At 35.7% G+C, this 57,671-nt stretch carries 53 protein-coding genes, 1 tRNA gene, 1 other RNA gene and 1 pseudogene (2 of these 56 cut by a window edge); 35 read left to right on the forward strand and 21 right to left on the reverse strand.

What is annotated here, in order from left to right:
* The 8 genes from hisIE to ACQKIM_RS07115 all read left to right on the forward strand — a co-directional run.
* Window positions 1-345 carry the 3' portion of a bifunctional phosphoribosyl-AMP cyclohydrolase/phosphoribosyl-ATP diphosphatase HisIE gene (hisIE, locus tag ACQKIM_RS07080; protein ID WP_427541144.1) on the forward strand. Its footprint begins 273 nt before the window's first position, so only the last 345 of its 618 coding nucleotides appear in the window; its start codon lies beyond the left edge, outside the window; the stop codon is at window positions 343-345.
* 180 nt (window positions 346-525) lie between these two features.
* The gene (locus ACQKIM_RS07085) at window positions 526-1,959 is read left to right on the forward strand and encodes a tetratricopeptide repeat protein (RefSeq protein WP_427541294.1); all 1,434 of its coding nucleotides are present in this window, start codon (window positions 526-528) and stop codon (window positions 1,957-1,959) included.
* A 208-nt stretch (window positions 1,960-2,167) separates the two neighbouring features.
* The gene (trxB, locus tag ACQKIM_RS07090; RefSeq protein WP_427541147.1) at window positions 2,168-3,112 is read left to right on the forward strand and encodes a thioredoxin-disulfide reductase; all 945 of its coding nucleotides are present in this window, start codon (window positions 2,168-2,170) and stop codon (window positions 3,110-3,112) included.
* 354 nt (window positions 3,113-3,466) lie between these two features.
* A complete protein-coding gene (locus ACQKIM_RS07095) occupies window positions 3,467-3,934 on the forward strand; it encodes an 8-oxo-dGTP diphosphatase (RefSeq protein WP_427541150.1) in 468 nt (155 codons plus the stop codon).
* A gap of 10 nt (window positions 3,935-3,944) precedes the next feature.
* Window positions 3,945-4,838, forward strand: coding sequence for an RNase adapter RapZ (gene rapZ, locus ACQKIM_RS07100; RefSeq protein ID WP_427541153.1), 894 nt, complete (start codon window positions 3,945-3,947; stop codon window positions 4,836-4,838).
* 4 nt (window positions 4,839-4,842) lie between these two features.
* Complete coding sequence (locus ACQKIM_RS07105) at window positions 4,843-5,838, forward strand: gluconeogenesis factor YvcK family protein (RefSeq protein WP_427541156.1); 996 nt, start codon at window positions 4,843-4,845, stop codon at window positions 5,836-5,838.
* A gap of 67 nt (window positions 5,839-5,905) precedes the next feature.
* A complete protein-coding gene (gene whiA / locus ACQKIM_RS07110) occupies window positions 5,906-6,853 on the forward strand; it encodes a DNA-binding protein WhiA (RefSeq protein WP_427541159.1) in 948 nt (315 codons plus the stop codon).
* Window positions 6,854-6,967: 114 nt separating this feature from the next.
* Window positions 6,968-7,225: an HPr family phosphocarrier protein gene (locus tag ACQKIM_RS07115; RefSeq protein WP_283869474.1), complete on the forward strand. Its 258-nt coding sequence runs from the start codon at window positions 6,968-6,970 to the stop codon at window positions 7,223-7,225.
* A 144-nt stretch (window positions 7,226-7,369) separates the two neighbouring features.
* On the opposite strand, the gene clpP is transcribed toward ACQKIM_RS07115, so the two are convergent.
* On the reverse strand, window positions 7,370-7,960 hold the full coding sequence (gene clpP, locus ACQKIM_RS07120) for an ATP-dependent Clp endopeptidase proteolytic subunit ClpP (protein WP_427541162.1): 591 nt from the start codon (window positions 7,958-7,960) through the stop codon (window positions 7,370-7,372).
* Between the two features lie 311 nt (window positions 7,961-8,271).
* Between clpP and ACQKIM_RS07125 the strand changes: the two genes are divergently transcribed.
* The 4 genes from ACQKIM_RS07125 (at window position 8,272) to ACQKIM_RS07140 (ending at window position 11,160) form a co-directional block, all read left to right on the forward strand.
* Window positions 8,272-8,346, forward strand: a tRNA-Arg gene (locus ACQKIM_RS07125).
* 503 nt (window positions 8,347-8,849) lie between these two features.
* Complete coding sequence (locus ACQKIM_RS07130; RefSeq protein WP_427541165.1) at window positions 8,850-9,647, forward strand: basic amino acid ABC transporter substrate-binding protein; 798 nt, start codon at window positions 8,850-8,852, stop codon at window positions 9,645-9,647.
* Between the two features lie 89 nt (window positions 9,648-9,736).
* Window positions 9,737-10,441, forward strand: coding sequence for an amino acid ABC transporter permease (locus ACQKIM_RS07135; protein ID WP_427541168.1), 705 nt, complete (start codon window positions 9,737-9,739; stop codon window positions 10,439-10,441).
* Complete coding sequence (locus tag ACQKIM_RS07140) at window positions 10,438-11,160, forward strand: amino acid ABC transporter ATP-binding protein (RefSeq protein ID WP_427541171.1); 723 nt, start codon at window positions 10,438-10,440, stop codon at window positions 11,158-11,160. Before ACQKIM_RS07135 ends, ACQKIM_RS07140 begins: the two co-directional genes overlap by 4 nt.
* 54 nt (window positions 11,161-11,214) lie before the next feature.
* Here ACQKIM_RS07140 and ACQKIM_RS07145 read toward each other — a convergent pair whose 3' ends face one another.
* Window positions 11,215-11,829: a spore coat protein gene (locus ACQKIM_RS07145; RefSeq protein WP_427541174.1), complete on the reverse strand. Its 615-nt coding sequence runs from the start codon at window positions 11,827-11,829 to the stop codon at window positions 11,215-11,217.
* Between the two features lie 161 nt (window positions 11,830-11,990).
* Between ACQKIM_RS07145 and ACQKIM_RS07150 the strand changes: the two genes are divergently transcribed.
* The 3 genes from ACQKIM_RS07150 to ACQKIM_RS07160 all read left to right on the forward strand — a co-directional run bounded on the left by ACQKIM_RS07150 (window position 11,991) and on the right by ACQKIM_RS07160 (window position 15,770).
* Window positions 11,991-12,572, forward strand: a complete 582-nt coding sequence (locus ACQKIM_RS07150; RefSeq protein WP_427541177.1) for a LemA family protein — start codon at window positions 11,991-11,993, stop codon at window positions 12,570-12,572.
* Window positions 12,572-13,336, forward strand: a complete 765-nt coding sequence (locus ACQKIM_RS07155) for a TPM domain-containing protein (protein WP_427541180.1) — start codon at window positions 12,572-12,574, stop codon at window positions 13,334-13,336. Before ACQKIM_RS07150 ends, ACQKIM_RS07155 begins: the two co-directional genes overlap by 1 nt.
* A 157-nt stretch (window positions 13,337-13,493) precedes the next feature.
* The gene (locus ACQKIM_RS07160) at window positions 13,494-15,770 is read left to right on the forward strand and encodes a S9 family peptidase (RefSeq protein ID WP_427541183.1); all 2,277 of its coding nucleotides are present in this window, start codon (window positions 13,494-13,496) and stop codon (window positions 15,768-15,770) included.
* Between the two features lie 56 nt (window positions 15,771-15,826).
* Here the strand turns inward: ACQKIM_RS07160 and ACQKIM_RS07165 are convergent, their stop codons facing one another.
* Window positions 15,827-17,203 carry a PLP-dependent aminotransferase family protein gene (locus ACQKIM_RS07165; RefSeq protein ID WP_427541186.1) on the reverse strand — a complete coding sequence of 459 codons (1,377 nt, stop codon included), beginning with the start codon at window positions 17,201-17,203 and terminating at the stop codon, window positions 15,827-15,829.
* 161 nt (window positions 17,204-17,364) lie between these two features.
* Here ACQKIM_RS07165 and ACQKIM_RS07170 point away from each other — a divergent pair, with 161 nt between their 5' ends.
* The 14 genes from ACQKIM_RS07170 to ACQKIM_RS07235 all read left to right on the forward strand — a co-directional run bounded on the left by ACQKIM_RS07170 (window position 17,365) and on the right by ACQKIM_RS07235 (window position 31,526).
* Window positions 17,365-18,231, forward strand: a complete 867-nt coding sequence (locus ACQKIM_RS07170; protein ID WP_427541297.1) for a DMT family transporter — start codon at window positions 17,365-17,367, stop codon at window positions 18,229-18,231.
* 84 nt (window positions 18,232-18,315) lie between these two features.
* Window positions 18,316-18,552: a glutaredoxin family protein gene (locus tag ACQKIM_RS07175; protein ID WP_427541189.1), complete on the forward strand. Its 237-nt coding sequence runs from the start codon at window positions 18,316-18,318 to the stop codon at window positions 18,550-18,552.
* A gap of 383 nt (window positions 18,553-18,935) precedes the next feature.
* On the forward strand, window positions 18,936-19,058 hold the full coding sequence (locus ACQKIM_RS07180; RefSeq protein WP_427541192.1) for a hypothetical protein: 123 nt from the start codon (window positions 18,936-18,938) through the stop codon (window positions 19,056-19,058).
* Window positions 19,059-19,268: 210 nt separating this feature from the next.
* On the forward strand, window positions 19,269-20,300 hold the full coding sequence (locus tag ACQKIM_RS07185; RefSeq protein WP_427541195.1) for a sugar-binding transcriptional regulator: 1,032 nt from the start codon (window positions 19,269-19,271) through the stop codon (window positions 20,298-20,300).
* Window positions 20,301-20,414: 114 nt separating this feature from the next.
* The gene (gene gap / locus ACQKIM_RS07190) at window positions 20,415-21,431 is read left to right on the forward strand and encodes a type I glyceraldehyde-3-phosphate dehydrogenase (protein WP_427541198.1); all 1,017 of its coding nucleotides are present in this window, start codon (window positions 20,415-20,417) and stop codon (window positions 21,429-21,431) included.
* A 613-nt stretch (window positions 21,432-22,044) separates the two neighbouring features.
* Entirely contained in the window at window positions 22,045-23,229 is a 1,185-nt protein-coding gene (locus ACQKIM_RS07195; protein WP_427541201.1) for a phosphoglycerate kinase, read from the forward strand.
* A gap of 18 nt (window positions 23,230-23,247) precedes the next feature.
* Window positions 23,248-24,009: a triose-phosphate isomerase gene (gene tpiA / locus ACQKIM_RS07200; RefSeq protein ID WP_427541204.1), complete on the forward strand. Its 762-nt coding sequence runs from the start codon at window positions 23,248-23,250 to the stop codon at window positions 24,007-24,009.
* Window positions 24,002-25,543 (forward strand): 2,3-bisphosphoglycerate-independent phosphoglycerate mutase, encoded by a 1,542-nt coding sequence (gene gpmI, locus ACQKIM_RS07205; RefSeq protein WP_427541207.1) that lies wholly within the window; start codon window positions 24,002-24,004, stop codon window positions 25,541-25,543. The genes tpiA and gpmI overlap by 8 nt, the downstream gene beginning before the upstream one ends.
* Window positions 25,544-25,545: 2 nt before the next feature.
* Window positions 25,546-26,838 (forward strand): phosphopyruvate hydratase, encoded by a 1,293-nt coding sequence (eno, locus tag ACQKIM_RS07210; RefSeq protein ID WP_427541210.1) that lies wholly within the window; start codon window positions 25,546-25,548, stop codon window positions 26,836-26,838.
* Between the two features lie 161 nt (window positions 26,839-26,999).
* Window positions 27,000-27,530 (forward strand): tyrosine-type recombinase/integrase, encoded by a 531-nt coding sequence (locus tag ACQKIM_RS07215; protein WP_427541213.1) that lies wholly within the window; start codon window positions 27,000-27,002, stop codon window positions 27,528-27,530.
* A 61-nt stretch (window positions 27,531-27,591) separates the two neighbouring features.
* On the forward strand, window positions 27,592-28,182 hold the full coding sequence (locus tag ACQKIM_RS07220) for a DUF6241 domain-containing protein (RefSeq protein ID WP_427541216.1): 591 nt from the start codon (window positions 27,592-27,594) through the stop codon (window positions 28,180-28,182).
* Between the two features lie 513 nt (window positions 28,183-28,695).
* The gene (locus ACQKIM_RS07225) at window positions 28,696-29,181 is read left to right on the forward strand and encodes a hypothetical protein (RefSeq protein ID WP_427541219.1); all 486 of its coding nucleotides are present in this window, start codon (window positions 28,696-28,698) and stop codon (window positions 29,179-29,181) included.
* A gap of 150 nt (window positions 29,182-29,331) precedes the next feature.
* Window positions 29,332-30,084, forward strand: a complete 753-nt coding sequence (locus tag ACQKIM_RS07230) for an SDR family NAD(P)-dependent oxidoreductase (RefSeq protein ID WP_427541222.1) — start codon at window positions 29,332-29,334, stop codon at window positions 30,082-30,084.
* 620 nt (window positions 30,085-30,704) lie between these two features.
* Window positions 30,705-31,526: a methyl-accepting chemotaxis protein gene (locus ACQKIM_RS07235; RefSeq protein ID WP_427541225.1), complete on the forward strand. Its 822-nt coding sequence runs from the start codon at window positions 30,705-30,707 to the stop codon at window positions 31,524-31,526.
* Window positions 31,527-31,802: 276 nt separating this feature from the next.
* Here the strand turns inward: ACQKIM_RS07235 and ACQKIM_RS07240 are convergent, their stop codons facing one another.
* The 10 genes from ACQKIM_RS07240 to ACQKIM_RS07285 form a co-directional block, all read right to left on the reverse strand.
* Complete coding sequence (locus ACQKIM_RS07240; RefSeq protein ID WP_427541227.1) at window positions 31,803-32,201, reverse strand: hypothetical protein; 399 nt, start codon at window positions 32,199-32,201, stop codon at window positions 31,803-31,805.
* A 204-nt stretch (window positions 32,202-32,405) separates the two neighbouring features.
* Window positions 32,406-32,984 carry an MFS transporter gene (locus tag ACQKIM_RS07245; protein ID WP_427541230.1) on the reverse strand — a complete coding sequence of 193 codons (579 nt, stop codon included), beginning with the start codon at window positions 32,982-32,984 and terminating at the stop codon, window positions 32,406-32,408.
* Between the two features lie 23 nt (window positions 32,985-33,007).
* Window positions 33,008-33,829, reverse strand: a complete 822-nt coding sequence (locus tag ACQKIM_RS07250; RefSeq protein WP_427541233.1) for a MerR family transcriptional regulator — start codon at window positions 33,827-33,829, stop codon at window positions 33,008-33,010.
* Window positions 33,830-34,028: 199 nt separating this feature from the next.
* Window positions 34,029-35,204 carry a D-alanyl-lipoteichoic acid biosynthesis protein DltD gene (gene dltD, locus ACQKIM_RS07255; RefSeq protein ID WP_427541236.1) on the reverse strand — a complete coding sequence of 392 codons (1,176 nt, stop codon included), beginning with the start codon at window positions 35,202-35,204 and terminating at the stop codon, window positions 34,029-34,031.
* A complete protein-coding gene (dltC, locus tag ACQKIM_RS07260) occupies window positions 35,201-35,434 on the reverse strand; it encodes a D-alanine--poly(phosphoribitol) ligase subunit 2 (protein WP_402781407.1) in 234 nt (77 codons plus the stop codon). Before dltC ends, dltD begins: the two co-directional genes overlap by 4 nt.
* A 47-nt stretch (window positions 35,435-35,481) precedes the next feature.
* Window positions 35,482-36,645, reverse strand: coding sequence for a D-alanyl-lipoteichoic acid biosynthesis protein DltB (dltB, locus tag ACQKIM_RS07265; protein WP_427541239.1), 1,164 nt, complete (start codon window positions 36,643-36,645; stop codon window positions 35,482-35,484).
* On the reverse strand, window positions 36,642-38,114 hold the full coding sequence (dltA, locus tag ACQKIM_RS07270; protein WP_427541242.1) for a D-alanine--poly(phosphoribitol) ligase subunit DltA: 1,473 nt from the start codon (window positions 38,112-38,114) through the stop codon (window positions 36,642-36,644). The genes dltB and dltA overlap by 4 nt, the downstream gene beginning before the upstream one ends.
* 17 nt (window positions 38,115-38,131) lie before the next feature.
* On the reverse strand, window positions 38,132-38,269 hold the full coding sequence (locus ACQKIM_RS07275) for a teichoic acid D-Ala incorporation-associated protein DltX (RefSeq protein ID WP_054770455.1): 138 nt from the start codon (window positions 38,267-38,269) through the stop codon (window positions 38,132-38,134).
* Between the two features lie 317 nt (window positions 38,270-38,586).
* The gene (locus ACQKIM_RS07280; protein WP_427541245.1) at window positions 38,587-40,233 is read right to left on the reverse strand and encodes an alkaline phosphatase; all 1,647 of its coding nucleotides are present in this window, start codon (window positions 40,231-40,233) and stop codon (window positions 38,587-38,589) included.
* Between the two features lie 101 nt (window positions 40,234-40,334).
* Window positions 40,335-41,579 carry a DUF5050 domain-containing protein gene (locus tag ACQKIM_RS07285; RefSeq protein WP_427541248.1) on the reverse strand — a complete coding sequence of 415 codons (1,245 nt, stop codon included), beginning with the start codon at window positions 41,577-41,579 and terminating at the stop codon, window positions 40,335-40,337.
* 195 nt (window positions 41,580-41,774) lie between these two features.
* Here ACQKIM_RS07285 and secG point away from each other — a divergent pair, with 195 nt between their 5' ends.
* From secG to ssrA, 5 genes are all read left to right on the forward strand, one after another.
* The gene (gene secG / locus ACQKIM_RS07290; RefSeq protein ID WP_427541251.1) at window positions 41,775-42,002 is read left to right on the forward strand and encodes a preprotein translocase subunit SecG; all 228 of its coding nucleotides are present in this window, start codon (window positions 41,775-41,777) and stop codon (window positions 42,000-42,002) included.
* Window positions 42,003-42,232: 230 nt separating this feature from the next.
* Window positions 42,233-42,979 (forward strand): alpha/beta hydrolase, encoded by a 747-nt coding sequence (locus ACQKIM_RS07295; RefSeq protein WP_427541254.1) that lies wholly within the window; start codon window positions 42,233-42,235, stop codon window positions 42,977-42,979.
* A gap of 34 nt (window positions 42,980-43,013) precedes the next feature.
* Entirely contained in the window at window positions 43,014-45,560 is a 2,547-nt protein-coding gene (gene rnr / locus ACQKIM_RS07300; RefSeq protein WP_427541257.1) for a ribonuclease R, read from the forward strand.
* Between the two features lie 66 nt (window positions 45,561-45,626).
* Window positions 45,627-46,094, forward strand: coding sequence for an SsrA-binding protein SmpB (gene smpB, locus ACQKIM_RS07305; protein ID WP_427541260.1), 468 nt, complete (start codon window positions 45,627-45,629; stop codon window positions 46,092-46,094).
* 333 nt (window positions 46,095-46,427) lie between these two features.
* Window positions 46,428-46,783: a transfer-messenger RNA gene (gene ssrA, locus ACQKIM_RS07310) on the forward strand.
* Between the two features lie 133 nt (window positions 46,784-46,916).
* On the opposite strand, the gene ACQKIM_RS07315 is transcribed toward ssrA, so the two are convergent.
* The 4 genes from ACQKIM_RS07315 to ACQKIM_RS07330 all read right to left on the reverse strand — a co-directional run bounded on the left by ACQKIM_RS07315 (window position 46,917) and on the right by ACQKIM_RS07330 (window position 50,511).
* On the reverse strand, window positions 46,917-48,083 hold the full coding sequence (locus ACQKIM_RS07315) for a tyrosine-type recombinase/integrase (RefSeq protein ID WP_427541262.1): 1,167 nt from the start codon (window positions 48,081-48,083) through the stop codon (window positions 46,917-46,919).
* A gap of 103 nt (window positions 48,084-48,186) precedes the next feature.
* A complete protein-coding gene (locus ACQKIM_RS07320; RefSeq protein ID WP_427541265.1) occupies window positions 48,187-48,423 on the reverse strand; it encodes a helix-turn-helix domain-containing protein in 237 nt (78 codons plus the stop codon).
* Between the two features lie 2 nt (window positions 48,424-48,425).
* Window positions 48,426-49,964 carry a DNA primase family protein gene (locus tag ACQKIM_RS07325; RefSeq protein ID WP_427541268.1) on the reverse strand — a complete coding sequence of 513 codons (1,539 nt, stop codon included), beginning with the start codon at window positions 49,962-49,964 and terminating at the stop codon, window positions 48,426-48,428.
* Between the two features lie 13 nt (window positions 49,965-49,977).
* Window positions 49,978-50,511: a hypothetical protein gene (locus ACQKIM_RS07330; RefSeq protein ID WP_427541271.1), complete on the reverse strand. Its 534-nt coding sequence runs from the start codon at window positions 50,509-50,511 to the stop codon at window positions 49,978-49,980.
* Between the two features lie 158 nt (window positions 50,512-50,669).
* Between ACQKIM_RS07330 and ACQKIM_RS07335 the strand changes: the two genes are divergently transcribed.
* Window positions 50,670-51,932, forward strand: a complete 1,263-nt coding sequence (locus tag ACQKIM_RS07335; RefSeq protein WP_427541274.1) for a hypothetical protein — start codon at window positions 50,670-50,672, stop codon at window positions 51,930-51,932.
* Between the two features lie 53 nt (window positions 51,933-51,985).
* Here ACQKIM_RS07335 and ACQKIM_RS07340 read toward each other — a convergent pair whose 3' ends face one another.
* The 4 genes and pseudogenes from ACQKIM_RS07340 to ACQKIM_RS07355 form a co-directional block, all read right to left on the reverse strand.
* The gene (locus ACQKIM_RS07340; protein ID WP_427541277.1) at window positions 51,986-52,453 is read right to left on the reverse strand and encodes a JAB domain-containing protein; all 468 of its coding nucleotides are present in this window, start codon (window positions 52,451-52,453) and stop codon (window positions 51,986-51,988) included.
* A 175-nt stretch (window positions 52,454-52,628) separates the two neighbouring features.
* Window positions 52,629-53,198, reverse strand: a complete 570-nt coding sequence (locus ACQKIM_RS07345; RefSeq protein WP_427541280.1) for a lecithin retinol acyltransferase family protein — start codon at window positions 53,196-53,198, stop codon at window positions 52,629-52,631.
* A 661-nt stretch (window positions 53,199-53,859) separates the two neighbouring features.
* Window positions 53,860-55,479 (reverse strand): hypothetical protein, encoded by a 1,620-nt coding sequence (locus ACQKIM_RS07350; protein ID WP_427541283.1) that lies wholly within the window; start codon window positions 55,477-55,479, stop codon window positions 53,860-53,862.
* 1,175 nt (window positions 55,480-56,654) lie between these two features.
* Window positions 56,655-57,671 (reverse strand): annotated as a pseudogene (locus ACQKIM_RS07355) (transposase) (it continues 338 nt past the right edge of the window).

The raw sequence follows: 57,671 nt of genomic DNA on the forward strand, positions 1-57,671 counted from the left end.
CATAATGGCACAACCTCTTGCTTTACAAAGCTTATTCAGCAAAATACAAAGGTTGGCTCTGTTGAGATTATATCTAAGCTTGTAAACGTTATTGAAAAACGTGAGCAAGAAATGCCAGAAGGCGCATATACTACATATTTATTCGATAAAGGAATCGATAAAATTTGTAAAAAAGTCGGTGAAGAAGCAACAGAAGTTGTCATTGGTGCGAAAAATCGAGATGCAGAAGAGGTTAAATGGGAAGCGGCTGATTTGATTTACCATTTATTGGTGTTGCTGCAAGAACAAAAAGTAAGTGTTTATGATGTGTTACATGTGTTAGAAAAACGTCACGAAGAGAAATAACAGCATATTGCTAATTGTATGGTATAATAGAGTTTACTGTGTAAAGGAACGTGGAATACGTTCCTTATTTCTTGTTTCGGAGGAAATATTTTGGAAAAGAAACATAAAAAAGAGAATTTAACGAATGTCGTGTCGTTCATTCCAACAGGCGACTATTATTATAAAAAATCAATTCAGGCAATGAATAGTGGTCAAATGAATAAAGCTTATAAATATTTACAGCGTGCAGTAGATCTAAGTCCAGATGATCCAATGATCTTATTGCAATTGGCAATCGTGGAGTTAGAGGGTCAACGTTTCGAGGAAGCGTATGATCTTCTTCGCCATGCCTATCAAATTGATCCAGAGAATCCAGAAATCATTTTTTATATGGCAGAGGTTTCAGGTTGTATTGGTATGATACAAGATGCTAAACGCTTTGCGGAGCAATATTTGCAAAAAGAGCCAGATGGAGCCTATGCAGATGAGGCGGCAGAAATATTAGAATTCGTTGCTTTTGAGCAGGATGATTTTGAGGAGCTTGATGGTACTGGCGAGGATTTATATCGACAGGAACAGGCGAGGCGCTGTATGGAAAAAGGGGATTTCCCCGAAGCTATTAATATTCTAGAAGAATTAATTGAAGATCGTCCAGATTTTTGGTCAGCTTATAATAATTTAGCACTTGCTTATTTTTATGTTGGTGAGGCAGAGCAGGCAAAGTCACTATTAAACACGGTCTTGCGTGAAAATAAGGGAAATTTACATGCTTTATGTAATTTAACAGTTATTGCGTATTATGAAAAAAATGAAGAAGAATTAAAGGACCTTTTAAATGTACTTGTAAAAATTCAGCCATATACTTGGGAACATCGCTACAAGCTAGGTGCAACATTAGCGTTAGTCGGGCAATATGATTTAGCCTTTAAATGGTTACGCAGTATGCAAAAGCGCGGTTATATAGGTGATGCTGGCTTTTATTTTTGGTTATCCCATGCGGCATACTTTTCAGGACATAAGGAAATTTCTAAGAGTGCTTGGGAGCAGCTATTAGAGCTAGATCCAGACAAAGAGGGCTTTGAACCTTGGCGTGAACAGGAAAATGTATATGAACTTGATGCATTAGAGCATGACCGGGATTATATTGTGGAAAAACTAGAGAGTAATTATACTAGTGAGCGTATTTTTGGGTTGTTTTTATTGAGCTGTACAGCGCATAAACAAGAAATTATTGCACATCCAAAATGGATAGATGTTGAGCAATATGGTTCATTCGAAAAGTTATTCTTAGCTTATGCACTGGGTCATCATTTTGATATGAAGAACAAGGTCGAGGCTAGTTTTTTACGGGCAGTAAGTGTGCCAGAAATTTTATTAGAACAGTATGGGAAGCTTACAGCCCTCATTGCACCAATGTTTCAAATGTGGTTTGTTCTCTGTGAACAGGCACTTAATAGCAATTATCGTTTTACAAATCCAGCAGCTATTGCAGGAGCGAATGATTTCTTATTTCGTTCATCACGAATGCTCAAGGTTACAAAAAAAGAGATAGCCCAGCAATATGGGGTATCTGTGGCGACTTTATCAAAGTATATTGATGAAATTTTAATGTTCTTACCAAACGGTCATAAGTAACCTCTGAGCAACATAGTTGAATAACTTTTTACTTTCACATACGATGAACTTACTATCGTTATAATAGGTGAGACTTCAAAAAGTAGTTGAACCGATCAGGCTTTCATGGGCAGTTAATCGCCAACTCTTGCATCACTTAAATCTGAAAGTGGAGACTTACTGTACATTTAAGCAGGATAAAAAAGTATTTGTGTAGGGGGAAGAATTTATGTCGGAAGAAAAAATTTATGATGTTGTAATAATTGGTGCAGGTCCTGCAGGAATGACTGCTGCTGTATATACATCACGTGCAAACCTTTCAACTTTAATGATTGAACGTGGTATCCCTGGTGGACAAATGGCAAATACGGAAGAAGTAGAAAACTATCCAGGATTCGATACAATTTTAGGACCAGAGCTGTCTACAAAAATGTTTGACCATGCTAAAAAGTTCGGCGCAGAATATGCTTACGGTGATGTTTCTGAAATTATTGATGGGGATGAATATAAAACAATCAAATCTGGTGCGAAAGAATATAAAACACGTGCGATTATCATTTCTACAGGTGCGGAATATAAAAAAATGGGCGTGCCTGGCGAAAAAGAATTAGGTGGTCGTGGTGTCAGCTATTGTGCAGTTTGTGATGGTGCTTTCTTCAAACAAAAAAATCTTGTTGTCGTAGGTGGCGGAGATTCAGCAGTCGAAGAAGGTGTTTACTTAACTCGCTTTGCTGAGAAAGTAACAATTGTTCACCGTCGCGATAAATTGCGTGCACAAAAAATACTTCAAGATCGTGCCTTTGCAAATGAAAAAATTGATTTCATCTGGAATTCAACAGTGAAAGAAATAAATGAAGCTAATGGCAAAGTTGGTAGTGTAACATTACAATCTACTGTAGATGGAACAGAATCTGAATTTGTGACTGATGGCGTATTTGTTTATATCGGGATGCTACCATTAACAAAGCCATTTGAATCTTTAGGTATTTTAAATGATGCGGGCTATATTTTAACAAATGATAACATGGAAACAACTGTACCAGGTATCTTTGCAGCAGGTGATGTACGTGAAAAATCACTTCGTCAAATTGTGACAGCTACAGGTGACGGAAGTATTGCCGCACAAGCAGTACAGCATTATGTGGAAGAATTATTAGAGAAAATTAATGCTTAATGTTAATAGCTGTACCAAGGAAAAAAATACAAATTTTAACACGGTTTTAATATTGTTGTAACTTGAATGACATATAAAAGGTGTAATATATATTGTGTAATTAGCAATCCCCCTTTTATTTTGTTTAGTAGGTTGTTTCCGCCTAATATGGTGGGGCAACCTATTTTTGTTATGTAGGATTTTAATAATAATTGTAAGTAGTTATTTAGACCTCTTAGGTGATAGCAAAATCATGATTACTAGGAATACGAGTAAGATGAAAATTGTCAAACACTAAAGTTCTGATTGGAGGACAAATATTGTTGGGTCTTGCTATAATGAAAGATAGAATGCAAAGTGATTAGAGGTGTGCCTATGCAAAGAATTGCAAATTTAATTGCCGTTAAAGACGGTCAAGTATTATTACTTCAAAAGCCTAGACGTGGCTGGTACGTTGCTCCAGGTGGAAAAATGGAGAACGGTGAATCCATCTATGAGGCTGCTATACGTGAGTTTCAAGAGGAAACAAATGTCACACCATTAAATGCGCATTTAAAGGGTGTTTATACAATGGTTATTAAAGAAAATAATGCAGTCGTTGATGAATGGATGCTTTATACATTTGTTGCTAAGGATATAGAGGGTACACCTTTTGATGAAACGAGAGAAGGCAAGCTTGCATGGCACCCAGCAGAGGATTTAAAACATTTGCCAATGGCTGAAGGTGATCGGACAAATTTACAATTTGCCATCTCACAATCAGGCATTCAGTATGGAACATTTGAATATACGACTGATTTTGAATTATTGCATGAAAAAATACAAATATCAAAAGAACAATAAAAGGAGCTGCATGACAGTGGTGGTTGAAGGCCAACAAAGTACACATGAATTGGTTATTATTACAGGAATGTCTGGAGCTGGAAAAACAGTAGCTATTCAAAGCTTTGAGGATTTAGGGTATTACTGTATTGATAATTTACCACCGGCGTTACTTACAACTTTTTTAACCCTTCTCAGAGATTCGGGAAAAAATACTGCACGTATTGCAGCTGTCATGGATATGCGTGGTGGTGACTTTTTTGATTCTCTTATTGGTGCTCTTGACCATATAATAAAAGAAGGAGATATTGTTGCACGTATATTGTTTTTAGATGCACATGATGCAACATTAGTTAGACGCTATAAAGAAACAAGACGTTCACACCCGCTAGCTGTCAATGGCCTACCATTAGATGGTATTCAACAAGAGCGTATTTTGCTATCAGAAGTTAAAGGTCGTGCTGATTTTGTTTATAATACGTCTACTATGAAGCCTAAGGAACTACGTGAAAAAATCGCGAAGGAGTTTGCAAGTGATGCAGACTATGTTTTTTCGGTTAACATTATGTCTTTTGGATTTAAACATGGTATGCCAATAGATGCAGATTTAGTGTTTGACGTGCGTTTTTTAAAAAATCCATACTATGTTGAAGAGCTACGTCCTAAGACGGGGTTACAGACGGAAGTATCCTCTTATGTTTTAGCGCTTGAGGATACACAAACTCTCATTCAAAAACTGAAGGATTTATTTGAATTTATGATTCCTCTATATAGACAAGAAGGAAAATCACAGCTTGTTATTGCCTTTGGTTGTACGGGTGGACAGCATCGCTCGGTGACATTAGCAGAGTATTTTGGGGCATATTTAGGTGGAAAAGAGAATACGGTTATAACGCATCGTGACATCAATCGAAGAAAGGATTGAGTGAATGGGGAAAAGGCAAACTAAGCTTGTAGTTATTGGTGGTGGTACAGGGCTTTCAACATTACTGAGGGGACTGAAGCATCATCCATTTGATATTACTGCTATTGTAACAGTAGCGGATGATGGTGGTTCTTCAGGGCGCTTACGGGATGATTATGATATACCACCACCCGGCGATGTCCGAAATGTTATTGCGGCATTATCGGATGTTGAACCACTTGTAGAGCAAATGTTTCAATATCGTTTTTCAGCATCACAAGATTTACGAGGGCATTCATTAGGTAATTTAATGCTCACTGCTTTAACAGAGATTACTGGAGATTTTAACCATGCCATTAGTGAAATGGGAAAAGTGTTAAAGGTCCATGGTCGCGTTATACCAGCTGCCAATAAAAAGATTAATTTACATGCAGAGCTTGTGGACGGTTCTACAATAGAAGGTGAATCTAAAATTCCAACGGCTACAAAACGAATTAGTCGTGTTTTTTTAGTGCCTGAAAATGTGAAACCGTTACCAGAGGCAATACGAGCAATCCATCGTGCGGATTATATTTTAATTGGTCCTGGTAGCTTATATACGAGTATCATACCTAATCTGCTTGTCAAAGAAATTGGTGAGGCTGTCGTAAGAGCTAAAGGAAGAAAAATTTATGTTTGTAATTTAATGACTCAAAAGGGTGAAACCATTTCCTATACAGCAGGAGATCATGTAAAAGCAATTTACGAACATGTTGGCGCTTCCTTTATCGATTCTATTTTAGTAAATGAAGAGAAGTTACCACATCCTGTACAGGAGCTTTATAAGGAAGAATGTGCGGAACCTGTAACATTTGATGTGGCAAAGCTTGAAAGTATGGGATTAGAGGTTATTAAGCGCGATATTGCAACGATTCGGTCAGATGGAACGGTTCGTCATAATGCGGCAAATGTTGCTAAATGGCTAGTAGAATACGCAAATATTTATAAACAAAAAGTAAACAATCTAAAAATACAATCATAAAGCGCTTATTGTATATGATAGGATGAGCATATACATAGAACTGAAAGTTGAAAGGGGGGCACGTGATATGTCTTTTGCTTCTGAAACAAAAAAAGAATTAACGCAAATAGAAGCGGACAATCATTGTATGAAAGCAGAAGTATCTGCCCTAATTCGTATGAATGGTTCATTATCCTTTGCGAATAAACAGCTAAGCTTAGACGTACAAACTGAAAACGCTGCAATTGCAAGAAGACTCTATACGATTATGAAAAAGTTGTATCCGTATAACGTCGAGTTACTTGTCCGAAAGAAAATGCGTTTGAAAAAAAATAACGTATATATTTGCCGTGTAAGAGAAGGTGCACGTGAGCTATTAATTGATTTAGAAATCATCTCAGACGACTTTCAATTCAATCATACGATTTCTCCAAAGCTCATTAAAAAAAGTGGTCAAAAAAGAGCATATTTACGAGGTGCATTTTTAGCAGGCGGCTCTGTTAATAATCCAGAAACATCAGCCTACCATTTAGAAATCTATTCTTTATATAAAGAGCATGGCGAGGCTTTAATGGATGTGATGAATGAATTTGAGCTAAATGCAAAAACAATAGAACGGAAAAAGGGCTTTGTGACCTATTTAAAAGAGGCAGAAAAAATTTCTGATTTTCTTAATATTGTAGGAGCTCATCAGGCAATGATGAAGTTTGAGGACGTTCGTATATTGCGGGATATGAGGAATAGTGTTAACCGTATTGTCAATTGTGAAACAGCAAACTTAAATAAAACAATAGGTGCAGCATTGCGTCAGGTAGAAAATATTCGATTTATTGAAAATTCCATTGGTTTAGATCAATTACCAGAAAAGCTTCGGGAAATTGCTCGTTTACGAGTGGAATATCAAGATGTCACACTTAAAGAACTGGGTGAAATGGTATCAAGCGGAACGGTCAGTAAATCAGGTGTCAATCATCGTTTACGAAAAATCGACGAAATAGCAGATGCATTAAGACGTGGAGAAAAGATAGGCGGTTAAGTTTTCATACTTTTCAGGTATGAATGTGATGCGTAATCGCGTATTGTTCTTTTGCTAGTAAGTGAGGTAAGATAAAACTAATAAGATGAACGGTAGTAAAGGGGAGTTTTGAGAATGACCGAGAGAAGAGTCCAAGTCAAATTAAAATTAGGACTACAGGCTAGACAAGCAGCGTTATTTGTTCAAGAGGCAAATCGTTTTAGTGCAGATATCTTTCTTGAGAAGGATGAGAAAAAAGTTAATGCTAAATCCATTATGGGTGTAATGAGCTTAGCTATTGCCAAAGGAACAGAGGTAGTTTTAAGCAGTGAAGGCAACGATGCTGAGCAAGCGGTTACAGCATTGGCAGAATTAATCGAAAAAGAAGATTAAATATAAAGACTGTCCAATAAATTGGGCAGTTTTTTGTGTATCTAATTACTAGAAGTGGTGGATAGCGGAGCTAATGTGACGGATAGAATGGATTAAAAGTAAAAAAAGACATCTCAGAACTAAATCTGAGATGTCTGTACTGTGTTATTTACGGTCGTTACGGTCCATAATATGGTCGATTAAGCCATATTCTTTTGCACGTTCAGCCGTCATGAAGTTATCACGATCTGTATCTCTTGAAATGACTTCAAGCGGTTGCCCAGTACGTTCTGATAAGATACCATTTAATTTTTCACGTAGGAATAAAATTCGTTTTGCAGCGATTTCAATCTCAGTTGCTTGACCCTGTGCACCACCAAGTGGTTGGTGAATCATTACTTCTGCATTTGGTAATGCGAATCGTTTACCAGGCTCACCTGCTGCAAGTAGGAATGCCCCCATAGATGCTGCCATACCGATACAAATTGTCTGCACTTGTGGTTTGATAATTTGCATTGTGTCATAGATGGCCATACCGGCAGTGATTGATCCACCTGGTGAGTTAATATAAAGTGAGATATCTTTATCTGGATCTTCAGCTTGTAGGAATAAAAGCTGTGCTACGATAGAGTTAGCCACGTTGTCATCAATCGCACTTCCTAAAAGGATGATGCGGTCTTTTAGTAGTCGTGAATAGATGTCATAGGCACGTTCACCACGGCTTGTTTGTTCAATAACTGTAGGAATTAAATTCATGTTAAATCCTCCTTAATAAAACTAAATTCGAATACTTTTGCTGAAAACTTCTGTTGTATTTCAGCTGTATCCTTATCATACACATTATAGTCAGGGAAGGTCAAATATTAACCCTGCTAAAGTGAAATAAAAAAAATAAATTGTTTTTGCATTCTATAGTTGAATTGTTAGCAATACGTTTGTATAATAGTTAAGGTCATAAGTTTAAAGTACGGTTCACTATTTTGCGGGTATGCTTCAAAAAATGAGGATTATCTACATCATGCTTTTCATAAAGCCTAGAGTGAGTACTTTTTTTTTGTTTTTTAATTGCCCTCGTGGTGTAATGGATAACACGTAAGATTCCGGTTCTTGCACTGGGGGTTCGATTCCCTCCGAGGGCGCCATTTTACTGATTATTTGATATACATTTATAGCTCGATTCTCCTAATAAGTAGTTTAGCAGCCTGCTTAGTGGAGAAAGAAGGGAAAATAGTGGAAATACTGCCCTAATTGGCATTATTCCCGTATTTGTTCCATTCAAACCTTCAAAAAAAGCAACAACTCCAAATTATTTTTTAGTGAACATACTGTACGTGAGGACTAGCCATCTAGTCGAAAAAAAGAATCCTATCTGAGGGGATTCTTTTTTTTTTGACTAAAACTATCTAATTATGGCATGATTAGCCGTGTATAAATATACATTTTTGATGCTATTTTCGTTTATTCATACCGTTTTTTGCTAAAATAACGCATAGAGATAAATTTTTATGAAAAAATAATTACTTTTATACGAAAAGTTATTGTCTATTGGCAATAATGTTACTATAATTGACCTAATAGTCGAACATTTCCGAATTGTGAAAAATGAAGTCATATTTCGGAAAAACTTATTTTAGGGGGAAACGCTATGAAAAAAAGATTAACCATGTTACTTATGCTCGTGGCAGCACTAATGCTAGCTCTAGCAGGATGTGGCGCGAAGGAAGATAAATCATCAGGTAGTGCACCAGCAGAGGATGGTGGAAGCGGTAAAAAAGTTTATAAGGTAGGTACTGAGGCTACTTTCGCTCCTTTTGAATCAATTGACGATAAAGGGAATATTGTAGGGATTGATGTCGATATTTTGAAGGCTATTGCTGATGAAATGAACTTTGAAGTAGAATGGCAAAATATTGGTTGGGAGCCTGTATTCCAAACAATTCAAAATGGTGAAACAGATATTGGGGCATCAGGGATCACAATTAATGAAAAGCGTAAAGAGTCATTTGATTTTACAGAGCCATATTATGAATCTCAATTATTAATTGTTGTAAAAGAAGATTCAAAGATTAAGTCATTAGCTGAGTTAAAAGATAAAAAGATTTCGGTACAAATTAATGCTACTGGTCACGAAGCTGCCAAAAAACTACAGGGTGATGCTAGTACAAAAATTATGGCATTTGAAAATCAACCAGTGGCTATCCAAGAAATGCTGAATGGCAATGTAGATGCTGCGATCGGTGATAATGCAGTAGTTTATGAATATATCAAAGCACATCCAGATCAAAAACTTAAAATAGTAGAAGATGATGCATTTGAAAAAGAATATTATGGCTTCATGGTTCAAAAAGGAAATAAAGAGCTTTTAAACCTATTAAATGAAGGTCTACAAAAGATTAAAGAAAACGGTAAATTAAAAGAAATTACTGGCTCAGACTTTAAGTAAGACAAGGATAATGATGCCCCTAGCGCATAGTTGATAGGCTAGCGGTTTCATATTCTTTCGTAACTTTTTAGGGGAAATGGGGTTTTCGGATGGACATCTTTGACTTACGCTGGGACATAGTCTGGAACTACCGAGATATGTTTATACGTGGTATTGGCGTAACATTAATTTTGACACTCAGTGGTTATTTTGGTGGTATTTTTTTAGGATTATTTTTAGGGCTCGGAAAATTATCAACGAAAAAATGGATTTATTGGCCATGTAAGCTTTATGTTGATTTATTCCGTGGAACACCAATGCTAGTGCAAATTTTATTAATTCACTTAGCCGTAATACCTACGATTTTTGGACACTCTTTAGGTTATATGGTGTCAGGGATAACGGCACTTATTTTAAACTGTGCGGCCTATAATGCGGAAATCTTCCGTGCGGGCATTCAAAGTATTGCGAAAGGTCAGATGGAGGCAGCTCGATCACTTGGCTTAACACATAACCAAGCGATGAGAAAGGTCATTTTACCACAGGCATTTAGACGAATGATCCCACCTTTAGGGAATGAATTTATTGCGCTATTAAAGGATTCCTCATTAGTAACAGTTATTGCTGCTCCAGATATTTTATATGCAAGTAAAGTAGTAGCAGGAGCCAGCTTCCGTTTCTGGGAGCCTTACATTGTTGCAGCATTATTATATTTAGTTTTAACGTATGGTGTAACAAAAATTGTGACATTTATCGAGAAGCGATTCAGTAATAGCTATGTCCCTCGTAAGGCAGAAGGGCGGGAAGCACGATGATTAAAATTCAGAATTTACACAAATATTTTGGCAAGCTAGAAGTGTTAAAAGGTATTGATTATGAAATACAAGAAAAACAGGTAGTTTGTGTAATAGGACCATCTGGTTCAGGGAAAAGTACCTTTTTACGCTGCATTAATATGCTAGAAGAGGTGACTGATGGTGCCATTTATATTGAAAACGTGAAGATTAATGATCCTAAAACAAATATAAATGCAATACGTGCAGAGGTAGGCATGGTGTTTCAACAGTTCAATTTATTTCCGCACATGACGGTTATTGATAATGTGACAATGGCTCCTATGCAAATTCGTAAGATGAGTCGTGCTGACGCAGAAGCATTAGGGCATGAGCTTCTTAAGAAGGTTGGTTTAGATAGTAAGGCATATAACTATCCTGAACAGCTTTCAGGTGGTCAGCAGCAACGTGTAGCTATTGCTCGGGCTTTAGCAATGAAACCAAAAGCGATTTTATTTGATGAACCTACATCAGCACTTGATCCAGAAATGGTAAAAGAGGTGCTAGATGTAATGAAGAACTTAGCAGCTGAGGGAATGACAATGATTGTCGTTACACATGAAATGGGCTTTGCACGTGAGGTAGGCGATCGTGTGGTCTTTATGGATGGCGGCTATATTGTTGAAGAAGGAGCACCGGAGGAAATTTTCGGAAATCCTCGAAATGAACGAACAAAAGCATTTTTAGGAAAAGTTTTATAACTAATAAGGAAAGCAGTCTCAGGTGATTTGTATCACATGTGAGACTGCTTTTTTTTAATGAAGAGGATTTGTAGTAGTACCGAATGAATCGAGTATTGTTCGCATATCCTGCTGTGAATATTGAGGCACTTGATAGTAGCCATGTTTATTTTGGTAAATAGATAATTCGTATGCCATTTCAATACAGTTGGGAATACTATCTGCAACAACACGACGAACTACAGGGTTTGTAGTTTCAGTTGCCGCAGCTGTCATACATTTTGCTGCACCTTTTTGAGCACCTAATAAGAAGCCAGAAATTGTTTCATCATTAATTTCATTTGCATTTTGCATTGGTTTTTTAGGTTGTCCAGGATTTAATCCATAAGTAAAGTTATTGCCTGTCTCCATTTGGTAACGCCCAGTTGGAACAGATGGATCATGCCCAGTTTTAAATGATTCCACAATAGTGTTATACATTCCCAAAGTGAAGTTATATTGGCGATCCAAAATGTTAAGTAATTCTGGGTCCTTTACATGTGGACGTAAAATAATGGATTGATTCATACCAGCAATAATTTCGCCAAGTGTTTCATGCATGTCCATAACTTCATGTCCACCATGATTTAGGCTTTGTTGTTGGTTGAATGATGGTTGGTTAGCTGATTCGTTGTGAAATGATTGTGACAAAAAAAACGCCTCCTAAATGTTATTTTGTTGCAGTATTTAGTATGTCTATTTAGATATATTTCATACGGTATAAATCCATTGGCATATATATTGAATAGAGATGTTTTTTTGCAGCACATTAGAGGTAAGGAAAAGTAAGCATGTAAAGGAGGGAATACAATTTGAAAAAAGCTTTTGGACCTATAGGAATAATAATCATTATTTTAGTTTTACTAGCTTTATTATTTATTCCTAAATACAACAGCCTAGTAACAGCGGAAGAGAGTGTGGATTCAAAATGGGCTCAGGTTGAAAATCAGCTTCAGCGTCGCTATGATTTAATTCCGAATTTAGTGGAATCCGTGAAAGGGTATGCCAAACATGAGCAAGATATCATTTCTAGTATTTCTGAGGCGCGCTCACAAATGGGAAATGCACGTACTCCAGAGGAACAGGCAGTTGCGAACGATGCATTGAATGGCGCACTTAGTCGTTTGCTTGTAGTGGTAGAAAATTATCCAAATTTAAAGGCAGATGCTAATTTTCGACAATTGATGGATGAATTAGCTGGAACAGAAAACCGGCTAGCAGTTGCCCGTGAAGACTATAATAATGAAGTTCAGACCTTTAATAAAAATGTTAAACGTTTCCCAGGAAATTTAATTGCAGGCATGTTTGGCTTTGAGCAGAAGGAATATTTTAAAGCAGCTGCAGGCTCTGAAAAGGCGCCATCTATTGATTTTAGTAATTCAGGTAAGCAATAATGAAACGTTTTATTGTGCAATTTGCAATCGTTTGTTTCTCATTTTTTGTATTGATTAGAATGGCAGATGCAGCAATGCCCACTCCCATGAAAAATACGTATATTCATGATTTTGCTAATGTATTATCCTCTTCAGTTAAAGAAGAGCTTAATCATTATTCACAGCAGCTTGACAAAGGTACAGGTGCTGAAATAATGGTTGTCACAGTAGAATCCATTCATGGGCAGGAGCCGAAGATGTATGCGACTAAAATGATTCGCTCTTGGGGAATTGGCGATGCACAAAAAAATAACGGTGTTCTACTATTAGCAACATTTGGTCAGGGCGAAGGCAATAATGATGTCGTTATTGCGGTTGGTCAGGGGCTTGAAGGGGCATTGCCAGATGGTAAGCTTGGACGGATATTAGATACAGCGTTTTATCCAAATGCAAGTGCTGGTGACATTGATCAAGCATTTAAAGCAACGTATGCTGAAGTATTTCAAACTGTTGCAGAGGAGTACAGTTGGGAGGGAGAGACACCTACAAATTCAGCTGAGGATAAAGAGATGCCAATATGGATGATTATTGTACTTGTTGTCATTGTACTTATTTTTTATTCCATTATTTCTAACGGTGGTGGAAGAGGACCTCGCTCAGGTGGCAGAGGAGGCTATCCAGGAGGATTTGGTGGTGGCTTTAGCAGCCGAGGCTCAGGCGGAGGCGGCTTTGGTGGATTTGGAGGAGGTTCATCAGCTGGTGGCGGGGCAAGTCGCAAATTTTAAACGATTAAAAAGTGAGCTGCTGGCAGTTCGCTTTTTTACTGGTTTAAAAGGGAATTATATTTAACTATTATCATTTATTGACAAAAACGCTAAAGTTGTTATAATTTTAATATATCGACAAACGATATAACGCACAATGATATAAGGAGGAATCATTTTGAAAAAAAGATTTTTATCGGCATCATTAGCGGTCATTTTAACGACTTCTGCTGTTTATCCAGTCACAATGCAAGAGGTTCGAGCTGCCAATGAAACTAGTCAACAAGTAGTAGACCAAGAGGAAAGTGTAACGGCACAGGAATTTCTTAATTTAGCTGTAACAGCTTTAACCTTCCAGCATGGATCAGATTCTATGCGTCAGCAAATCATTGCAACGTGGGTAAAAGGTGAGGAATTAAAGGATTTAACCCTTGCTATTAAACGTGATGAAGCAGCACGTATTTTAGTAAGAGCTTTAAATAAAGAGGAAAAAGAAGCAACGCTTGCTGAGTACAAAGAAAAAGCAGCTAAGCTTGGATTATTTACTGGTCTTTTAATTAGTGATAATACGATTTCTAAGCAGGATGCAGTCAAAATTTTAAATAATGCTAAACAAGTGAAAAACGGTACTAATAACGAGGGCGTAAAGGAAATTTCTGTAGAAGACTTCATGAAAAGCCCAGGCAACTTTGGCTATCAGCTTTCGCCAGATGGTAACTATATAACGTTCTCATCAGCATGGGAAAACCGTTCTAATGTTTTTGTGAAAAAAATGGGTGATGATAGCGAGCCTGTCCGTGTATCAAGTTCAAAGGATCGAGATATACCTGGTTCCTTCTGGAAGGATGATACATTATTATATGTTAAGGATAAAGGTGGAGATGAGAATTTCCATATCTACTCTACAACATTTAACGGGACAGAGGAAAAGGATTTAACGCCGTATCCAAATGTTACTGTAGGTTTATTGAGTGGTTTGCAGGGTGTTAAAGATGAAATTCTGATTATGATGAACAAAGAAGATGCGACAGTATTTGATGTGTACAAGCTTAATGTGAAGACTGGTAAAACAACACATGTTGCTAAAAACCCTGGCAATATCTCTAACTGGTTAGCAGATCGTGACGGAAATGTGCGTGTTGCGGTTGAATCAGATGGGGTAGTTGGGACAATTCTTTATCGTGATTCCGAAAAAGACGAATTTAAGCCATTTATTGAACTAGAAGCAGGGGATGAAGTGATGCCTCTTGCTTTCTCGAAGGATAATAAATATATTTATGCGACCTCTAATAAAGGAAGAGACAAAGTAGAAGTTGTTAAGTATGATCTAGAAGGCAAAGAAGAAGTCATTATGTCTAATAAAGAAGTAGACGTTGCAGGTGTACTATATAGTGCTGAGCAGGATAAACTATTATATGGTGCTTATATAACAGATAAACCACATTACCAATTCTTTGATGAGAACTTTGAAAAGCTATTCCGTAAAATACAAGATAAATTAGGAGTTCATGAAAGTGAATTAGGTATTAACGATTACAATAAGGAAATGACTAAATTTATTGTTAGTGTTTCTAGTGATACGGTTTTCGGAAAATATTATTACTATGATTCTGTAACAGATAAATTGACAGAATTGGCTACATTAAGCCCTTGGTTAAAATCTGAGGAACTATCTGAAATGCATCCAATTTCCTATAAGAGTAGAGATGGCTTAACAATTAATGGCTATCTGACTTTGCCAAAAAACAAAGAAGCTAAGAATCTACCGCTTATCGTTAATCCACATGGTGGTCCATGGGCACGTGATATGTGGGGCTTCAATCCAGAGGTGCAATTATTAGCAAACCGCGGATATGCTGTCTTACAGGTGAATTTCCGTTCTTCTACGGGTTATGGTAAGGAATTCCTGCAGGCTGGTAATAAACAGTGGGGTCTAAAAATTCAAGATGATATTACAGACGGCGTACAATGGGCAATTGACCAAGGTATTGCGGACCCTAAACGAATTGGCATTTACGGAGCATCATTTGGCGGATATGCTACGTTAGCAGGCATTACATTTACACCAGATTTATATGCAGCAGCAGTTGACTATGTAGGTGTATCGAATATCTTTACATTATTAAATACAATTCCTCCATATTGGGAAACAATGCGTGAAATGTTCTATGAGCGAGTAGGTCATCCAGAGAAGGATAAAGAGCTATTAACAGCTGCTTCTCCAGTTTTCCATGCGGATAAAATTAAAACACCACTATTCGTGGCACAAGGCGCTAATGATCCACGTGTAAACAAAGCAGAATCAGATCAAATTGTGGAAGCATTACGTGCTAGAGGTATCGACGTGGAGTACATGCTAAAAGAGAATGAAGGCCATGGTTTCCTTAATGAAGAAAACAAAGTCGAATTCTATAATGCAATGTTAAAATTCTTAGATAGTCATCTAAAAAAATAATAGAAAAAGAGACTGTGCATATTACTTGCGCAGTCTTTTTATGTGAGAAATATGGTTTATAAGAGCTGAATTTTATGGCTGGTCTTATTATATTTCTTGCTGTCAATCAATGTGATACAATGAGCCAGCGTTTCTACGCCAGTATGAATTTGATCATCTTCCACTTGAGAAATGCTTAGGCGAATTAGGTTTTCCTTTTTATATTCTGACAGGAACATTCTAGAGGCATCATCAACCAAAATCTGTTGTTCCTTTAACAAATGAACAATTTGCTTTGCTGCAACATGCTCTGGCAAGTAGATAGTAAGATAAAATCCGGATGATGGCTTTGTGTAAAGCGTGTTATTAGGTAGTAATAATTCACAAGCCTCCTGTAAGTGCTTCATCTTTCCAAAATAGAGTTCCTTTATTTTTTTTATATGACTTTGAAACATTCCATTTTTTAAATAAATCTCAAGTGCACCCTGCGAAAGAATGGAACTATTAAAATCAGCAGTAAACTTGTAGCGTGAAAAATGGCTGCTCATTATTTTGGGAAGAATGATAGTGGCAATCCTTAAACCAGGGAGAAAAATCTTTGAAAAACTTTTTATATAAATAACTCTTCCAGAAGGATTGTATGAAAATAATGGATCAGATTTAGTGTTCGGATCAAGCTCCGCTAAAAAATCATCCTCAACTATATACACATCGTATTTTTCAGCCAATTCTACAATTTTCTTTTTCTCTTTATTTGTGTAGCTATGACCAAGTGGGTTTTGAAACCTTGGCACAATATAGAAAAACTTAATATCATTATTGCGAAAAATATACTCTAGACGTTCATAATCTATCCCATCCATAGATAAATCAATTCCAAAGGTAGTTATAGAATGCAAATTAGCTGATTCGATAAAACCAAAATAAGTAGGCTGTTCAATTAAAATATTATTTTTGCCATTTGGAAATGGCATGGACACTAATAAATTCAATGCTTGCTGTGAACCAGAGACAATAAATAATCTTTCTGGTTCGGTAAAGACCTGTAAGCTTTGTAAGTATTTTACCAACTGTACGCGCAAAGAGTAGAAGCCTTGTTGATCAGAATAAGTAAATAATTCTTCCTTATATGTATCAATTGCTTGATTGATACAGTGCTGAAAATCAATGTATGGCATGATGTTTTTATCGGGACCAGCAGATAAAAAATCGATGGTAGTTCTTCTATTGTCAAGTTGCTGAAATTCATTGACAACATAATAACCACTTTTTGGGATAGAGAATATTAAATGTTCTTTTTCCAATTCGTCATATGCTTTAATAACTGTGTTTTTGCTGCAGGAAAATTTCTCGGACAGTTGCCGGACTGAAGGAAGCTTGCTACCTGCTAGCAGATAACCATTCGCAAGCTGATTTTTAATGTCTTTAACAATTCCATTATATTTTGTATCCATAAAAATCCTCTCCTTATTCTGTACCAGGACAGATGCTAGAAAACTCTATTTCTTTTAACGATGGGTTCTCTTATTATGTATTATACCAGTACAGATGGGACAGTTTTGTACTTAACAATAAGGGGAGCTGATTGATTGTGCAAGAAAGTAGAAAAGAAAAAATGGGGATATTATTGGGTTTATTAGGGGTTATTTGTTTTAGTTTAACCTTACCTGCAACTAGTGTGGCTGTTGAATATTTTGGTACTACATTCGTTGGTTTAGGAAGAGCAGTAATTGCTTCAATTTTAGTTGCTATTATCTTGATTGCAAGAAAAGAAAAATTACCTAGTGCTCGTCAGTTTAAAAGCTTAGTAATTGTCTCTTTAGGTGCCGTGTTAGGATTTCCCCTCCTAACTTCTTGGGCAATGACTAGTTTGCCAGTATCTCATGGAGCGGTTGAGCTAGCTCTGTTACCTTTAGCTACAGCAGGCTTTGCAATGATAAGAGCGGGGGAAATTCCATCTCGTAAATTTTGGCTGTCTAGTATAGCAGGTGCCCTAGCCGTAATCATTTATGCAATTTATCTTGGACTGGGACAGTTACATATTGCGGATTTAGCATTATTGGCTGCTGTCGTAATACTCGGGCTTAGTTATGCGGAGGGCGGCATGCTTGCACAAGAACTAGGTAGCTGGCAAGTGATTGCATGGGCCATTATTATTGCGGTTCCTTTTCTAATCATACCAGTATCTCTAAACGTTTCAGAAGAGATGTTACATGCACCTTTAAAAGCTTGGATTAGCTTTTTATATTTAGCGATTGTAAGTCAATTTCTAGCCTATGTAGCATGGTATGGTGGAATGGCAATGGGCGGTATTTCTAGAGTTAGCCAAATACAATATTTACAGCCATTTTTAATGATTATTTTTGCAGCTTTATTTCTTCATGAATCGATTACAGTATTTACAATTGTTATTGCAATTGCTGTTGTGTTGTCCGTTATAATTGGCAAAAACTCTTCTATAGTAAAAAAAGACTCTGTATGAGTGTACGAAAAACTAGAGAAGCTTTATAGTATCTTAGTATATATGGTTGATTCGTTTTATAATAGTCTAAGGAGGTGCTGTAAAGTGAATGTGAAATTTTTTACACGGGCTAATTGTGGGCTTTGCGTGGAAGGTCTGTATACTTTAAAGCTTGTACAAGAGGACGTAGTTTTTCATTTCGATATCATTGATATTGAAGAAGATGAGGCAGTACATGAAAAATATATGTTAATGATTCCAGTAGTAGAAAAGGATGGGCAAGTGATACAATATGGTAATTTAGATTACGCAACATTGATGGAGCATTTGTCTTGCAAATGATTGTGTCATAGAATAAACAAATGAGCAGCAAATTGCACGCTTTACAAAAAAAGATACCCTTTATTTAAATTTCGCATTTCTCCTGCTAGATAAAATAGTGGCGAAGAAAGAGCGGAATTTTTTTATTTTATCTAGCAAAATCAATGTTAGTCCTCCTACTTGATGCTTGTTTAGAACGTTAACAATCTCACATTTCACAAATTGTTCAATGAAAGCGTTTTGAATTTGAACAGTTTGTGAAGACCTTCACATTTAGCTTTCTTTTTAAATAAATCGGAGTAGAATAGGGATCAAGAAAGAAATTGTTATAAAACAGTTAAAAAAGTATCACGATTTCTAGTGGTTGTTATATTACAAAAACAAATTCGAAGGGAGATTTTACAATGTGGGTTATTACAGTATTTGAGAAAAAGGATGTTCGTATTTTTGAATATACAAATAAAAATGAAGCAACAAAAGCTTTAGAAGGATTCAAGAAAAACGCCATTTTATCTTTTACAAAATAAGTCGACTAAGGTCTCATAACTATCTTAAAGTTATGAGGTCCTTTTTTTTTTCATAATTGGAAACTAACCAATATTAATTTTTTTCCAATTTCCATAGCATACACTTGCTCTTTAACTAAAAGCATATTATAATAAAACCATAAGTGGGACGTAAAATAATATAGTGGGATAAAAAACGACCCACTGTTATTGAAAAGGGAGTAGATAGATATGTTATCTGTACCTGAGGCACAGCAAAGGCTACTTCCAGAAATGTATCCGCTTCTTCAAACAAGATACCGTATTTTGCAGACAATCCAGCTATTGCAGCCTATTGGACGTCGAATACTTGCAGAATCACTAAAAATGACTGAACGGGAAATACGAAAAGAAACAGATATTTTACGTGAGCAAGGGTTATTAGATTCTCAAAAGTCGGGTATGGTATGTACAGATGATGGTGAAGTAGTAATAGAAAAATTAAGAACGCTCGTCTATGAATGGTCGGGACTTACCCAGTTAGCAAAATTACTGGAAAAGCATTTTGGTTTACAGCATGTGATTGTAGTACCAGGTGATTATAATGAGGACGATACGGTGTTAACCTTGCTTGGTAGGGAGGCAGCACAAGTATATATGTCCTCTAGTTTTGATGGTCAGGTGGTGGCTGTTACAGGTGGTAAATCTGTTGCATCACTCACACCATTTCTACATCCTGCAAATGCACAAAACATCACTTTTGTAGCTGCACGTGGTGGAATTGGACATGAAATGCAGATGCAAGCCAACACACTTGTTGCAACATTTGCCATGCAGATGGATGCGCAATATCGCACCTTGTTTTTACCTGAGCATTTAAGCGAGCAGGCATATCAAGCTATGCTAACTGAGCCAATGGTAACAGAAATGATGGATTATTATAAGCATGCAGATTGTGTTATTCATGGAATTGGTTCTGCGGAGGAAATGGCTTTAAGGCGGAACTCATCACCTGAGGATTTACGAATTCTCGAAGAAAAGGGTGCTGTGAGTGAAGCGTTTGGTTATTATTTTAATGATGCAGGTGAGATTGTTCATCGAATTCGTACAATTGGTATTCAGCTTGAGCAGGTTCAAGGTAGTAAGCAAGTAATTGCACTTGCTGCAGGTAAACAAAAAGTGAAGGCAATGCTATCGTATTTTAAGGTTGCGCCAAAGCAAACTATATTTATTACTGATGAGGCAGCTGCAAAAGCTATCGCTGAGGGTTTACCTTCTTTATAGAATAGTATTAGGTTTGAAAAAATAATTCTACTTCAGTGAGTGTTCTACACTTCTGGTTGAGAATAAAGCCAACTTGGCAAAATAATCATTTAAACATTATTGGAGGAATTGACAATGGCATTAAAATTAGCGATTAATGGATTTGGGCGTATTGGACGTTTAGTATTTCGTGAAGCAATGAAGCACGATGAATTCGAAGTAGTTGCAGTAAATGATTTAACAGATGCTGGTCAGCTTGCACATTTATTAAAATATGATTCAGTACACGGTATCTACGATGCTGAAGTTTATGCAGAAGGCGATTCTTTCATTGTGAATGGAAAAAATGTGAAAGTTTATGCTGAAAAAGATCCTACTCAATTACCATGGGGTGAACTTAGTGTAGATGTTGTACTTGAATGTACAGGTAAATTCCGCTCTATGGAAGAAGTGAGTAAGCATATTGAAGCAGGTGCTAAAAAGGCAATTCTTTCAGCACCAGCGAAGGGTGCAATGCCTACATTTGTAATGGGTGTAAACCATGAGGACTACAATCCTGAAACAGACGATGTTATTTCAAATGCTTCTTGTACAACGAACTGTTTAGCACCTGTTGCAAAAATATTGGATGAAAAATTCGGTATTGTCCGCGGTATGATGACAACAATTCACTCTTATACGAACGATCAACGTATTCTTGATTTCCCGCACTCTGATCCACGTCGTGCACGTGCAGGTGCTGTGTCAATGATTCCAACAACAACAGGGGCGGCTGTAGCAGTTTCAAAAGTTTTACCTCAATTAAAAGGTAAATTAGATGGCTTCTCTATGCGTGTGCCAACACCAAACGTTTCATGTGTTGATTTAGTAGTAGAACTAAAAGCAGATGTAACGAAAGAATCCATTAATGCGGCATTAAAAGATGCCTCAGAAAATGAACTTAAAGGTATTTTAGGCTACAATGAATTACCTTTAGTGTCTATTGACTACAACGGTAATCATGATTCTTCGACAGTAGACGGTCTTTCCACTATGGTATTAGAGAACAGCATGGTGAAGGTTCTAGCATGGTATGATAACGAAATTGGTTATTCGACTCGTTTAATGGACTTAGCTTTATATATTGCGGAAAAAGGATTCAATCGTAAATAAGCGTCATATTTCGAAAATAAAAGTAAAAAGTGTGACATAATACCGCTTTTTAGGTATAAAAAGTATAGCCTTTATAATATCGAAAAGATATAATATACAAGGGTAAAGAGAGTAAGGGATGTTTACCCCTTACTCTTTTTTTATCTAGATTCAGCAGACGTTCCAAACACCTGCTAAATCAAGATAAAGCTCCAGAAGAATGTCACGGATTTTGAAGGGAAGCTTTTCTTGCGAGCTCGAAAAAATCTCAACGCAAATACGCTGGGGCATAATTGATACAGAAATATAGCGTTGGATAGGTGCAAGGTTTAACTAAGGATCTTTCAAACAATTACGTATACAATTGCAAGACATAGAACGTGACTTTTGTTACTATAAAAGCAAGTAAAAGGGTACTTTATCAATAGCTGGTTACTTTAATGAAATCTAAGAGACATGCTATTTTATATCTTGATTCAGCGGGCGTTTGTACGCCCATTGAATCAAGATAAAGCTCCCGATCGCAATTACACTGGGACATTATTGACTAAAAATAGTGATTGTGAAGAATTGAGGAGCCAAGTTGGGTGATCCATGGAATTCACAAATTATAAACTTTGAAGGGGGTTTCTTCATGTTAAATAAGAAGACGATGAAAGATATTGAGGTAAAAGGGCAGCGCGTATTTGTACGTGTCGATTTTAATGTACCGATGGCGGATGGTGTGATTATGGATGATACACGTATTCGTGCAGCAATTCCAACAATTGAATATTTAGTGGAGCAAGGTGCTAAAGTAATCTTAGCCTCTCACTTGGGACGTCCAAAGGGTGAAATAAAAGAAGAAATGCGCCTAACGGCTGTAGGAGTTCGATTAGCTGAATTAATCGGTAAGCCTGTTACTAAATTGGATGAATCAATTGGTAAAGAGGTAGAGGAAGCTGTTGCAAACATGCAAGATGGTGACATTCTTTTACTAGAAAATGTACGTTTCCACGCTGGTGAAGAGAAAAACGACCCAGCACTTGCAGAAGCATTTGCAAAATTAGCGGATGTCTATGTCAATGATGCTTTTGGTGCAGCTCACCGTGCACACGCCTCAACAGAAGGTATTGCAAAGCATGTGCCAGCTGTTTCAGGTTTCCTGATGCAAAAGGAATTAGATGTATTAGGAAAAGCATTATCTAATCCTGAGCGCCCATTTACGGCCATTATCGGTGGTGCTAAAGTGAAGGATAAAATCGGTGTTATTGAAAGCTTACTGGAAAAGGTAGACCATTTAATTATTGGCGGGGGATTATCATTTACATTCATTAAAGCGCAAGGGCATGATATCGGCAAATCTTTATTGGAAGAAGACAAAATTGAGCTAGCTAAATCTTTTATTGACAAGGCGAAGGCAAAAGGCGTGCAATTACATATGCCGATTGATGCAGTTGTTGCAAATGAATTTTCAAAAGATGCAGAAACAAAAATTGTAGATGTAGACGCGATTCCAGCAGATTGGATGGGCTTAGATATTGGTCCAAAAACAGCAGCAAATTATGCAGAGGTCATTCAGAATTCTAAATTAATCATTTGGAATGGTCCTATGGGTGTCTTTGAAATGGATAAATTTGCAAACGGTACTAAAACTGTAGCTGAGGCAATGGCCGATACAGCAGGTTATACAGTAATTGGCGGTGGCGATTCAGCAGCTGCTGTTGAAAAATTTGAAGTAGCAGATAAGATGAATCACATTTCTACAGGCGGCGGTGCTTCATTAGAATTAATGGAAGGTAAAGAGCTTCCTGGAATTGTGGCTTTAAACGATAAATAAACTGTTGGAGGCAAAACGATGCGTAAACCAATTATTGCAGGTAACTGGAAAATGTATAAAACCTTTGAAGAGGCTATCCAGTTTGTCGATGCTATACAGGACAAACTTCCTTCAAATGACAAAGTAGATGCTGTTGTTTGCGCACCAGCACTTTACTTACCTACACTTGTGCAGGTTGCTAGTGAATCAGAGCTGGCAATTGGTGCACAAACAATGCATTATGAAAATGAAGGTGCGTTTACAGGGGAAATCAGCCCAAATCAGCTAGCTAGTGTACAAGTAGACTATGTTATTTTAGGGCACTCAGAACGTCGTGAATACTACAATGAAACAGATGAGGCCATTAATAAAAAGGTAGCAGCTGCACTAGCACATAACATCGTACCAATTATTTGCTGTGGAGAAACGCTCACAGAACGTGAAGCAGGAACGACTGAGCAAAAGGTTGCTAGTCAAATTAAAGCAGCACTTGCTGGATTTGGAGCACAAGAAGTGGAGCATATGGTCATTGCCTATGAGCCAATTTGGGCAATCGGTACAGGTAAAACAGCAACAGCTGAAGATGCAAATCAAGTATGTGGAGCTATCCGTGCGGTTGTGGAAGATTTATACAACGCTGAAACAGCGGCTGCTGTGCGTATTCAGTACGGTGGCAGTGTGAAGCCTGAAAATATCGCAGAATTATTATCAAAAGAGCATATTGATGGTGCCTTAGTTGGTGGTGCTAGCTTACAACCAGAATCATATTTAACATTATTGGAGGCGACGGCAAATGCCTAAAAAGCCAGTAGCATTAATTATTTTAGATGGCTTTGCATTTCGTGATGAAACATTCGGAAATGCAGTAGCACAAGCAAATAAGCCTAATTTTGATCGTTATTGGAACCAGTATCCCCATGCTACATTAACGGCAGCAGGTGAAGCAGTAGGGTTACCAGAAGGTCAAATGGGAAACTCTGAAGTTGGACACTTAAATATCGGTGCTGGACGTATTGTTTATCAAAGCTTAACACGTTTAAATAAATCAATCCGTGAAGGAGACTTCTTTACGAGTAAAGCATTTTTGGATGCAATAGCACATGCTAAGGCTCATCAATCTAAGCTTCATATTATGGGCTTACTTTCAGATGGTGGCGTACATAGCCATTATGAGCATATGTTTGCACTATTAAAGCTTGCAAAACAACAAGGCTTAGACGAAGTTTTTGTACATGGCTTCTTAGATGGTCGAGATGTTGGACCAACAACAGCATTAAGTTATATTGAAGAAACTGAAAAGCAAATGGCTGAAATTGGTGTAGGTCAATTTGCTTCTATTCATGGACGTTACTATGCAATGGACCGCGATAAACGATGGGATCGTGTAGCTCTAACTTACAATGTACTTGTTGATGGCGTTGGCCAAACGGCAGAAAGTGCAAAAAGTGGTGTAGCAGCATCCTATAAGCGTGAGGTAACAGATGAATTTGTGATTCCATTTAGTATTCAAGAGCAAAGTGAGCCAGTGGCAACAATTAATGATAATGACGCAGTGATTTTCTTTAATTTCCGTCCTGACCGTGCCATTCAATTGTCTAAAGTATTTACAAATAATGAATTTGATGGCTTTGCTTTATCAGCTAAGCATCCAAAGAATTTAAAATTTGTTTCCTTCACACACTATAGTGATGAAGCCCATACTCAGGTAGCCTATGAAAATGACAACCTAAAAAATACGATAGGTGAAGTGTTGGCCTCAAATGGTAAAACACAGCTACGAATTGCAGAAACAGAAAAATATCCGCATGTGACATTCTTTATGAGTGGTGGACGTGAGGAGAAATTTGAAGGGGAAGAACGTATTTTAATTGCATCCCCAAAGGTTGCGACATACGACTTAAAACCTGAAATGTCTGCCTATGAAGTGACAGAAGCCTTGCTTGCAGAAATTGCGGCTGAAAAATTTGATGGGATCATTCTTAATTTTGCTAACCCTGATATGGTTGGACATAGCGGAATGCTAGAGCCAACAATTAAAGCGATAGAAGCAGTCGATGAATGTCTAGGGAAAGTAGTAGATGCACTTCTTGCAAAAGGAGGAGCAGCTATTATTACAGCTGACCATGGTAATTCTGATGAAGTGCTGACTTTAGCAGGGGAGCCAATGACAGCTCATACAACAAATCCTGTTCCAGTAATTGTGACGAAACCGAATTTAGTTTTACGAAATGGTGGCATTTTAGCCGATTTAGCACCAACCATGTTAGAATTATTAGAGGTATCACAGCCTGCTGAAATGACAGGACAATCATTAATTGAAAAAGAGGAGAATTAATTATGCCATTTATTACACAAGTTTATGCGCGCGAAGTTTTAGACTCACGTGGTAACCCAACAGTAGAGGTTGAAGTATTTACAGAATCAGGAGCTTTTGGACGTGCAATCGTACCTTCAGGAGCATCTACAGGTGAATACGAGGCAGTAGAATTACGCGATGGTGACCAATCTCGTTACCTAGGCAAAGGTGTATTAAAAGCAGTTGAAAATGTTAACACAATTATTGCACAAGAATTAGAAGGAAACTATTCAGTTCTTGATCAAGTCGTAATCGACAAAACTTTAATCGAGCTAGATGGCACAGAAAATAAAGGGAAATTAGGTGCTAACGCAATTCTAGGTGTATCCATGGCAGTTGCACATGCTGCGGCAGATTATTTAGATGTACCTCTTTATCAATATCTTGGTGGTTTTAACTCAAAACAATTACCAGTACCAATGATGAATATCTTAAATGGTGGCGCACACGCTGACAATAATGTAGATATTCAAGAGTTTATGGTGATGCCTGTTGGCGCAGAATCATTCCGTCATGCATTACGTATGGGTGCTGAAATCTTCCATAGCCTAAAAGCTGTTTTGAAAGCAAAAGGCTATAACACAGCAGTAGGTGATGAAGGTGGTTTCGCACCAAACCTTGGCTCTAACGAAGAAGCCATTACTGTAATTTTAGAAGCTATCGAAAAAGCAGGCTATAAACCAGGCGAGGAAGTTAAACTGGCAATGGATGTAGCGTCATCTGAACTATTTAATAAAGAAGACAGCAAATATCACTTAGATGGTGAAGGTGTTGTGAAAACTTCTGAAGAAATGGTTGATTGGTATGAAGAGTTAACAAATAAATACCCAATCATTTCAATTGAAGACGGCTTAGACGAAAATGACTGGGCTGGACACAAGCTATTAACGGATCGTATTGGTGGTCGCGTACAATTAGTAGGTGATGATTTATTTGTAACAAATACGAAAAAATTATCGGCTGGTATTGAGCAAGGCGTAGGAAATTCAATCCTTATCAAAGTAAACCAAATCGGTACGTTAACAGAAACATTTGAAGCAATCGAAATGGCAAAACGTGCTGGTTATACAGCAGTTATCTCTCATCGTTCTGGTGAATCAGAAGATGCAACAATTGCTGATATCGCAGTTGCGACAAATGCTGGTCAAATTAAAACGGGTGCTCCATCACGTACAGACCGCGTAGCGAAATACAACCAACTTCTTCGTATTGAAGATCAACTAGGTGCAACAGCTGAGTATCTTGGTTTAAATTCATTCTATAACTTAAAGTAAGCAGTAGTTTTAAGCGAAAATGCTTTGAACTTAGTAATACACAACCTTTTTATACAACTTGAACTATGTTGTACATTTAGGTGAATTTAGCAATACTTATGTATTGTTTCAACCTCTGATTTATAAGTGTGATAAACACTTGTAGATTGGGGGTTTTTTATTTGCTTATCAAAGACTTGTTAAAAGAATTTACATTCGAATTACAGATTAAAAATTATTCAATCAGAACAACAGAAACTTATAACTACAATACAACTCATTTCATTCAATATCTGGATGAGTTTCATGACGTGAATGAAATTGAAGACATTTCTACAGTTCATGTAAAAAAATATATTCAACATCAATTAAATCTTGGTAAAAAAGCGACTTACATTAACACTGTAATTAAATCGTTGAGGTCGTTTTACACGTATTTAGTAGCAGAAGAGTATGTAACGTTAAACATCATGGCACGTACCAAATTGTTGAAGGAAGATAAAACTGTTATATCTACATTTACTGACCAAGAAATTGCGAAAATGATTGAAGCATACGATTTTAAAACGTATTTGAACGCCCGAAACAAAGTGATTATTGCTATGTTTGCAGATACAGCCATTAGATGTTCGGAATTAATAAATTTAGAGGTAGATTGGGTTTTCATTGCCATAACTACAGGTTATTTCAATGTTGTGTTATTATTATCCTAATTACATAATATAAACCAATATAAAATTACATAATGATACAAAATTATTGAGGGGTAATAACATGAAAAGAAAAACAAAGGCGACTATCGTTATCATTGGAATATTGGGCATTTTTGGTGGAATTTTTGGTTACTTCAAATTCACCGAACAAATGGAGAAACCTGTTCCTGAAAAAGAAAAAGCAGCCGTGGGATATGTCGAAGAAACGTCTGAAGATAATATTGTTTCAGAAAGAGAAAAAGAAAAAGAAGCAGAAGTAGAACATGTTGAAAAAACTTCTGAAGAAATCGCTTTGGAAAAACAATATCCTGACGATTTACCAGATTATAAAATGCTATACGCCATTCATACTATGTCTCATCAAAAAGTTGAAACTGACGGAAAATGGGGACATGAGCAAATCACACAGGCCAAAATTGACCGATTGTTAGCTATAGCCAAAAAAAATGTAAACGGTTATGTATATCAAGAATTTTACATCGAAATATTGGAAAGATGGTCAAAAGGTGATTTTTCACATTCGGTAGAAGATCACAATTTCGTTTGGGAACGTGAAGGTGGCACTGCCGACTCTGGAGGGAAAGCAACTCGTTTATTTACTGCTGAAGAGGAAAAAGAATATGTGGAACAGTTTTTCGGAAATAAGCAATAGCACGTGGTCAATTTAACCAACAAGAAATCGTGCTCGTTACATTTTTCATTGCTACAACATAAAGATATTTCAATAAGAGATTATTGAAATATCAATTACGGAATCCACCAAATTACTAAGATACAAAAAAATTATCGGTGGAGGTTTTTATATGACAGAAGAAGAGTATCATTAAATATTTAGGCTTACATTCATTTTATAATTTAAAATATTTTGAGCCACTTACAAAAATCGCCTCAAAGGTTATCTAATGACCTAGTAGGGCACTGAAAAAGTCGATTTGCCACAAAAATTGTGATGCAAATCGACTTTTTTAAGTTTTCAAATCTAACAAAAGACAAATTTCTAATATAAAAAAGTGAGTTTTTTTAGTTTTTCAGTGCCCTTTGACCTAGTAGGCGATTTTTTTTGTAAGTACGGTAAGCAGACAAGTGATAATAAAGTTATTTAATTCTTAATGGGGCAGTTTAGTTGAAGGCGTGATATAGTCGGTTAGTAAAGGAGCATTTTCCTATGAATAGAGAAGAAAGAAAAACGCGTTTAGAATATCTAATCCAAGAAAGAAAGAAACATGAAGAGAAATTGGAAAAGGAGCAACAAATCTCGGACATGTTAGAGCTGTTCCCTGAAAAGAGCGGAGTGGATATATTAGATGAGAGCGAAAGTGAAAAAATTGAATGTAAAATGACAAATTGCTTTCCAATTGCATTTTGGGGAAGAATTGATTGGGAAAAGGTGAGTAAAAAAATTATTCTTACTAAAGAAGACATATTGAATATTCCTACCGTCCTAACTAATCAATCTTTGGATATTTCAATTCCTGTTTATCTTATTGTTGGGATTTACAAATACCCATTGGTAAAGACCTCCTTACTTACAATACTAGAAAGCATTGAGGATATTATGGATATGGGACCAGACCAATGGATTTATAGTCCAACGTTAAGATATGTAATTGAATTTTGTCATGATGATGTAATAACAATAGGTTGGATATGAGATGTTTATTTGGGTGCTGTTAATTGAGTAGGTTTTCTTAAAAATTCTAATAAACCCACAATTTTCTGTAGATAATAATCTCTTTAAAAGGTTTAAAGATGTAAAATGTAGAATTACTATTAGAAACATATTGGTTGGAGGGAAAACGCTATGCATAACTTATCAGGAAAGGTTATTCTCGTCACAGGCGCTAGCTCTGGTATTGGGCTTGCGACTGCCGAGTTTATGGCATCTAAAGGGGCTAAAGTAATTATTAATTATCATTCAAATGTGAGTGGGGCCATGGAAGCCGTCCAACGTATTCTCGAAAAGGATGGGGAGTCCATTGCCATTCAAGCTGATGTGATGAATAAAGAAGAAGTGAACGCAATGGTTGAACAAGCTATATCTTCATTTGGCACAATTGACGTTTTAGTTAATAACGCTGGTGGTGGCATCCGCCAAAGTACATTTATGAATATGAGTGAAGAGCTATGGGAAGAAACGTTCAAATTAAATGTGAACAGTGTTCTCTTATGTTCCCAAGCTGTATTAAAATATATGATTCCTAAAAAAAGTGGGAAAATTATTAATGTATCTTCAGCGGCTGCACGTATTGGAGGGGCAGGAGAAAGTATTCATTATGCATCTGCTAAAGGGGCGATCAATACAATGACGATTGGAATGTCCAGAGAGCTAATTGAATATGGAATTATCGTGAATGGGGTAGCACCTGGAATGGTAGAGACACCTTTTCACGATAAATTTGCTCCTGGCGATAATCGACTTGAGCGTATGACTTCATCTGTACCTATTAAACGGGCTGCAACACCTATGGAAATAGCAGAGGTAATTGCCTTCCTTTCCTCCGATGCTTCAAATTATATCCTTGGAGAAATTATAAATGTTAGTGGCGGGAGATAATGAGGCTAAGGAATTTTATTGAGGAATTTTTAGCTTGTAATGTAGATGACTATTAAAATACATTTAATTGAACTAATAATGTGTTTGTTGAACAAGAATTAAACAATTTTATTATTAGGGTCAAAAACTGCTCAGGTTAAGAGGAAGACCGCTCAGGAAGAATCAAGAACTGCTCGGGTTAAGGCGAAAACCGCTCAGGGAGGGCCAAGAACTGCTCGGGTTAAGGCGAAAACCGCTCAGGAAGGGCCAAGAACTGCTCGGGTTAAGGCGAAAACCGCTCAGGAAGAGGCTGTAACTGCTCGGGTTAAGAAGAAAATCGCTCAGGAAGGGTCAAGAACTGCTCGGGTTAAGAAGAAAACCGCTCAGGAAAAATCCAACAACGCTCAGCTCATAAAGAACCGCATAATAAGTGCACCAATATCCATAATACCCAAATCAGCCCTGTCTATAAATTCAAAAATTCCTACTCTAGAACTTTAGATTTGTATAAAGTCATGTCAAGAGATACAATTTTCTTGAAATTAAATATTACAAAAAGACTAACATTTACCAATATATATAACTTACTTAACATCCTATAAGGTATAATTGCATTGAGAGAACAAAGGGAGGGCGTTGCAATGGGGGTAATACAGGCATTAAAAGAAACATTACCAATTTTTCATGAAATATTTAAGAAGGAAATATCTATCACATTAAATGATCGTGTGACAAGAGAAGTACTATTTGTATTAGATGGAATAAAAGTAAAAACACATTTAAAAGTTGGCTTTATTCCAGAGGATTCATCAGATTTTCGTCGCGTTGCACAGGGGGAATTTTTAAAGCGTAGTGTTCCAAAAGAGTATTTTGGTATCCCTATGAATAGTGAGTTGTATCCTATAAGAGAAAATGGTGAAGTCGTAGGAATATTAAGCTTGCTTTTCCCACTAGAGGCTCAAGAAAAAGTCGGAGCATTTATGGAAAGTCTACAAACAATTATTCAAGATTTACAATTAAAAATACATACAATAGCCGCACATTCTGAAGAGCTATCCGCAACAAGTGAATCCATCGCAGAAAAATCTCGACATGCTCTTGAAAATTCCTCACGCTCCAATGAAGTGACAGATTTCATTAAAACCATTTCTAAGCAAACCAATTTACTTGGCTTAAATGCATCCATTGAGGCAGCACGTGCTGGGCAATATGGAGCAGGGTTCAATATTGTGGCACAGGAGGTTCGGAAATTATCGAGTGAAACATCTACCGCTACAGAACAAATTGAAACTTCTCTTAAGACCATCACTAATAATGTTCAATCCTTGATGGAGAGCATGGAGCAAATTGAAGTGGCATCCAATGAACAAGCCGAACTAGTGCAGCAATTTAGTGAGGCAATTGAGAAATTAAGCAATGTTAGTACCCAAATGTCGTATTATGTGAAAGAAGTACTACGATAATTGATATAAAGAAATCGTTCTTTTGCCGTTTTAACATTGGACTATTTTTGATCAAACGGGTGGTTATAATGTAATGAAAGGAACATGGAATGCTCAAGAAGTAATAGAACGTTTGATTTGAAGACAGAAACGATGCCGAGAATTGGCTTTTGAATGAAAAATAAAAGCTAAAAACTGTTTTTGTAGCTGATATGGGGTTGTCTAAAAAAAGTCTTTTATAAGAAATCGAATTACTTTGATGAACCTTTTAGACAACGCCTATTTTGCTACAATAATCTATGTTATTTGAGTAGAGGCCTTTTGATCGAAATGATAGCTGATAAATGTTAGCAATGCTGCACTAATTGCTATAATTCCTCCAACCCAGGATACATCAACAAGCCTCATATTTGTCGTGACAAATCCTCCTAGAGCTGACCCAATTGCAATGCCGATATTTACAGAAACAGGCGTTAATGAAACTGCTAAATTTTTAGCAGATGGATAGTGTCTATCTGCTAAATCGATAAAATACAATTGCATAGTGGAGTTCATGATATACACAATAAGGGCTATAAAAGAGATGTTCAATAGTCCAGCAATAATGGAATTTGAAGAAACAAAAAATAACCCAAGAATGATAGCTTGTATAAGAAATATATATCGCAGTTTTCCTATTCCATTACGAGTTACCAATTTTCCACCTATTATCGTACTAAAGATAGATACTACTCCATAAAGCAAGAATACTAAACTAATAGATCGTTTTGGGATGAATAGTACATCAAGCAGTAAAGGTGTTAAATAAGTGTATACAGTATATGTAGCAGCAATGCTTAAAGCTGGAATAAAAAATGCTATGATAATCCGCTTATTCGTTAATAGGCCGATTTGTTTTTTTTAGGAGCTTTTTGTTCCTATTAATTTTTTAGGTATTGTAACGGAGCTAGCAATTAGGGAAATGCTTCCCAATAGAGCAGTAAACCAAAAGGTCAATCTCCAGCCACCTGATTGACCAATAAAGGTCCCAATCGGCACGCCAATTACACTTGCTATAGTAAAACCAGTGAATATAATTGAAATAACATGTCCTCTTTTTTCTGCTGGCATTACCTCGCTAGCGATTGCCATTGCAAGTGCAATTAAAACACCTGTTATAACAGCAGTAAATATTCTCGAAATAATTAGCAGCCCATATGTTTCTGATAAAGCAGATGAAATATTACCAACAATAAATAGTAAGATTAATGTCAACATTAATGGGTATTTTGCAAATCTACTGGATAAAGCAGTTAAGATGGGTGTACCGATTGCAAAAGCTACAGCAAAAGTTGATACAAGAGCTCCAGTCATAGAGATGGAGATATTTAAGTCATCTGCCACTTCAGACAGTAGTCCAACAATGACAAATTCACTCGTTCCAAGGACAAAGGTTAATAAAAATAAATTTAAAGTTAAAAGCTTTTGATGCTTAGTCAAGGTAGTTTCTCCTCCTATACACCTCAATTTGAAGCTTTTTCTACAGCAATCTGAACTTCTGCAACATAAAATTCTGGATCATCTACTTTTTCATGAGGAATGCAAATTTCACGGCGAGGTTCACCATTTTTCAAGCGATAGCCATTACGTTCAATCCATAATGCTAACTCTGTACTTGCAGTGCATCTGTTTATTGTTGAGCAATGATGTACAAGAGTAGCCATCATCGTAATCTCTGGTAATTTTTTTATAGTAAAGAATGGGTGACTGGGCAAATCAATAGTTAACGGACGAGCTACTTCTATATCAATCTCATCCTCACACTCTTCGCAGCCATGCCAAAGGACCATCTGAGACAAAGAATGTGGTTTAGGGCTTCCTATATATTGATCCAATTGTCGAAACATTTCTGGAATTTCACTTAATGAGGTCTGCTTACGATAAGAGATTACATGCTGTGATTTAATTTCCTTTAAGACAACGTCAAGTGAGGATAAATCTTTTCGCTCATATTCAATGGTACGTAGGCTTTCTTTAATTCGAAAAAGCTTAGCCTGTTCCTTCTCTAATATAGATTGAATTTCGTTTTGTTTGACTCTAAACATACCTCGAATATGTTCTAGAGGAATATTTTCGTCCATCATTTGTCGAATTTGTTCTAATGAAAACCCCAGCTCCTTGAAAGCCAAAATGCGATGAATTTGAAACATTTGCTCAGCTGAAAAATATCGATAGCCTGAAAATTGATCGGTATAAGCAGGCTTAAGTAAACCCAATTGGTCATAGTAACGTAATGTTTTGATAGAAACTTGGCTAAGCTTTGAAAACTCGCTAATTTTAAACATTGAGTATCATCTCCTTTTTGAAAATCTAAAACCCCGGGCTGTGTAACGCTGCTGCTTGAAGTTTACTTTATAAGTATATCTGTCCAGTTAAGGGGAGAGTCAAGAAGTAAGAAACAGATATTAGTAAAGAGCAATAAAAAAGACAGCCTTAAGTGATTAACACTTTAGACTGTCTTTTCATCTGTTAAAGGATAATAATTTAAGATTGTGTCCAATAGTTATCTAGCTCTTGATCTACGTATACCCAGCCCTTCCATGCAATATGAATCGTATCCATAATAAAATAAGGGTCATATTCATGATCAGAGAAATCAACATATGGAACATTTGCATTTGTTAATACTTGCTCCATTTTTTCGTAATATTTTTGACGACGCTCCTGTGGATATTCGTTGTAGTCATACCAATAGCCATTCACAGGAATAGAGATAAATAGCGGCTTTGCACCAGCATCCTTTAAAATATCTATTACGAGCTGAAAATCCTCATATTCAGGTGATACTGTATAATCTTCGTTCTTTCGAGTGCCTTTAAACTTTGTTAAATCAGCATTGACAAGACGTTTATAAAATTTATTTTCAATCATTAAATCATTAGATACACGCTTCTTGCCATAGTTCTCAGCATTTTTCAATTGCTGCTCAAATGTTTGATTTGTTATCAGCTTGTCATTATTTTTTAATTTATGTGACTCTCTAGGGAAAATTGAGTAATATAAATCTTTTTTCTCCAGCAGTGCTTTTTGGAAATGCCCTGCCATCATCGCAAGACGTCCAACAACAGGTCGTTCCTTGCCATTCGATAATTGATATTGATAGATTGTTCTTAATAGCTGATCGCGATTCACTGTTTCAAATTCTAACAGACGCTCCATTGCACGATTTCGAAGCTCTACATCAATGTCCTTATTGTATGCTAAATCATAGGCATGTAGCATGGAATAGTTAGGAGAAAAGTGTAATTCACCCATTCCTTTCTCCGTAAACCATTGAGGAGAAACGATGAAAACAATTTTTTTATCCTTTAAATTTTTCTCCTGTGCAGCAAAATTTAAAAAGTGTGTAATAGACTGCATCCCCCCTCGCCCTATCATAAATGTCGAATACGGTGCATTTGTAGCCCGTGCATAATTATAGGGGTGGAAGGGGTCAAAGCGATTTAATTCCGATGAGCCGTATAAAGGCATTGAGTTCGGCTCCTGCAGCATTCTCTCCTGTAAGTACATGCCCTGGAACACTAAAGGAGACATGTTCGTTTTTGCCTGCTCTACATCTTCATCTGAAATCCATGCTTTGATCCATGAATTTGGGAAAAATACGAAGACCGCAAATAGAACAAAGGCAATAAATAGTGATAAAAAGCCTTTTTTAATCATTGTCTTTCAGCTAATTTCGCTACAATACGATTTGGCGTGTTCCATTCCTCACGATTGAAATCAGTAATTGGTACTGAGATATTAAAGCGGCTTTCAATTTCGACTAATAGATTAATGGTACCGAATGAATCAAGTAGCCCTTCTTCAAATAAATCAATATCTGGGTTTTCTACAATGATATCGTCCTCGCATAATTCCACTAGCATTTCTAAAACTTGTTGTTTCTCCATAGTTAAAATTCTCCTTTATATTTAGGCTGTGTTTAATAAAGCCTTGTTTAAAATAATTTCCCTGAAAAAATATAAAAGCCAAAACAAACAGCATTAAAAGTGATAAACACGCCAATTGCATGTGTCCATTTATTTTTCGGCCAAAGCTTACGTTTTTTGTTCCAGCGTTCAAACTTATCGAAGCTAATAATTAACAGGGCATGGTAAAGACCGTAGACTACAAAGTGCCATTCTAGTCCATGCCAAATTCCCATTAAAAAGAACAGTAAAAAGAAGCCAATATATGAGATTGTAAATTTATTTTTAATCCATTTTTTCTTCGTCATCCAAAGCACGAAGCGCATATAAACATAATCTCTAAACCAAAATGAAAGGCTCATATGCCAACGATTCCAAAAGTCTTTAATATTGCGACTCGAAAATGGACGATTAAAGTTAATTGGCGTTTGAATGCCCATAATGCGACTGACTCCAACGGCAAAGGCACTATAGCCAGCAAAATCAAAAAATAAATAAAAACTATACATATACATATACGCTATTTGACCTTGAAAAGGTGTCAAATAATTATAGGTATGATTTGGTAAATAAATAAGTGTGTAATTATAGATTAAATAAGCCAAAATAAATTTATATAAAAAGCCTACAAATATATAATTAATCCCACTTAATAGTAGTTTTTGATAGTCCTGATTTGACGGAACTGTATGCAAATCTTTATAAAAGCGTCGCCAACGATCAATAGGTCCTGATGAAACAGTTGGGAAGAACAGTAAAAAATAAGCTAGCTCGACCACTGAAATTTTATCCTTTAATAGACCATCGCGTGTTTCTAAAATCATTTGTACAGATTTAAAGGTAATGTAGGATACTCCTAAGAATCCAAATAAATGATGTAGCCCAAGAATCGGAAGAACCTTTACAAGCACAAGCGGCAAGATGGACAGCAGTACAGCCACAATAAATACAGTGCCACTATTTTTTTGTAGTCGGTATTTTTGATAACCAATGATTAATAGTAATTGAAATATTGTAAAGAGTATAAGAGAGATTGTGCCATTTAAAGAATTACCAAAAATAAGAGCCAAAACAATAATGGAAACAAAGATATTATAGCCTTTTGCAGATTTTTCACGTAATCCTAAAATAATTGTTGGCAGCAACAAAATCCCAATAATGATGAAAAAAACGATATTTCCATAAGGCGTCATACTGTTTCCATAACCGCCAATCCTTTACGATCAACTTTACCATTTGTATTTAGAGGTAAAGCGTCCATGTATTTGAAGGTTTTCGGAATCATATAGGCTGGTAAATACTCTGATAACAACGATTTAAGCTGCTTCGTCATTTTAAAGGCAGATTCCAGTAATGGCTCACGCAGAACAACGAACGCATTAAGTGAAACAATCTCGCCATCCTTTAATACAGGTACAACAACACAGCTAGAAACGGGTGGTAGATTGCCAATTTGCTTTTCAATTTCTTCGATTTCTAAACGATAGCCGTGTAGCTTTACTTGAAAATCCTTACGACCTGAAAAGAACAGATAGCCATCTTTTTCATAGCCAATATCACCAGTTTTATAAATGCGCTGCCCATTTATTGTAGGAAAGGCCTTTTGCGTTAAATCAGGTGCACCAAGATAGCCTGCACTAACAGTTGGTCCTGAAATAATAATCTCTCCATCCCCTAATAGTGAAAGATTTGGTTCTGATAGCGGGGCGATTGGTAATTGATCAAATTGCTCCAACAGTTCAGGTGTGACTTCCACATAAGATACAGCGACGGTTGTTTCAGTTGGCCCATATAAATTAAAGATGGTTGCCTGTGGGAAGCGCTGCATTAATTCTTGCACAACGGATACTGGTAAAATCTCTCCGCAGAATAAAAATGTATCTAAAGCAGGCATTAACTCCTGATGCCACTCTTTATTCATTAAGCACATTTTCACAAAGGACGGTGTTGAGGTCCAAACACGGATTTCAGCCGTAGCTAATGCATCAAATAATGATTTTGGATAAGCAATTTGCTCTCGTGTAATCGCATAAAGTGTCTGCCCATTTATCAAGGCAGGATATAAATCCATTACTGATAAATCAAAGGAATAGGGAGCCTGATTTAAAAACACTCCAGATTCCTGTAATGGGAAGTGCTTATTCATCCAATCAACAAAATGCGCTAAGTTATCGGCTGTAATTTGGACACCCTTAGGTTTACCAGTTGAACCAGATGTGTAAATAATATAATAAACATCTTGCTCCTGAACCCATGAGGAAGGCTCTACTGAAATAGTAGAAGGCTGTGTGATAATATCACTTACCGCCACTTCAGGGATTGACAATGGAGCACTTAATGATTCTGTTTTTAGTAGCATACAGGCTTCAGAGGCTTCAATAATAAGCTGTAGTCTTTCAGAAGGTGTAGACGAATCAACTGGTACATATGGATGCCCAGCCTTAACAGCACCTAAAAAGGCAACAATTTGCAATGATGACATATGACCGTAGACGACAATCGGCTGTTTTCTTTCTAAGTCAAGAGCTAGTAAATAGTGTGCTACACAATCAGAGAGATACCAAAGCTCACTATACGTTAAGGACTCACGATTGGTTTGATACGCAGTTTTTTGTGGCTGCTGTAGTGCCACATTTTGAATAGCCGCTAATATACTTAACATCTATATTTCTCCTTTTTTTAAAATTCCGTATATATAAATGGTCCAGCGTTCATATCATGGAACCCATGAATAATAAACAAAAGCACCAAAATGATAAAATAAAATAACGTAAAGCCTATAAAACGTAATAGCTCATTATTTTTAATGGATTGCATCAGTTCACCTCCAATTTAATAATGAAAAAGGATTATAACTTTGTAAATATACTAAATAAATAGATATTTTTTCAAGTTATTTTTTATAATTCTTCTATTAAAATTTTTAACACTGTTTTGACGGAATGTGGAGAAAAATGTTGCTGTATTTTGCTATATTCATTAAATCATAAGATTAATTTAAGATTAATTTAAGATTTGGGAAAAATTGATGTAAAACAAAGCCCTTAAATCAAAAAAAGTACCATCATCAGTTAATCTAATCAACTTATGATGGCACTTATATTTTTATCCCGTTTAACTTATGGGAAAATCATTTAGTTAACAGCATCTAACACTTTTTTGGAAACATAAAAATCTGTTCCATTGTAGACATTAATGGTATCAAATGTATATGTTTTGGTCGTATTGCTTGAAGCTTGCTCGTAAATCATTATGTTTTTATTTACTGGAATCGTTAATGTAATATCTTTTTTTTGAGCAATAAATTTCGGGTTTTCATGATCTGTTCGATCTATCTTTGTCGTATAGCCCTTTTCTGTAAAAGCTTTTGTTGCAGGGATATATAAATCCTTCGTCAGCTTATTTAAATCAAAGCTCATAAATTGTGCCATTGTATATGCTATTTCTGTGTTTTCAACAAGGCCAGTTATTACTGAAGGTCCAAATGTATAAAGAAATACATCCTCACCAGTATGTCCGCCTGTTGTAAAACCAATATTTGCTCGTTTGGCAAGCATCTGTCCCATCTCTTTACTCAGATTCTTAGAAGTTGCTAAGGTTGTTCGCTCACCTTTAGATAAGTCTGTTAAACCATAGAGTGCTGCTACCTCTATCATATTGGATTGATCTTGTTTCAATTGACTTAGGGCACCTTCAAGGGTCATTCTCGCTTTCCTTAACGGATCAATAAAAGCAGAAACAGGCATGCTGGCATATGTCTTTGTTGTATTCGTATTCCCCATTGTAATACCGCTATTACCATGATCTGTCACGGCAATAACCGTTGTATGCCCATCCTCTTTGGCAAAATCAAGTGCTTTTTGGACAGCCTCATCAAACGCTAAAATTTCACTGATGATGCCGATTGTGTCGTTGGCATGTGCTGCCCAATCCACCTTACTGCCCTCTACAAATAAGAAGAAACCTTTGTCATTTTGTTTAAGCGTTTGAATGGCTTTATTTGTCATTTCAGCAAGCGTCGGCTCAGATGCTCTGGTGATAGGGCGATCTATATTGTAAGCAAGGGCATTTGGAGCAAAGCTTCCCCAAATTTTCGATGAGGAACTTTTTAAAAGTTCATCACGAGTTTTTACAATGTCATAATTTTTTTCTTTTAGGACATTCACTAAGTTCTCGCCATCTTTACGAGCATTATTAGCGGCACCTGGAATGAGAGATGCCAATCCACCGCCTAACACAACATCAATGTTTTGATAGACCTGCTGCTCAGCTATATCATCATATTGGCTTCTATTTTTTACATGTGCTGAAAAGCCTGCTGGTGTTGCATGTTGAATTTCGGAAGTAGAAATCAGCCCAGTTGCCATGCCCTGCTGTTTCGCTCCTTCTAAAACATTGGCTACAGGACGCATAGTGTCACCTTTGGCTAATTGCGTTAATCCTGGAGAATTAATAACGGCTGGTAACACACCTACAAATTTACGATTTGATTTATGTCCTGTGGCTAATGCAGTAGCAGCAGGTGCAGAATCGGTAAGGGCAGATTCTGCAGAGTAAGTACGAACTGCACCAGTTAAAATCGCGTCTAATGCCAAATTTCCACCCTTATACCATCGAGAGAGTGTGACAGCATTATTACTACTCCCATCCATCACCATCATAATAACATTTGCTGGCTGAGTAGCTTTCGCAGCTTGTACTTGTGGTAGGGCGATATTTGTCGCCGAAAAAATCATTGCACTAGCTATAACCCATGTACGCCATTTTTGTAAGTATTTCATGATGTAGTCTCCTTTAGGTTAATTTCAAAAGTAGTGTAACGAAAGTTTATCTTCACCAGCTGTGTTGAAGCGAGAAATTAGATATGGTGCAAATTCATATATTATAGTTCCTGTTCATACTCCTCACCGTCTACTGTTTGATAATATAAAATACCATCTGCAATGATGAGATTCAATACCTCTTCTTCTAGTAACACTTCCTCTGCGCCATCGTTAACATCAATTTTTGTTAGATAGCCTGCATTGTCATAATCACTGCAATAAAGTGCATCCTCATAGTTAGCCAAGTAGTAGCAGGCTGTTTCTGAGATTTGCTTATTTTGCTGTGTTGTTAAATTATAGGCGTATACCATGTTGTCGCGAATGCTATTATAGTAAATAATATCTTCGCCCGTATCGGCATACCACATATCATGCATAAAATCATAGTCCTTGCTTGTTGCCGCAAAATAGTTTTCTTTGACCCATAGATGATCTTGACTTAGTTTTTCATCATTCACTAAAAAATATTCGTAGGAAATTGCATAAGGCTCATTTGGATCAACATCATTCCATGTTGTATCAAGATGATACCAATTACCGTCAATGCCTACTAAATTCCATGCATGCAGTTCATTGTCGCTATAGCCATATACATATTGAGCATCAAGATCTGAGGCTGCCAATAGTCGGTAGGCGAGTAAAGCATAGGCCTGACAAACAGCCGTGTTTTCTTGAATTAACTCATATACTGTCTGTCCTTCCGTTGATCCCTGCTCGGTATAAGTGGCTAATTGTACAATCATATCGTTAATAGCCTTGGCACGATGGAAGTCATCCATGTCATCAGTAATATACTGTTCGACAAATTGATTGACAAAGGAATCCACTTTTTCCTCTTTTTTAGCATCTGTCAAATAGCTAATCGTAAATTCAATTAAATATCCATTGTCTTGATCCCACGAGGTCCATTCAAAATTCAAGAAATAACCAGCCGTATAAGGATTCACATAGGAAAGTAAGCTATTCATGTCATTAAGCTGAACCTCGAATTCTTCCCAATCCAGTTTCCCTGTATAAACAACCTCAAATGTCTTATCAAAATTAGCGATATGCTTTTCTACTTTCTTTGTAAATTGCAATAAGGCAGGGTCCTTTTTAAACAAAGTAGTAGAAAAAAGGTCTGAGGCGGAAAAGGAAGCGGATATAACTTTGCTCTCTGGCTTTTTAATGTCGTCCTTTGTGTCTGTTTCTTTTATGGAAGAATCAGTTGTCTCTTCAAGGTATGTATCTAGTGTTTCGGAGCAGGCAATTAGCAAGACAGATAAGCACAATAAACAAAGCATAGAAATGATTTTTCTTATCATAAAGTTCCTCCAAGCGATATTTTTTTCCATTATAAGCGAGGAGGATGAATAAGTGCATTGTAATTTTCTTGTGATAAGGACAATAAGAAAAATTGTGCAATTTACAGATTATTTTCAATCTAAGTTTGTCATGGCAACCTTTTTTTGTTATAATGTGGTGTGTTGTGATGTTTCGAAGTTCGGGAGGTGCAGTGGATGCATACAGTAGTATTAGTTTCATTAATTATCGTATCATTAGCATTGATTGTTGTCGTATTACTTCAATCTAGTAAAAGTGCAGGCTTGTCAGGTGCCATCTCGGGTGGAGCTGAACAACTATTTGGAAAACAAAAAGCACGTGGTATGGATCTTATCCTTCACCGTGCAACAATTGTGTTAGCAATTTTATTCTTTATTTTAGCAGTCGCTATTACAAAAATCTAATAGTTGAAGATATATCGCCTAACCGAACTGGTTGGGCGTTTTCTTTTATCCAGGATGTTGATGGATAGAAGAGCATAAGTGGCGGATTGAACCATCGAACAGACGGATAGAAAACCGAAAGTGATGGATAGGACCATTGAATAGAAGGATAGTGCATCATCACTGATGTAGAATCTCTAGTAAATGGCTATAATGGTGATAGTATGTATTGGTGTGAAGGAGAGCTTGCAATGAACAAAACTTTATCTCAGCCATTTTTCTTTCAGGCAGGACCACGAGCGGTATTATTATTGCATGGTTTTACAGGAAGCTCGGCAGATGTCCGAATGCTTGGTAGATTTTTAGAGAAAAAAGGGTATACTACATTAGCGCCTCACTATAAAGGTCACGGCGTGGAACCAGAAGAACTTATCACAACAGGACCTGCTGATTGGTGGCAGGATGTCGTAGCTGCCTATAAGCAGTTACAGGATGCTGGTTATCAGGAGATTGCAGTTACAGGTCTATCATTAGGTGGTGTGATGGCACTTAATGTGGCATTAAATAACCCAGTAAAAGGAATCATTACAATGTGTGCCCCGATGACAATGCGTACAACCGATGTCATGTTTGAGGGAGTCTTGAAATATGCAAGAGACTATAAAAAATTCCAAGGCAAACAGGATGAGCAAATCGAAGCAGAGATTTCAAACATTGCTGAAAAAGGTATGCCATCTTTACAGGAGCTACGTGAATTTATTGCCCGTACCCGTCAAGAAATTGACATGATTTATGCTCCAGTTTTTGTCGTTCAAGCAACAAATGATGAGGTAATTGAGACAGAATCTGCCAACATTATATATAATCAAACTGAGTCACTTGAAAAGCACATCAAGTGGTATGAAAACTCAAGGCATGTTATTACATTAGATCAAGAAAAAGATCAGTTACATGAAGATATTTATCACTTTTTAGAAGGCCTAAATTGGGCACAATAAACAAATAGGATTTTCTCAATGAAGGAGGGAAATTATGAAAGATCAAAAGGATTCACTACAAAGTCGTTTACTCGATTTTTTCAGTGAAGAAGATTATAAACCATTAACCGTGGGCGAAATTGAGGACGTATTTGGCTTTGAGGATGCTGACGAGTTTAAAGAGCTTGTAAAAACTTTAGTGCGCATGGAAGGGCAGGGCTTAGTTGTCCGCTCCCGCTCCAATCGTTATGGCTTGCCAGAGCGTATGAATTTACTAAGAGGTAAATTTATCGGTCATGCAAAGGGCTTTGGCTTTGTGACACCTGATATTGAGGGAATGGATGATGTTTTCATTCCACCGCATGAAGTTAATGGTGCCATTAACGGCGATATCGTTCTTATCCGAGTGTTAAAGGAATCATTCGGTGATCGTCGCGAAGGAACTGTGACAAAGGTAGTGGAACGTGGACAAACAAGCTTTGTTGGTACTTTCCAGGCAAATCGTGGCTTTGGCTTTGTTGTCTTAGACGATAAAAAGCTACCAATGGATATTTTTATTGCAAAAGGTGATACATTAGGTGCTGTTGACGGACACAAGGTTGTCGTTGAGGTCGCTACTTGGCCAGAGGATTTAAAATCAGCGACAGGCTATATTACAAAGATTTTAGGTCATAAAAATGATCCAGGTGTGGATATTCTCTCTATATTATATAAGCACGATATTCCACCAGAATTCCCAGATGAAGTGATTGCCGCTGCACAACGAGTGCCTGATGAAATTACTGAGGCTGATATAGAGGGGCGCCGTGATTTACGTCACGAAACAATTGTCACAATCGATGGAGCAGACGCAAAGGATTTGGATGATGCAGTTACTGTAACAAAAAATGGTGACGGTACTTATAAGCTTGGCGTACATATTGCAGACGTTAGTTATTATGTAACGCAAGGCTCTGTCATTGACATTGAAGCCTATGATCGTGCGACAAGTGTCTATTTAACAGATCGTGTGATTCCAATGATTCCACATCGTTTATCGAATGGTATCTGTTCCTTAAATCCTCAGGTTGATCGTTTAACATTGTCCTGTGAAATGATTATCGATGCTAATGGGAATGTGATTTCACACGAAATTTTCCAAAGTGTCATTAAAACGACAGAGCGTATGACATATAAGGATGTTTACAAAATTTTAGTAGAGCAGGATGAGGAGCTAATTACCCGTTACGAGTCTCTTGTACCAATGTTTAAAAACATGGCAGAGCTATCATCGATTTTACGTCATAAACGCGAAATGCGCGGAGCAATTGACTTTGACTTTAAAGAATCCAAAGTCATTGTCAACGAGGATGGCTGGCCAGTAGATATTGAATTACGCGAGCGTACAGTAGCAGAGAAATTAATTGAAGATTTCATGCTAGCTGCCAATGAAACCGTAGCAGAGCACTTCCACTGGATGAATGTACCATTCCTATACCGAATTCACGAAGACCCAAAACCAGAAAAGCTCCAACGCTTCTTTGAATTTGTCACGAATTTCGGTATTTTAATTAAAGGTACCGGCAATACCGTTCATCCTAAGGCTTTACAGGATGTTTTAAAGGCAATTGATGGTATGCCAGAGGAGCCAGTAATTTCAACAATGCTCCTACGCTCTATGCAGCAGGCAAAATATTATCCAGAGAGCCTCGGTCACTTTGGTTTATCGACGGATTTCTATACACACTTTACATCACCAATTCGTCGTTATCCAGACTTAATCGTGCATCGTTTAATTCGAACATATTTAATTAATAAAGATACATCGAGAGAAACGATTGCACAATGGAGTATGGCAATGGATGAAATTGCTGACCATACATCAGAGCGTGAACGCCGTGCTGTCGATGCAGAACGTGATACCGATTCACTGAAAAAGGCTCAATATATGTCCGATAAAATTGGCGAGGAGTTCGAGGGAATCGTCTCATCCATCACAAACTTCGGGATTTTCGTGGAGCTTCCAAATACGATCGAAGGTCTTGTCCATATTAGCAATATGACAGATGACTACTACCGTTTTGACGATCGCCAGATGATTATGATTGGCGAACGAACAAATCGTCAATTCCGCATTGGCGATGAGGTCATGGTTCGTGTAGCAAATGTTATTATAGAGGAGTCATCCATTGACTTTGAAATCGTTGGAATGGTAACTTCATATGGACGAACACGCAAAGCAGCCCCTACTGTTATTCACGCACGTAAAAATTACAACGATAACAAAGGCGGTAGTGGCAGCCGTAGAGGTAGTCGTAACGAGGACGAGCGAGGTGGCCGTGGAGGTCGCAGAGGCGGTCGCAACGAGGAAGAACGAAGCAGTCGTGGCAGTCGCAGAGGTGGTCGTAACGAGGAAGAACGAAGTAGTCGTGACAATCACAGAGGTGGTCGAAGCGAAGAGGAAAGAGGCAAACGAGGAGAGCGCCGTGAAAATGACCGTGATCCAAGAGGCAGCCGCAAAGATAGCTCCAGCCCAGGTCCTAAAAAACGCGTAAAGCAAAAGCAAAAATTCTATGAGGGCATTGCTAAAAAGAATAAAAAGAAAAAATCAAAACGTAAATAAATTCATTAACAATCCAATGCGAGCAGGTTAACCCCTGCTCAACCTTTAAATTAGAGGGTGAAGAATATGGCAAAAGGTACTGGGAAAGTATTAGCACAAAACAAAAAAGCCAGTCATGACTACTTCATTGAAGACACAATTGAAGCAGGCATGGTGCTAACAGGTACAGAAATAAAATCCATCCGTGCAGGAAGGGTCCAACTAAAAGAATCTTATGTACAAATTCGTAACGGTGAAGCATGGATCAGTAATATGCATATCAGCTCATTCGAACAAGGCAACCGCTTTAACCATGATCCACTGCGCGCCCGCAAGCTACTGCTTCATAAAAAGCAAATCGGCGAGCTAGTCGGTGCCGTTAAACGTGACGGCTACACAATTATTCCATTAAAAATGTACATTAAGGATGGCTACGCCAAACTATTAATCGGTGTCGGCAAAGGGAAAAAGGACTACGATAAACGTAACGACATGCGCAAGAAAGAAGCCAAACGCGAAATGGAACGTACCTTTAAAGCGAAAAATCAATATTAATAGATTGGGAGAAAGCTCACTGTTGCTGGTGAGCTTTTTGCTTTGAGCGGGGCGGGGGCGGATAGAATGGGGAAAGTGATGGATGGAGATTGAAATGTGACGGATTGAACTGTGAGAGTGATGGATAGAATAGTGAAACAGATGGATAGGCTATGATGTTCGAGCCAATTTTTTCTAAGTTATCGGGATACTTGAACTATCGTTAGTTTTGTTTTATAATATGTATTACTGATTGCCAGATTTCATGGAAGCGTACTTTTAAGCTCCCACCGTACTAGAAGTAATTCTAGCTCTTTGTTTGAACGAGGCCAAGCCGCTTCAGTTCATATTCAAGGGGACGTTACGGATTCGACAGGGATGGTTCAAGCTTTAGTCGCGCGTCGGAGGGCTCGGCTCCGTCATCAACGACAGTTATATAATAACTGGCAAACAACAAAACTTAGCTTTCGCAGCGTAAGCTCGTAAGCGCTCTGCCTCTCTATCGCCCATGTAGAGAACGTGGGGCCCAACTTTAGTGGGATACGGTCGATGGTGCCACCTGAGTCATCGGCAAGAGATTTCCAGGTTAGCGTACAGGACGCCTGTTTGTCGGCATAATGCTACGTGAATCCTAAATAGGCAAACTACACGCGTAGAAGCTGAAGTATTGGAGTTTCTGGACGCGGGTTCGACTCCCGCCGTCTCCATTTTCTGAAATCAAATGATTTCACAGAGTGTCAAAACCCTTGATAATACAGGGTTTTGGCACTTTTTTAATTTCATCCAATTTCACCTGTTTTCATTCAAATCTAGTCAATTTCTAGTCAAAACTAAGTCAAAAGCTTAACCTTCTAAATAGCTAACAAACTTCTGAATAGCGCCTTCTTTCGCCTTTTTCGTGACGTGTGTATAAATGTCTAAAGTAGTTTTTACATCAGAATGTCCAAGTCGATCTTGAACTTCTTTAATGCTCGCACCAGCTTCGAATAAAAGTGAGCAGTGCGTATGACGTAAACCATGTGGTGATACTTTCTTCAAAGTGTATTTGTTTTGAACACTATACATCCACTTCTGAACTTGACCAGGCTGGATAAAATCATTTTTTGTATTACTAAACATCAATTGATTTTTCTTCAGCGTATTGATGCCTAACTGAATATATTGCTGCTTTTGGAGCTTATTCCATTCTTTTAAAATCGATAAAGTTGTTTCATCTAATTTGATCGTACGAGGTTTACCAGTCTTAGTAGTCTTCAAATAAAGCTGTGTTTGTTTACCACGTCCGATAGCTTTATTAATAGTTATCTCGCTTTCCACAAAGTTCACATCATTCCATGTTAAAGCTAATGCCTCGCTTTTGCGCATGCCTGTATAAGCGATTAAACGGAATAGCGAATATGCTTTATAGTTAAGGTGATCTTTTGCTTTCTCTAAAAATGAAATTAGCTCTTCCTTCGTATAAAAGTTTTCATTTTCATCTTCAGCACTTTCCATAAAAGTTTTCTTAATTTTTGTCTCAACATGAGTGAAGGGATTCGTTTGAATAAAGCCATGCACAATAGCGAAATCTAATACCTTTTTAGCGTAAGACTTAATCGTACGAGCTTTTTTAACTTTTGCAGCCCATTCATTGTAATGTTTTTGACAAATAGCAATCGTAATTTTCTCGATACGGTAAGTGCCCATAGAAGGTAAGATATGATTTTTAAAGTAGCCGACTGTTTTAACAAATGTACTTTCTTCAACAGTTTTTTCGTATTGAGTGATCCAAAGATCGTATACTTCTTGATATGTCTCTGTGCTTTTTTGTTTGTATGTGCCTTCGGAGACTTGAAGTTTGATACGTGCTAAAGCAAGTTCAGCTTCTTTTTTCGTTTTAAAACCTCTGCGGGTAGTACTTCGAGCTTTACCTGTAAGCTCGTCTACACCTAAATAAACTTGGAATTTATATAACGTTTTACCATCTTTGTTTTCATAACTTTTGATGGTTGAAGAGTTATTTTTAGTCATAGTGACCCTCCTAATATCGTTGCGGGGGCAAGATATAAAGAGAGGATTGATCCCTCACAGTTATAATATATAATTTAACTGGGTAAAAATCCTCTTGAAACATTTAAAAACTATATTCTTCTAAAAATCGATCAATTTCTTTTTTAGAAACTCTTTTAATTCCCTCGATTTCGCATACTTTTAAGCCCATAGTGCGAAATTTTATGAAGGTGTTGTAGGAAACGCTTGCGTATTTTGCTGCGTCTTTTACACTTAACCATTCTATGTTTGAAGTATGATTAGTAAATTTTTTTAATATGTGATAAATCTCCTTTAGTAAGTCTAAATGTGAATATTGCATATTTAATCCTCCATAAGATTAGAATTGATTTTTAAAGACAATCCAATGTAGCCATTTTTATTTTCATTACCTAATCTAAATCTTTTATATTGAAGATTATGTTTGGACTTAAGATGTCTATGAAATTCAATTTTTGTAGCTGGAATTACATTATGAATTTCACAATAGCTAAAATATGCAATTTCTATTTCAGAACTAAATATTTTAGCATCTGTAGATTGAATACATTCTTGTAAGAAAAATTGTTCGATTGAGTTATTATGAATAGTGTAATTTTTTTGTAATTGGTTAACTCTTATATTATTTGTAAATTGATAATTATTATGGATTAGTCTTAATAAACCTATCGTGGACCAATTAGCAATATAGTCAATTTCTTTTAATAGTTTTTTAAATAACAATGGATCTTGCTTTTCTTTGGGAATAGCATTATCAAATGGAATAATTAGTAGCCTTTCACTAAATGCATTTGACCGATCTAAATTATTTAATGAAGGTAAATGATTACCTGCAAAAACTAAAGCCGCCATATTGACAAATGATACTGGTTGTTCATATAAAGCTTTAGCCATTATTCTATCTCCACCAGAAAGTTTTTTTAGAACGTCTAATCTTTTTAATGTAAGTTCAGACGTTTCACCACAAGTATTTAATTTTTTTGACAAGAGTCTATTAAGATAATCTTTTTTATTTAATTCATCTAAGCTTAAACTAGTGCAAAAATTAACTCCTACCAAATGTTCTAGTAGTTTAAGAATTATGGATTTTCCCGTATCTTTAGGACCAGTAAGATACGGGATTATTTTTAAGTCTCGAATTTCTGAAATGACGTAACCAAATAATTCTTGAATTCTGGTGTACAATAAATGATCGTTCTGACAAATATCAAGCATAAAATTTTCAAAGTAGATACTATCTAAAGGATCATAACTATAATTTGCATTAATAATGGATGTAAAATTATATTCTGGTGAATGATTAATTAACTTCTGATTAGAAATATTAAGTATTCCATTCTTAAATGCAATATAATTCCTCTTTGAAAGTAAATCTGATTCATTTTTAACATTATTACACTCCGCCTTAATCCAATTAACAATATCCCTAATATTACTAGAGTTTAGAAAATGCTTTAAATGAATGGGAGCATTTTTTCTTATAAATTGATCTGAATTTTCATTTGTTAAAGGGATGTAATAACCTAAATTTTCATCCCAAACATGCAATATTTTATCAAAAATTTTAAATAAGAATATATCTTCATATAATTTAGCTATTGAATAACTTGAATATTTTATAGTTTTTTTGTCAGTATAACTTGAATTATTTGAATTAATCGCATAGGATGTATTTTTATTATTGCTTTCTTTAGTAATTTTTATAGAATCTAATAAAGTATCCTTATTTATATTGATAATATTAGAAGATAAGGCTATTTTAGGATTTATTTCGGACATAAGTAAACTTGGTTTAGAAATTTTTATTGATATGGTGTCAGTTTTTAATTTATCTGGAAATAATGATTGCTGATTATTATTCATATTGAGCACCTCATTAAACATCTGATGTATTTTTAGATAAATCTAATAAATGCTGAAAAATGATTTTTAGTTTATTGCTATTACTCATACTACTTATAAAGAAAAAATCACATATTGTTTCTTTAGCAAATTCATCATATCCAATAGTAATTAAGCAATTATCAGGACCGTATTGCCAAAAAATATATATTTTTTCATAAGGTTGTAACTCTGTATTTTTATCAAAAAAGAGATCCTTCGATGGAGTTTTTATATATACTTTATTAGAACTAGTTTTTCTTCCGTCTAATGCTAGTATTACTTTAAAGTCCTTTTCTGTATTTGGCTGATATGAAAAGTTATTGAAATATCCGTGAATTTGAATATTTCTTTTTGATTGAATAAGAATGATACCGTTAGTTAAAGTGATTGGATTTTCGGTAAAACCAATTAACTTTGCTTCTTTAGAATTAATCATCATAGCAAAGCTGTTCTGATCGCAAAGTTCTCTTTGTTCCAAGTGTTCCATTAGTTCATTAAATTTGATTGCAAATTTTTCCTTTTTCATTAAAATCACTCCTATTGTTATTTGAACTATTGCTCAATCAAGAGTTTAATGAAAAATAAAATAAAAATCTTGTTTATGAAATGAAAATATTAATTCATTTTGAATTGAGATTTTTAAGATATACTATGTTATAGTAGATTATTTTTGGAGGGATAAGTTTGAGTGCTGAAGATACAATAAATAGAGATTCTAACAAAATCATCATCAATGATAAAGAGACCATTTTAAAAATTGATAATTTTAATGAACAAAATTTAATTATTTTTAATGATAACGAAAAAGGGTATAAACTTGAAAAGTTTCATGATGCTGTAATTAATGAATATTTTCGCTTGTTTAAACGTCATGGTAAATCAAAGAAGGTTGAGAAATATTTCGAATATTTAGAACAAGATTTGTTAGTTACTTTACTTTATGAATCAATTGAGAATATAAATGGTTATTTTGATACTTTAAAAAAACATAAAGTTTATAGCCAATTATCAAAAGAGTTTTATTTTGAATCTGAGGAAAGTTTTAAAAAAGAAGTAGAAAGCTTTTGGGGGAAAGATAAATATAGTAATCATTTTGAGAGTTATTATAAAGAATTATTTAATAAAGTACCAAGAATATTATTTGTCTGGTATATGTTTTCCAGCAAAAAGCTTATAGAAAAAACTAAAAAAAGAGGTACGAAGATTAATAAGCTTATTGATCCAAGAAAATTACCATTATTTAATTTCAAAAATAATAAAACAGAAATATTAAATGATGCAAAAATAGACATTAATTTTTTCATGAATAAACTTTATCTGAATAAATTAAACATCAATGTTTCTGTGAATTTATTTGCCTTTAATAAATTTACAAATTTATTTGATTTATATTTGTTTTTAAATAAAAGTTATAAATCATTGAATATATATTACTTAGATGAAGAAGGTATAATAGAAGAAGCAATTTACTTTTTTGAGTCAAGTGCATCAGTAATAAATTTATCTGGATTGAAAATGAGAAAGTATTTAATCGATTTTGACTTATATAACAATAAATATTTTTTAATTAAAGAAGGAATAGAAAGAGAGCATGATTTATTTAACAATTTAAAAAATACTATTAAGCAAAAAATAATAGAGAATACGAATTTAGAATATGATATTAAAATACCAAAGGAAATTTATGATGACTATAAAGTATTTATAGAATTAAAGAAAATTGATTACTATAAAGATTTAATTAAAACTTTTAATTTAAAACTATTTGAAGAAGGTAATAATATTTATGATCAATTGGAAGCTGTCTATAATGCTTTGTATTCCGAAAAAAAAAGAAAAAAAGATATTTATAAAAGTATGGAACAAGTAGAACATATGGAACTAAGTGCTAAAAATAAGAAAAAAAAGACCACTTTAGATTTTAAAAATGAACAAAAAATTAGATAGAAGGGCTATAGTTTGAATATGAGTGTTCAAACTATAGTCCAATTAAATCAATATCAAATATATCCTTTTTCTTTTAAAGAAGTAAAATTATCCATACATAATATTAAATGATCGATCAAATCAATTCCTAAAATTTTTCCTGCTTCTTTAAGTCTCTTTGTTACTTCAATATCTTCAGGACTAGGCGTGCTTATATTACTCGGGTGATTATGCCCAACTATAATTGAGGCTGCATTACTTAATAAAGCGGATTTCATTACTTCACGAGGATGAACTATGCTAGCATTTAAACTTCCAATGTGGACAACTTGGATGCATGTAGGTTGATTCTTAGTGTCTAGGCACATAACAATAAAATGCTCGCGATCTACATCACCTAAAAATTCTTGCATTAATTCATAAGCATCTTGAGGAGATCGAATTTTACGTCCTTTATAGAGCATGGATTTTTCACGAACTAATTTAACCTGAACTATTTGTATTCGTTTTGCATGTTTGATTATTGACTCATTTGTATTCATAATATACTCACTCCTAAACATTATTTAAGGACCTATCATTCTAAATAAATGATAGGTCCTATTCACTTTAATAATATATATTTGAAATTAATGTCTTTTCGGATAATTGTATTTGAATTAGTTATTTGGGAATATGCGGTATAAATACAAATAAAATGATTCTAGATTTTTTTCATTATTCTTCACCATTAAAAGCCCATCTAACAAAATGCTCGCAATTATTGAAAACCAAATTATACCGTTCTTCATTTAAACGTGAATAAGCGCGGTTGATTATTTCGTCTCTAGTGTAGAGCCTAGGAGTGTCGAGTATATAAATAGCAGCCCCTTTAGCAAAGTTTTCTAGTGAATCTATTTTTACAATGCCATTTTGATAATGAATTACTTCGTAATCATTCAAAGATAGAGCATGATGAGAATAGATGGTACGATCAACTTTTAAATGTTCCGCTTTAGCGATTTTATTCTTAACGTTATTGTCGAGGAGGTGCCATTTTTTTAATTCTTTATTAGGATTTCTAGGTGTAGTTTTTGAATCTAGTATTTGCTCGGTGATATTTTTAATTGTTGTAATACCTCGATCGATTACTTCGACTGCGTTTCCAAGTATTGGATCATCTTTTTTCCAATCGTGTATAATGTCACGTTTCGTCTCAGATACAATTATTTTTACATCACTTATAAACTCCTTATTGATATTTGAAATATTTTTTGTACATTCTATTAATTCACTGAAAAATCCCATATCTATCGCTCCTCTAAATAATTTATTTTGCATGTTTTGGTGAATCTAAACGTTGATTAGGCTTTCGAATAACAATACAAATAGAGCAGCCCATCATTATTTAATCTTGATGAGCTGCTCTATATTGATAATATATAATTGAAATCAGAGCAAGAGGTTATATAAACTCTTTAAATTCAGAAGGTTCATGCTAGATCTTATAGATTCAGAAAAAAGCATGAAATAAATATAATTGAATATTATACAATGGATAACCCGAAACAAGGAATTAGCGATACCAGCAAGTAAACTATAGAATTAATAAATGGGGCGTGGTATTTTACAGTGGTGGAATTATCGTAATTCTAATGTAATCCTAATTTAGCGATATTTCTAGTTAGATTGCTGGATAAATTTGCATTAAGTACACAGACGTTTTCAATAGTTGGAATTGTAGATTAGAATAATCAAGAATTGTTAATTCAATGAGTAAGGATTAAAAAGTATTAGTAAAAACGCACTTAGCGATCTAACGGAGAACCTTACCATAAATAAGTGCTTATGATTGAAAATTCAACGTTATATCATAAATTTAAGGTAGTGTATGATATTTTAATATAAAGTTGTAGTAACGGGAATTTTCATCTAGTTACTACAACTTTATAAATATAGAAAACTATGATTACAACCAGGACATAACATTATGCTTGTTTGATGCATTACTTGCACTAATATTACTTAGCAAAAAACAATAAAGATTTAACTGTCCTAATTTAAATAAGCCCATCGTATAAGTGTTATATATCAACTGTTGTGTATTTTTTGAATGCAAATTATGTAAACCACAATGCTTTATTACATCTAATTTATTATTACAATAATCATAGTTTCCACTATAGGGGGATTTCTTGTAAACCCAATCCCATGTTGCTGATGATATTCCATTTGTACGCATAACATCACAATAATCAGAAACAGTTAAATTAGGTGTTGTACCTTTATTTAATAACTCATCTGCAAATATAGCTTCTTCTACAAACATCGTCTTGCAAGTGCTATCCTCAAACGGATGTCCTCCTGCGAATATCCCACAATTAAATTTGATTGCTTCTGTTAATCTCAAATATACTAACTTAATGATAGCTTCTTGTACTATCTTTGGTACTGTATAAGAACTATCATATGAGATTACCTTATATAAATTATAAAGATCCTCTAACAAGGAATTGCAATTTGATTCTACAAAATTCTCAATTCTATAATTATCTTTGGTCTTTACCCTGTCATGTTTCTCTTTACCAAAATTAATTTTCCAAGTAGTACCTGTCTTTGGTAATGTGAATTTTTTAACAATATTATTAAAATAATCAATTATATCATTAGTTGTATAACCAACTACTACATTTGGATCACAGCTCTCTATAAGTGATTCAACGATTACCTGTTCTTCATTAGCACCTTTCTTTGTAGAAAATATAGACTTTAACTTATCAATTAAATCTTTATTAAAACATTCTTCTACAAAATTAAGTGTTACTATATCAAATGCTCCCATTGGTATTACCTTTCCAGAAGGGTTTAACACTTCCAATGATGTATTGAGTACAGAATCACCTACTAACTTTGATAAGTCATCAGTAAAATCTTCAACTGCGTCCTTTACCTGTCTTAATACTTCATTATAGCCTTCCATTGTTGTATATGTGTTACCATTACGATAGATAAACAATACATTTGAACCAGCAATCTTTGGTATGATTTTATCGATGGATAAGCGAAATTCTTTATCATTTTCATCTCTCATCATTAAGAGATACACATCTGCATCACTAGCAACATTAAGCAGCACATCTCCCGAAACACCAGGAGTATCTGTAATAACCAAACAATCAATGCTATCTCCCATTATCTCTCTTGCAAAAGAACTTGCTTCAGTTACGATTTCAATACTATCTGTTAAAAGACTTAATTGCCTTGGCATACCTGCTAACTCATCAGTTGCTTTCTGTGAATAAGTATTTTCTTTTTCTATACGTCTTAAAAAGTTCTTTATTTCATCCTCATGTTCATCATCGAATGGAACTTCAATGCCGTTTAATGAAGAATCAGCTGCTAAATAACGCATAAAGCTTTTCTTTTCTAATCCTTTTGTGAGATAAAACTTAAAATTAAGTTTAGTACAATCTTTACCACTTGATTCCAAATATTTACGTACTAATTTTGAGTATTTTAGGAACCTTGAAATAAGCCTTGATTTCCCTACCCTTGCTCTGCCTACTATGCAAATTTTCTTTGTAAACATATTTTCATTTCCTCCATTCTTTTTCTAAGATTTAATTTTGCTAGTATCATTTTTGAAGCATATATTGCTCTATTTCATATAAGTCAAAATAGGTCCAGCTTTTATTTCATGCACAGGCTTTGGAAAGCTAAGTTCCCTTACTCTCCAATTTGATACTGATGATGAGGATACTTCACATATATCAGCAATTTCCTTCAAACCAACCAACCAACCAATCTCACGTACTTCAGCCCTTTCTTTATAACTTCCTTACGTTGTGAACATAATTCATATTACTTGTGAATGATTATTTATAGATTAAATAATTTTTTTTATATGTCAAGAAATTTCAGGGATTTTTTGTTATTTTAAATAAAAATAGCCGAATCATATGCTGAAATAGTAGTAGTGAATATTGGTAATAACTAAAAAAAGGTTCGATAACTTTTGTCTCTTTAGAACTGGAATAAGGTTAATTATGATATTGTAGAAGGTTATCTGGCTGTAGTTGAGATAGAGCATAGTATGTTGACAGCTGATGAAAGTTTGCAAAAAAAAAAGGTACTGACGATTGAGCGTTGCGCTAAAAAAATAGGAACATAGCAATAATATATGTTTGATACTTGAGTTATTTCAAATTTTATCAAAAATTCTTATAAATATATATTGTACCCTTGATAAAGAGACTTGAATTTTAATTAAAATTCAAGTCTCTTATTTTTTCTGGAGGAAGGATATATAGATTGAATAAAGCTAGTAAGTAGATTCATATCTGTATTTGATGTTACTAGTAGGCAGGCGATAGTATGTACTTATTAGGATTAGCCATTATAACTCTGTTTGAACAAAGTGTTTGTGATGCTATAGAAGGTCTAAATAGTTTCAAACATAACATTGAGTTAATCCCCCCTACCGTGATTTATCACAATCGATTCATGAAAAATAAGTAGAGATTATTTTAAAAAATAAAATCGCATTTATATTTATCACGGAAAATGAATGGTATCATAGTGGGATTTTTATTATTAGAAAAAAAGTAAAGTTTAATAAAATTTCCCTTATTTCCTAAAATAAGGTTTTATGAAAAATTATATGATATAGTTTAATTAATAATTTTATAAAAAGAATCAATTTCATAAATCATACTTTCCAAGAGCTTAGACTGCTCCTATTATGAAAACTTACGTTTTTAAAAATTATGCTGCTCGAGTATGTGATTGTAATAAAGCATTTAGTCGATCCACTGCTAATCTATAGGCATTATAAATAAACGTCACTAGGTTGAAATGAAGCTTAGCTTTTCTTCCTGTTCTATGACGGACATTGTTTAACTGAAAATATTCTTTTAAATAGGCATTCACACGTTCTACAGCGGTACGTTCTTTATAGAGTTGTTTCCAACGTTCAGAGCCACGTGCTGGATAGGTAAATTTCCGTAAATCTGTGTCACATTTGATTTTGAAAACCTTTTGACAGAGGGAATCATTACGTAATGGACAGGTTGCACATTCCTTTGGTCTTGTGAATTTGAGTGTTCGGTACTTTTCATCGAAGCTGTCATAAAGTAGCTGTGTTCACGTACACATGTCGGTCTAAAATGCTGATCAAATCCAAGATACTCGCCTTCATTGCGGATATTATAGGGAATCACTGCACGCATTTGATACGCGTGTAATTGACGGTAAATGGGCTCAAAATCATACCCTGCATCCAAAATAGTAGTCGTAAAATGCCCTGGAAATAAGTCTTCTATTTTCTTTAAAAGAGGAATCGCGGCTTTACTATCCGACAAATTGCCAGATGTCATGAGGCAAGAGGGGATATATTGGCTCTTGGTTGTCACTGCGAGATGCCCTTTAAAGCTAAACCAAAACGTATTTTTGCCGTCACTGTTCTTTTTGATGCCCCAATTCGGTTCGATGTGCACATCTTGCCACAGTGTCTTCAGTGGTGTATCGAGTTGATGCCTGATTTCTTTTTCATAAGTCGACTGATTGGCTTCGATTTCTGCTTGTTTCGTAAGCCAATCCTCACGTTCCTCTTTTGATTTTCGTTCACGTTTTTGGGGTGGTGCAGGTTCTTTTTTCTCCGAAGGTTTCGCCGCATCGAGTGATTCGAAATGTGTGGCGTCTATAGCGAGATGTTCATCACAAATGAAACCTTCTATAAAGGCTGTTTGAATCAATGTATCTTGCATATGATCGAGCACATCT

The organism is Lysinibacillus sp. NPDC047702, from assembly GCF_050272555.1.
Lineage (GTDB): Bacteria > Bacillota > Bacilli > Bacillales_A > Planococcaceae > Lysinibacillus.

What these genes read in the sequence shown, in the direction of transcription:
- rnr (WP_427541257.1), top strand. Translation starts at nt 43,014, where the DNA reads ATGAAAGATCAAAAGGATTCACTACAAAGTCGTTTACTCGATTTTTTC.
- ACQKIM_RS07195 (WP_427541201.1), top strand. Translation starts at nt 22,045, where the DNA reads ATGTTAAATAAGAAGACGATGAAAGATATTGAGGTAAAAGGGCAGCGC.
- ACQKIM_RS07295 (WP_427541254.1), top strand. Translation starts at nt 42,233, where the DNA reads ATGAACAAAACTTTATCTCAGCCATTTTTCTTTCAGGCAGGACCACGA.
- ACQKIM_RS07165 (WP_427541186.1), bottom strand. Translation starts at nt 17,203, where the DNA reads ATGGATACAAAATATAATGGAATTGTTAAAGACATTAAAAATCAGCTT.
- dltC (WP_402781407.1), bottom strand. Translation starts at nt 35,434, where the DNA reads ATGGAGAAACAACAAGTTTTAGAAATGCTAGTGGAATTATGCGAGGAC.
- ACQKIM_RS07320 (WP_427541265.1), bottom strand. Translation starts at nt 48,423, where the DNA reads ATGCAATATTCACATTTAGACTTACTAAAGGAGATTTATCACATATTA.
- tpiA (WP_427541204.1), top strand. Translation starts at nt 23,248, where the DNA reads ATGCGTAAACCAATTATTGCAGGTAACTGGAAAATGTATAAAACCTTT.
- ACQKIM_RS07315 (WP_427541262.1), bottom strand. Translation starts at nt 48,083, where the DNA reads ATGACTAAAAATAACTCTTCAACCATCAAAAGTTATGAAAACAAAGAT.
- ACQKIM_RS07225 (WP_427541219.1), top strand. Translation starts at nt 28,696, where the DNA reads ATGAATAGAGAAGAAAGAAAAACGCGTTTAGAATATCTAATCCAAGAA.
- ACQKIM_RS07235 (WP_427541225.1), top strand. Translation starts at nt 30,705, where the DNA reads ATGGGGGTAATACAGGCATTAAAAGAAACATTACCAATTTTTCATGAA.
- ACQKIM_RS07155 (WP_427541180.1), top strand. Translation starts at nt 12,572, where the DNA reads ATGAAACGTTTTATTGTGCAATTTGCAATCGTTTGTTTCTCATTTTTT.
- ACQKIM_RS07185 (WP_427541195.1), top strand. Translation starts at nt 19,269, where the DNA reads ATGTTATCTGTACCTGAGGCACAGCAAAGGCTACTTCCAGAAATGTAT.
- dltB (WP_427541239.1), bottom strand. Translation starts at nt 36,645, where the DNA reads ATGACGCCTTATGGAAATATCGTTTTTTTCATCATTATTGGGATTTTG.
- secG (WP_427541251.1), top strand. Translation starts at nt 41,775, where the DNA reads ATGCATACAGTAGTATTAGTTTCATTAATTATCGTATCATTAGCATTG.
- ACQKIM_RS07345 (WP_427541280.1), bottom strand. Translation starts at nt 53,198, where the DNA reads ATGGGATTTTTCAGTGAATTAATAGAATGTACAAAAAATATTTCAAAT.
- gap (WP_427541198.1), top strand. Translation starts at nt 20,415, where the DNA reads ATGGCATTAAAATTAGCGATTAATGGATTTGGGCGTATTGGACGTTTA.
- dltD (WP_427541236.1), bottom strand. Translation starts at nt 35,204, where the DNA reads ATGATTAAAAAAGGCTTTTTATCACTATTTATTGCCTTTGTTCTATTT.
- ACQKIM_RS07170 (WP_427541297.1), top strand. Translation starts at nt 17,365, where the DNA reads ATGGGGATATTATTGGGTTTATTAGGGGTTATTTGTTTTAGTTTAACC.
- ACQKIM_RS07095 (WP_427541150.1), top strand. Translation starts at nt 3,467, where the DNA reads ATGCAAAGAATTGCAAATTTAATTGCCGTTAAAGACGGTCAAGTATTA.
- ACQKIM_RS07105 (WP_427541156.1), top strand. Translation starts at nt 4,843, where the DNA reads ATGGGGAAAAGGCAAACTAAGCTTGTAGTTATTGGTGGTGGTACAGGG.
- ACQKIM_RS07340 (WP_427541277.1), bottom strand. Translation starts at nt 52,453, where the DNA reads ATGAATACAAATGAGTCAATAATCAAACATGCAAAACGAATACAAATA.
- ACQKIM_RS07230 (WP_427541222.1), top strand. Translation starts at nt 29,332, where the DNA reads ATGCATAACTTATCAGGAAAGGTTATTCTCGTCACAGGCGCTAGCTCT.
- dltA (WP_427541242.1), bottom strand. Translation starts at nt 38,114, where the DNA reads ATGTTAAGTATATTAGCGGCTATTCAAAATGTGGCACTACAGCAGCCA.
- rapZ (WP_427541153.1), top strand. Translation starts at nt 3,945, where the DNA reads ATGACAGTGGTGGTTGAAGGCCAACAAAGTACACATGAATTGGTTATT.
- ACQKIM_RS07325 (WP_427541268.1), bottom strand. Translation starts at nt 49,964, where the DNA reads ATGAATAATAATCAGCAATCATTATTTCCAGATAAATTAAAAACTGAC.
- ACQKIM_RS07350 (WP_427541283.1), bottom strand. Translation starts at nt 55,479, where the DNA reads ATGTTTACAAAGAAAATTTGCATAGTAGGCAGAGCAAGGGTAGGGAAA.
- ACQKIM_RS07115 (WP_283869474.1), top strand. Translation starts at nt 6,968, where the DNA reads ATGACCGAGAGAAGAGTCCAAGTCAAATTAAAATTAGGACTACAGGCT.
- ACQKIM_RS07130 (WP_427541165.1), top strand. Translation starts at nt 8,850, where the DNA reads ATGAAAAAAAGATTAACCATGTTACTTATGCTCGTGGCAGCACTAATG.
- trxB (WP_427541147.1), top strand. Translation starts at nt 2,168, where the DNA reads ATGTCGGAAGAAAAAATTTATGATGTTGTAATAATTGGTGCAGGTCCT.
- ACQKIM_RS07280 (WP_427541245.1), bottom strand. Translation starts at nt 40,233, where the DNA reads ATGAAATACTTACAAAAATGGCGTACATGGGTTATAGCTAGTGCAATG.
- smpB (WP_427541260.1), top strand. Translation starts at nt 45,627, where the DNA reads ATGGCAAAAGGTACTGGGAAAGTATTAGCACAAAACAAAAAAGCCAGT.
- whiA (WP_427541159.1), top strand. Translation starts at nt 5,906, where the DNA reads ATGTCTTTTGCTTCTGAAACAAAAAAAGAATTAACGCAAATAGAAGCG.
- ACQKIM_RS07220 (WP_427541216.1), top strand. Translation starts at nt 27,592, where the DNA reads ATGAAAAGAAAAACAAAGGCGACTATCGTTATCATTGGAATATTGGGC.
- gpmI (WP_427541207.1), top strand. Translation starts at nt 24,002, where the DNA reads ATGCCTAAAAAGCCAGTAGCATTAATTATTTTAGATGGCTTTGCATTT.
- ACQKIM_RS07085 (WP_427541294.1), top strand. Translation starts at nt 526, where the DNA reads ATGAATAGTGGTCAAATGAATAAAGCTTATAAATATTTACAGCGTGCA.
- ACQKIM_RS07285 (WP_427541248.1), bottom strand. Translation starts at nt 41,579, where the DNA reads ATGATAAGAAAAATCATTTCTATGCTTTGTTTATTGTGCTTATCTGTC.
- ACQKIM_RS07250 (WP_427541233.1), bottom strand. Translation starts at nt 33,829, where the DNA reads ATGTTTAAAATTAGCGAGTTTTCAAAGCTTAGCCAAGTTTCTATCAAA.
- eno (WP_427541210.1), top strand. Translation starts at nt 25,546, where the DNA reads ATGCCATTTATTACACAAGTTTATGCGCGCGAAGTTTTAGACTCACGT.
- ACQKIM_RS07275 (WP_054770455.1), bottom strand. Translation starts at nt 38,269, where the DNA reads ATGCAATCCATTAAAAATAATGAGCTATTACGTTTTATAGGCTTTACG.
- clpP (WP_427541162.1), bottom strand. Translation starts at nt 7,960, where the DNA reads ATGAATTTAATTCCTACAGTTATTGAACAAACAAGCCGTGGTGAACGT.
- ACQKIM_RS07330 (WP_427541271.1), bottom strand. Translation starts at nt 50,511, where the DNA reads ATGAAAAAGGAAAAATTTGCAATCAAATTTAATGAACTAATGGAACAC.
- ACQKIM_RS07140 (WP_427541171.1), top strand. Translation starts at nt 10,438, where the DNA reads ATGATTAAAATTCAGAATTTACACAAATATTTTGGCAAGCTAGAAGTG.
- ACQKIM_RS07180 (WP_427541192.1), top strand. Translation starts at nt 18,936, where the DNA reads ATGTGGGTTATTACAGTATTTGAGAAAAAGGATGTTCGTATTTTTGAA.
- ACQKIM_RS07135 (WP_427541168.1), top strand. Translation starts at nt 9,737, where the DNA reads ATGGACATCTTTGACTTACGCTGGGACATAGTCTGGAACTACCGAGAT.